55 protein-coding genes (1 of these 55 running past the window's edge) are annotated in these 57,671 nt (G+C 43.9%); 30 read left to right on the forward strand and 25 right to left on the reverse strand.

Annotation, left to right across the window (positions count from 1 at the left end):
* Positions 1 to 370: 370 nt before the first annotated feature.
* Positions 371 to 916: a gamma carbonic anhydrase family protein gene (locus BB427_RS16215; RefSeq protein WP_069021905.1), complete on the forward strand. Its 546-nt coding sequence runs from the start codon at positions 371 to 373 to the stop codon at positions 914 to 916.
* Here BB427_RS16215 and BB427_RS16220 read toward each other — a convergent pair.
* Positions 902 to 1,135: a DUF1488 family protein gene (locus BB427_RS16220; protein ID WP_069021907.1), complete on the reverse strand. Its 234-nt coding sequence runs from the start codon at positions 1,133 to 1,135 to the stop codon at positions 902 to 904. The genes BB427_RS16215 and BB427_RS16220 overlap by 15 nt on opposite strands.
* A gap of 2 nt (positions 1,136 to 1,137) precedes the next feature.
* Entirely contained in the window at positions 1,138 to 1,950 is an 813-nt protein-coding gene (gene aroE, locus BB427_RS16225; RefSeq protein ID WP_069021909.1) for a shikimate dehydrogenase, read from the reverse strand.
* Positions 1,951 to 1,979: 29 nt separating this feature from the next.
* On the opposite strand from aroE, the gene BB427_RS16230 reads away from it, so the two are divergent.
* A complete protein-coding gene (locus BB427_RS16230; protein WP_010379482.1) occupies positions 1,980 to 2,429 on the forward strand; it encodes a group II truncated hemoglobin in 450 nt (149 codons plus the stop codon).
* Between the two features lie 105 nt (positions 2,430 to 2,534).
* Complete coding sequence (locus BB427_RS16235; protein WP_069021911.1) at positions 2,535 to 4,142, forward strand: methyl-accepting chemotaxis protein; 1,608 nt, start codon at positions 2,535 to 2,537, stop codon at positions 4,140 to 4,142.
* Positions 4,143 to 4,190: 48 nt separating this feature from the next.
* On the opposite strand, the gene hemF is transcribed toward BB427_RS16235, so the two are convergent.
* From hemF to BB427_RS16265, 6 genes are all read right to left on the reverse strand, one after another.
* Positions 4,191 to 5,102, reverse strand: a complete 912-nt coding sequence (gene hemF / locus BB427_RS16240; protein ID WP_069021913.1) for an oxygen-dependent coproporphyrinogen oxidase — start codon at positions 5,100 to 5,102, stop codon at positions 4,191 to 4,193.
* Between the two features lie 8 nt (positions 5,103 to 5,110).
* A complete protein-coding gene (locus BB427_RS16245) occupies positions 5,111 to 5,689 on the reverse strand; it encodes an L-threonylcarbamoyladenylate synthase (protein WP_069021915.1) in 579 nt (192 codons plus the stop codon).
* Complete coding sequence (locus BB427_RS16250; RefSeq protein WP_045988486.1) at positions 5,686 to 6,252, reverse strand: DNA topoisomerase family protein; 567 nt, start codon at positions 6,250 to 6,252, stop codon at positions 5,686 to 5,688. Before BB427_RS16250 ends, BB427_RS16245 begins: the two co-directional genes overlap by 4 nt.
* A gap of 198 nt (positions 6,253 to 6,450) precedes the next feature.
* Entirely contained in the window at positions 6,451 to 6,924 is a 474-nt protein-coding gene (locus tag BB427_RS16255) for a DUF494 family protein (RefSeq protein WP_010376797.1), read from the reverse strand.
* A 4-nt stretch (positions 6,925 to 6,928) separates the two neighbouring features.
* Positions 6,929 to 8,011 (reverse strand): DNA-processing protein DprA, encoded by a 1,083-nt coding sequence (gene dprA, locus BB427_RS16260; protein ID WP_069021917.1) that lies wholly within the window; start codon positions 8,009 to 8,011, stop codon positions 6,929 to 6,931.
* A 47-nt stretch (positions 8,012 to 8,058) separates the two neighbouring features.
* The gene (locus tag BB427_RS16265) at positions 8,059 to 9,198 is read right to left on the reverse strand and encodes a LysM peptidoglycan-binding domain-containing protein (RefSeq protein ID WP_069021919.1); all 1,140 of its coding nucleotides are present in this window, start codon (positions 9,196 to 9,198) and stop codon (positions 8,059 to 8,061) included.
* A gap of 127 nt (positions 9,199 to 9,325) precedes the next feature.
* Between BB427_RS16265 and def the strand changes: the two genes are divergently transcribed.
* From def to trkA, 4 genes are read left to right on the forward strand one after another with little or no spacing between them, the layout of a single operon-like run.
* Positions 9,326 to 9,838, forward strand: coding sequence for a peptide deformylase (def, locus tag BB427_RS16270; RefSeq protein ID WP_069021921.1), 513 nt, complete (start codon positions 9,326 to 9,328; stop codon positions 9,836 to 9,838).
* Positions 9,839 to 9,871: 33 nt separating this feature from the next.
* Positions 9,872 to 10,819 (forward strand): methionyl-tRNA formyltransferase, encoded by a 948-nt coding sequence (gene fmt / locus BB427_RS16275; RefSeq protein ID WP_069021923.1) that lies wholly within the window; start codon positions 9,872 to 9,874, stop codon positions 10,817 to 10,819.
* Positions 10,816 to 12,099, forward strand: a complete 1,284-nt coding sequence (gene rsmB, locus BB427_RS16280) for a 16S rRNA (cytosine(967)-C(5))-methyltransferase RsmB (protein WP_069021925.1) — start codon at positions 10,816 to 10,818, stop codon at positions 12,097 to 12,099. Before fmt ends, rsmB begins: the two co-directional genes overlap by 4 nt.
* A gap of 22 nt (positions 12,100 to 12,121) precedes the next feature.
* Positions 12,122 to 13,498 carry a Trk system potassium transporter TrkA gene (gene trkA, locus BB427_RS16285; protein WP_017218519.1) on the forward strand — a complete coding sequence of 459 codons (1,377 nt, stop codon included), beginning with the start codon at positions 12,122 to 12,124 and terminating at the stop codon, positions 13,496 to 13,498.
* Between the two features lie 6 nt (positions 13,499 to 13,504).
* Here trkA and BB427_RS16290 read toward each other — a convergent pair whose 3' ends face one another.
* The 6 genes from BB427_RS16290 to BB427_RS16315 all read right to left on the reverse strand — a co-directional run bounded on the left by BB427_RS16290 (position 13,505) and on the right by BB427_RS16315 (position 20,516).
* Positions 13,505 to 14,188, reverse strand: coding sequence for a flagellar brake domain-containing protein (locus BB427_RS16290; RefSeq protein WP_039493118.1), 684 nt, complete (start codon positions 14,186 to 14,188; stop codon positions 13,505 to 13,507).
* 128 nt (positions 14,189 to 14,316) lie between these two features.
* Positions 14,317 to 14,850, reverse strand: coding sequence for a hypothetical protein (locus tag BB427_RS16295; protein ID WP_239360173.1), 534 nt, complete (start codon positions 14,848 to 14,850; stop codon positions 14,317 to 14,319).
* A 159-nt stretch (positions 14,851 to 15,009) separates the two neighbouring features.
* Positions 15,010 to 16,461 (reverse strand): TrkH family potassium uptake protein, encoded by a 1,452-nt coding sequence (locus tag BB427_RS16300; protein WP_010376815.1) that lies wholly within the window; start codon positions 16,459 to 16,461, stop codon positions 15,010 to 15,012.
* Positions 16,462 to 16,524: 63 nt separating this feature from the next.
* Entirely contained in the window at positions 16,525 to 17,142 is a 618-nt protein-coding gene (locus BB427_RS16305) for a YigZ family protein (protein ID WP_039493122.1), read from the reverse strand.
* A 67-nt stretch (positions 17,143 to 17,209) separates the two neighbouring features.
* Complete coding sequence (pepQ, locus tag BB427_RS16310; RefSeq protein WP_010376819.1) at positions 17,210 to 18,532, reverse strand: Xaa-Pro dipeptidase; 1,323 nt, start codon at positions 18,530 to 18,532, stop codon at positions 17,210 to 17,212.
* A gap of 94 nt (positions 18,533 to 18,626) precedes the next feature.
* Positions 18,627 to 20,516: a transglycosylase SLT domain-containing protein gene (locus BB427_RS16315; protein ID WP_069021927.1), complete on the reverse strand. Its 1,890-nt coding sequence runs from the start codon at positions 20,514 to 20,516 to the stop codon at positions 18,627 to 18,629.
* 280 nt (positions 20,517 to 20,796) lie between these two features.
* On the opposite strand from BB427_RS16315, the gene fadB reads away from it, so the two are divergent.
* The 3 genes from fadB (at position 20,797) to tusA (ending at position 24,593) form a co-directional block, all read left to right on the forward strand.
* A complete protein-coding gene (fadB, locus tag BB427_RS16320) occupies positions 20,797 to 22,959 on the forward strand; it encodes a fatty acid oxidation complex subunit alpha FadB (protein ID WP_069021929.1) in 2,163 nt (720 codons plus the stop codon).
* A gap of 1 nt (position 22,960) precedes the next feature.
* Positions 22,961 to 24,130, forward strand: a complete 1,170-nt coding sequence (fadA, locus tag BB427_RS16325) for an acetyl-CoA C-acyltransferase FadA (RefSeq protein ID WP_010604167.1) — start codon at positions 22,961 to 22,963, stop codon at positions 24,128 to 24,130.
* Between the two features lie 223 nt (positions 24,131 to 24,353).
* Positions 24,354 to 24,593, forward strand: a complete 240-nt coding sequence (gene tusA, locus BB427_RS16330; protein ID WP_010376829.1) for a sulfurtransferase TusA — start codon at positions 24,354 to 24,356, stop codon at positions 24,591 to 24,593.
* Between the two features lie 66 nt (positions 24,594 to 24,659).
* On the opposite strand, the gene BB427_RS16335 is transcribed toward tusA, so the two are convergent.
* From BB427_RS16335 to dnaA, 7 genes are all read right to left on the reverse strand, one after another.
* Positions 24,660 to 25,106 (reverse strand): hypothetical protein, encoded by a 447-nt coding sequence (locus tag BB427_RS16335; RefSeq protein WP_010376831.1) that lies wholly within the window; start codon positions 25,104 to 25,106, stop codon positions 24,660 to 24,662.
* Positions 25,107 to 25,177: 71 nt separating this feature from the next.
* Positions 25,178 to 27,247, reverse strand: coding sequence for a glycine--tRNA ligase subunit beta (gene glyS, locus BB427_RS16340; protein ID WP_069021931.1), 2,070 nt, complete (start codon positions 27,245 to 27,247; stop codon positions 25,178 to 25,180).
* Positions 27,247 to 28,149 (reverse strand): glycine--tRNA ligase subunit alpha, encoded by a 903-nt coding sequence (glyQ, locus tag BB427_RS16345; RefSeq protein ID WP_010376835.1) that lies wholly within the window; start codon positions 28,147 to 28,149, stop codon positions 27,247 to 27,249. Before glyQ ends, glyS begins: the two co-directional genes overlap by 1 nt.
* Positions 28,150 to 28,325: 176 nt before the next feature.
* Positions 28,326 to 30,743, reverse strand: a complete 2,418-nt coding sequence (gene gyrB / locus BB427_RS16350) for a DNA topoisomerase (ATP-hydrolyzing) subunit B (protein ID WP_069021933.1) — start codon at positions 30,741 to 30,743, stop codon at positions 28,326 to 28,328.
* 12 nt (positions 30,744 to 30,755) lie between these two features.
* Complete coding sequence (gene recF / locus BB427_RS16355; protein ID WP_010604162.1) at positions 30,756 to 31,844, reverse strand: DNA replication/repair protein RecF; 1,089 nt, start codon at positions 31,842 to 31,844, stop codon at positions 30,756 to 30,758.
* 4 nt (positions 31,845 to 31,848) lie between these two features.
* On the reverse strand, positions 31,849 to 32,952 hold the full coding sequence (gene dnaN / locus BB427_RS16360) for a DNA polymerase III subunit beta (protein ID WP_010376842.1): 1,104 nt from the start codon (positions 32,950 to 32,952) through the stop codon (positions 31,849 to 31,851).
* 10 nt (positions 32,953 to 32,962) lie between these two features.
* Complete coding sequence (dnaA, locus tag BB427_RS16365; RefSeq protein WP_069021935.1) at positions 32,963 to 34,363, reverse strand: chromosomal replication initiator protein DnaA; 1,401 nt, start codon at positions 34,361 to 34,363, stop codon at positions 32,963 to 32,965.
* 607 nt (positions 34,364 to 34,970) lie between these two features.
* Between dnaA and rpmH the strand changes: the two genes are divergently transcribed.
* The 4 genes from rpmH to yidC all read left to right on the forward strand — a co-directional run bounded on the left by rpmH (position 34,971) and on the right by yidC (position 37,665).
* Positions 34,971 to 35,105: a 50S ribosomal protein L34 gene (gene rpmH / locus BB427_RS16370; protein ID WP_010376846.1), complete on the forward strand. Its 135-nt coding sequence runs from the start codon at positions 34,971 to 34,973 to the stop codon at positions 35,103 to 35,105.
* 6 nt (positions 35,106 to 35,111) lie between these two features.
* The gene (gene rnpA / locus BB427_RS16375; RefSeq protein ID WP_010376847.1) at positions 35,112 to 35,546 is read left to right on the forward strand and encodes a ribonuclease P protein component; all 435 of its coding nucleotides are present in this window, start codon (positions 35,112 to 35,114) and stop codon (positions 35,544 to 35,546) included.
* A 173-nt stretch (positions 35,547 to 35,719) separates the two neighbouring features.
* Positions 35,720 to 36,022 carry a membrane protein insertion efficiency factor YidD gene (gene yidD / locus BB427_RS23955; RefSeq protein WP_010604158.1) on the forward strand — a complete coding sequence of 101 codons (303 nt, stop codon included), beginning with the start codon at positions 35,720 to 35,722 and terminating at the stop codon, positions 36,020 to 36,022.
* 8 nt (positions 36,023 to 36,030) lie between these two features.
* Positions 36,031 to 37,665, forward strand: coding sequence for a membrane protein insertase YidC (gene yidC / locus BB427_RS16380; protein ID WP_069021936.1), 1,635 nt, complete (start codon positions 36,031 to 36,033; stop codon positions 37,663 to 37,665).
* Between the two features lie 77 nt (positions 37,666 to 37,742).
* Here the strand turns inward: yidC and BB427_RS16385 are convergent, their stop codons facing one another.
* Positions 37,743 to 37,958, reverse strand: coding sequence for a DUF1496 domain-containing protein (locus BB427_RS16385; RefSeq protein WP_069021938.1), 216 nt, complete (start codon positions 37,956 to 37,958; stop codon positions 37,743 to 37,745).
* 228 nt (positions 37,959 to 38,186) lie between these two features.
* Here BB427_RS16385 and BB427_RS16390 point away from each other — a divergent pair, with 228 nt between their 5' ends.
* The 3 genes from BB427_RS16390 to BB427_RS16400 are packed head-to-tail and all read left to right on the forward strand — an operon-like array spanning position 38,187 to position 40,071.
* The gene (locus BB427_RS16390; protein WP_069021940.1) at positions 38,187 to 38,858 is read left to right on the forward strand and encodes a cytochrome c biogenesis protein CcdA; all 672 of its coding nucleotides are present in this window, start codon (positions 38,187 to 38,189) and stop codon (positions 38,856 to 38,858) included.
* Between the two features lie 17 nt (positions 38,859 to 38,875).
* On the forward strand, positions 38,876 to 39,334 hold the full coding sequence (locus BB427_RS16395) for a TlpA family protein disulfide reductase (protein WP_045988475.1): 459 nt from the start codon (positions 38,876 to 38,878) through the stop codon (positions 39,332 to 39,334).
* Positions 39,334 to 40,071: a TlpA family protein disulfide reductase gene (locus tag BB427_RS16400; protein ID WP_069021942.1), complete on the forward strand. Its 738-nt coding sequence runs from the start codon at positions 39,334 to 39,336 to the stop codon at positions 40,069 to 40,071. Before BB427_RS16395 ends, BB427_RS16400 begins: the two co-directional genes overlap by 1 nt.
* Positions 40,072 to 40,074: 3 nt before the next feature.
* On the opposite strand, the gene BB427_RS16405 is transcribed toward BB427_RS16400, so the two are convergent.
* Positions 40,075 to 42,255, reverse strand: a complete 2,181-nt coding sequence (locus BB427_RS16405) for a winged helix-turn-helix domain-containing protein (protein WP_254663655.1) — start codon at positions 42,253 to 42,255, stop codon at positions 40,075 to 40,077.
* Positions 42,256 to 42,466: 211 nt separating this feature from the next.
* Between BB427_RS16405 and mnmE the strand changes: the two genes are divergently transcribed.
* Positions 42,467 to 43,831, forward strand: a complete 1,365-nt coding sequence (gene mnmE / locus BB427_RS16410; RefSeq protein ID WP_017218537.1) for a tRNA uridine-5-carboxymethylaminomethyl(34) synthesis GTPase MnmE — start codon at positions 42,467 to 42,469, stop codon at positions 43,829 to 43,831.
* Between the two features lie 49 nt (positions 43,832 to 43,880).
* Here mnmE and BB427_RS16415 read toward each other — a convergent pair whose 3' ends face one another.
* Together BB427_RS16415 and BB427_RS16420 are read right to left on the reverse strand one after the other, a co-directional pair.
* Positions 43,881 to 47,465, reverse strand: coding sequence for a hypothetical protein (locus BB427_RS16415; RefSeq protein WP_069021946.1), 3,585 nt, complete (start codon positions 47,463 to 47,465; stop codon positions 43,881 to 43,883).
* Positions 47,466 to 47,592: 127 nt separating this feature from the next.
* Positions 47,593 to 47,898 (reverse strand): hypothetical protein, encoded by a 306-nt coding sequence (locus BB427_RS16420; protein ID WP_069021947.1) that lies wholly within the window; start codon positions 47,896 to 47,898, stop codon positions 47,593 to 47,595.
* A 239-nt stretch (positions 47,899 to 48,137) separates the two neighbouring features.
* Here BB427_RS16420 and BB427_RS16425 point away from each other — a divergent pair, with 239 nt between their 5' ends.
* The 12 genes from BB427_RS16425 to atpA all read left to right on the forward strand — a co-directional run.
* A complete protein-coding gene (locus tag BB427_RS16425; RefSeq protein WP_069021949.1) occupies positions 48,138 to 48,935 on the forward strand; it encodes an isocitrate lyase/PEP mutase family protein in 798 nt (265 codons plus the stop codon).
* A gap of 409 nt (positions 48,936 to 49,344) precedes the next feature.
* Positions 49,345 to 49,782: an FMN-binding protein MioC gene (mioC, locus tag BB427_RS16430; protein ID WP_010604148.1), complete on the forward strand. Its 438-nt coding sequence runs from the start codon at positions 49,345 to 49,347 to the stop codon at positions 49,780 to 49,782.
* A 422-nt stretch (positions 49,783 to 50,204) separates the two neighbouring features.
* Positions 50,205 to 52,094, forward strand: coding sequence for a tRNA uridine-5-carboxymethylaminomethyl(34) synthesis enzyme MnmG (gene mnmG, locus BB427_RS16435; RefSeq protein ID WP_010604147.1), 1,890 nt, complete (start codon positions 50,205 to 50,207; stop codon positions 52,092 to 52,094).
* Positions 52,095 to 52,109: 15 nt separating this feature from the next.
* Positions 52,110 to 52,730 (forward strand): 16S rRNA (guanine(527)-N(7))-methyltransferase RsmG, encoded by a 621-nt coding sequence (rsmG, locus tag BB427_RS16440; RefSeq protein ID WP_069021951.1) that lies wholly within the window; start codon positions 52,110 to 52,112, stop codon positions 52,728 to 52,730.
* 14 nt (positions 52,731 to 52,744) lie between these two features.
* Positions 52,745 to 53,530 (forward strand): ParA family protein, encoded by a 786-nt coding sequence (locus tag BB427_RS16445; RefSeq protein WP_010376876.1) that lies wholly within the window; start codon positions 52,745 to 52,747, stop codon positions 53,528 to 53,530.
* A 15-nt stretch (positions 53,531 to 53,545) separates the two neighbouring features.
* Positions 53,546 to 54,484, forward strand: coding sequence for a ParB/RepB/Spo0J family partition protein (locus BB427_RS16450; RefSeq protein ID WP_069021953.1), 939 nt, complete (start codon positions 53,546 to 53,548; stop codon positions 54,482 to 54,484).
* Between the two features lie 289 nt (positions 54,485 to 54,773).
* Positions 54,774 to 55,154, forward strand: coding sequence for an ATP synthase subunit I (locus tag BB427_RS16455; RefSeq protein WP_010604145.1), 381 nt, complete (start codon positions 54,774 to 54,776; stop codon positions 55,152 to 55,154).
* Positions 55,155 to 55,169: 15 nt separating this feature from the next.
* Positions 55,170 to 56,027, forward strand: a complete 858-nt coding sequence (gene atpB / locus BB427_RS16460) for a F0F1 ATP synthase subunit A (protein ID WP_069021955.1) — start codon at positions 55,170 to 55,172, stop codon at positions 56,025 to 56,027.
* Positions 56,028 to 56,105: 78 nt separating this feature from the next.
* A complete protein-coding gene (atpE, locus tag BB427_RS16465; protein WP_010376881.1) occupies positions 56,106 to 56,339 on the forward strand; it encodes a F0F1 ATP synthase subunit C in 234 nt (77 codons plus the stop codon).
* A gap of 49 nt (positions 56,340 to 56,388) precedes the next feature.
* Entirely contained in the window at positions 56,389 to 56,859 is a 471-nt protein-coding gene (gene atpF / locus BB427_RS16470) for a F0F1 ATP synthase subunit B (protein ID WP_010376882.1), read from the forward strand.
* 16 nt (positions 56,860 to 56,875) lie between these two features.
* Positions 56,876 to 57,409 carry a F0F1 ATP synthase subunit delta gene (gene atpH, locus BB427_RS16475; protein ID WP_069021957.1) on the forward strand — a complete coding sequence of 178 codons (534 nt, stop codon included), beginning with the start codon at positions 56,876 to 56,878 and terminating at the stop codon, positions 57,407 to 57,409.
* A 14-nt stretch (positions 57,410 to 57,423) separates the two neighbouring features.
* Positions 57,424 to 57,671: the beginning of a F0F1 ATP synthase subunit alpha gene (gene atpA / locus BB427_RS16480; RefSeq protein WP_010376884.1), read on the forward strand. Its footprint extends 1,294 nt past the window's final position; only the first 248 of its 1,542 coding nucleotides appear in the window; it begins with the start codon at positions 57,424 to 57,426; its stop codon lies off the right edge, out of view.

Genomic DNA, 57,671 nt, shown 5'->3' on the forward strand with positions numbered 1-57,671 from the left:
CTTCATATTTTTAAAGAACATTTCGAAACATTTCGTTGTTTCGAGGGATGTGCATTCTAAGCATTCCCGATTTTTTGTCAACACTTAATTTTGAATTTCTTTAGAAGAAGTTTCGAACTTAAGTTTTACTTGACGCTAACTCGTTGCTGCTTTGCTTTTCAGCGTGGCGCCCCGTGTCAGTGGGGTCGCATTATAGGGCGATCCGATTTTAGTGCAACCCTTTTTTTAAAGAAAATTGCGAAAAAACGTTTGTTCGAGCAAAAATAAAGCGAAACGCTTATTTTTGACACTTTTGCTTATCTTTTTGCAGTTTTTTCGTACTAGAGTTTTACAATTCAACACTCTACACTAGTGACACAAGACACGAGAGATGAGTAATCTAGACATGCTTAGAAGTTATAAAGGTAAATCCCCGCGCTTAGCACAAGGCGTTTATATTGATGAATCATCCGTTTTGGTCGGTGATATAGAAATTGGCGAAGACAGCAGCGTTTGGCCATTGGTTGCAGCCAGAGGCGATGTGAACTACATCAAGATAGGGAAACGAACCAATGTTCAAGATGGCAGCGTACTGCATTTAACAAGAAAAAGCGCGTCAGTACCTGACGGTTACCCGCTTATTATTGGTGATGATGTGACTGTTGGTCATAAAGTCATGTTGCATGGTTGCAAACTTGGTAATCGTATTCTCGTTGGTATGGGTGCAATTATTATGGACAACGTCACCATAGGTGATGACGTTATTATTGGTGGTGGTGCACTTGTCCCGCCTAATAAAAATCTTGAGTCCGGTTTTTTATATGTCGGTAGTCCGGTAAAACAAGCCAGACCCCTCACCGAACAAGAACTACAATTTTTAAAAGTGTCCGCCCAAAATTACGTGGAACTCAAAGATGAATATTTAGAGGAAAGCTAAGCTTATCTCTCCCGCCTCATTAAACGCTTCATCCTCTATTAATTGCTCAGCCTGCATTTCATAATCGAATTGGTGCTGAGCAAAGTGTGCTATTGCAGCTTCCTGCCCAAGCTTAGTTGCAATTTTACAGCGGATGAGCTGACCACTGGCCATCGCCGTAAACGTTAACTCTCCCTGTTGATAACTGATGTCATCATTAAACAGTATTGCTTGGTTCATATTTACCCTCTAATAAGTCTAAATGTTTCGGACGTATCAGGTCTCACCCCTCGCCATTGGTAAAATGCTTCAGCGGCCTGCTCAACTAACATACCTATGCCATCAATCAATTGCGTTTGTTGATTATGTTGCGCCACCCAGTCTAAGAAACTTGTTTGCTGGTCGCTGTAGAACATATCGTAGGCAACTAAGCAGGATGTAATAACAGTAGGGCTAACATCTGGCACTTGCCCTGTGATGCTCGATGAGGTGGAATTAATCACAATATCGAAACCAATGTCGGGGGTATTGTTTAAGCCACACCCTGTAACCTCTCCATACGAGGCAAATTGCTCTGCTAGTTGCAATGCCTTTGACTCAGTACGGTTGGTCACGACGATCCGTTTTGCTCCGGCCTGGAGGAGCGGATAGATACAACCTTTGGCGGCGCCACCTGCACCAATCAATAGTACGTTAGCTCCCTCAAGTTTAGTTTGGTGTTTCATGAGATCTCGTACCAGACCTGCACCATCAGTATTATCGCCTGTAATACTGCCATCTTGCTGTTTGATTAGGGTATTGACGGCACCAGCGAGCTTAGCTCGTTCGGTGAGGGTATCTGCAAAGACAAATGCCTGCTCTTTAAAAGGTAAAGTCACATTCGCACCACAACCACCTTGGGCAAAAAATGTCGATGCAGTTTGAATAAAGGCATCTTCTGGTGCCAAAATAGCCTCGTATTCTAATTGCTGCTGGCATTGCTGTGCGAATTGCGTATGGATTGCTGGCGATTTAGAATGTTTTATCGGATTACCGAATACCGCGTATTTGTCCATCGTTATAAGAGCGCCTTGAAAGAGTCATTATGAAGCAGTTAATTAAACGTATCTTTAATAAAGATGCAACCGTAGAACAAACAAATAGTGCCCCCACGCCAGAAAAAACACCTTATGAAATCATTGGTGGAGAACAAGGCGCCCGCGATCTTGCCAACCGCTTTTACGATATTATGGCAACCGACCCCTATGCAAAGCCGCTTTACGATATGCATCCACAACCATTAGATAGGATCAGACAGGTATTTTTTGAATTTCTTTCTGGTTGGTTAGGCGGGCCCGATTTATTTGCAGAGAAATATGGTCACCCACGCCTAAGAATGCGCCATATGCCCTTCCCTATCGACCAAGATTTACGGGATCAGTGGATGCACTGCATGAATAAAGCATTAGACTTAGAGGTAGGAAACCCATTATTAAGAGAAGGATTAAGGCAGTCCCTCGCTCAGCTTGCGACACATATGATTAATCAAGAATAAAACTAAAGTATTAGTTAATTAAAATTACACGACTATTTTGCGCTAGGTCAAGTCCCGTTCTTGAGTAGAGATGCATAATCACTGTTCTAATTGTGTACAGGTGCGATGCGTGTGAAATCTATTCAACATAAAATTTATGCGTTACTGGCAGTGACGGGCGTGCTCGTCTTGATTGCCAGTATCCTTAGTAGCAGCAGTCAACAAAAGACGCTCGCTGAAGAAACCGTCGAAAGTAATATTAAGCTACTGGCAGATAATTACTTTGACTCTATCAATACTATGATGCTGACCGGCACCATGGCAAACCGTGAAATTCTGAGTGATAAAATTCGCAATCATCCAAATATCGAAGATGCGCATATTATCCGCTCCGAGCAAGTTAATAAGCTTTACGGTCCAGGTAATGCAAATCAAGCACCTAACTCTGAGGCTGAATTTGATGCATTGAACGGGAAAGAAACCTTAGTTATTGAACAGCGCGACGGTAGTCGCATCATGACTTATTTAAAGCCGATGGTGGCCAAAGAAAGCTATAAAGGAACAAATTGCTTAGGTTGTCATCAGGCAAAGGAAGGCGATGTGCTCGGCGTTGTGCGGATCAGCTACTCTTTGGATGATATTGATAATACGGTACACACTAATACGTGGTTTAGCACTGCGCTTCTCTCAGCTATCTTTATTACCACCTTTGTAATTTTAGGCGTACTTTTCAGGAAGCTCTTTATAGTACGACTAAAAACGCTAGGCCGGACCATGCGCCTCGCAACGACGAACAAAGACTTATCATTACGAATAGACGACCAAGTCGATGACGAGCTTGGACGTTTGGCGATTAACTTCAATAAAATGATGGATAGCTTTAAAGACAATATTGCGCAGTTATCCAACTCTTCAAAAATACTTATTCACTCAGCAGAATCTATATATGCTTCAGCGGAAACTACCGAGCTGGCCATTCAAGAGCAAAAACAAGGGACGGACTCTGTTGCAGCCGCAATTAATGAGCTTGAAAGCTCTTCAAGTGAAGTAAAAAATACCACCCACTTTGCATCAGAAAAGTCGGATAGCAGCAATCACCTCGCAGAGGAAAGCATGGCTGTTGCTAATCATACAGAGCAAAGTATCAACCAATTAGCACAAGATGTAAGACAAGCTGCAGAGCAAGTTTCTCAGCTTCAAGCACAAACACTAGAAGTGGGTAAAGTACTCGAAGTGATCAGTAGTATCGCGGAGCAAACCAACCTCTTAGCGCTCAATGCAGCAATAGAGGCCGCGCGCGCCGGGGAAGCAGGAAGAGGGTTTGCGGTTGTTGCGGACGAAGTCAGAACACTTGCGACACGAACACATGACTCAACCGATGAAATCAAACGTACTATCGATAAGCTACAGTCCGAGGCACAGCAAACCGTGGCAGCAATGAGTGCTTCTTGCGAAGAAGCAGATGACCGCGCACATCAGGTCAAGAAAGTGGCACAAGCGCTTAAAGACATCTCGACACAGATGCACGAAATTAATGCCTTAAACCTGCAAATTGCCGATGCCACTGAGCAGCAAAACCTGGCCGCTGAAGAAATCAATCGTAGCGTAGTGGCGATTAGCGATAATGCTGAGCGCTCGCTAGTTGATGCCCATGGCTCTAAACAGATCAGTGAAGAGTTGCTCACCCTTGCGCGCGATTTGGATGAGCAAGTGCGCGGATTTAAATTAAACTAAGTGAACCGCTAAAAGTAAAAAAGGAGCCGAGGCTCCTTTTTTACTCTATTATATCGCCAGCCAATTCTTTGGCGTAAGATAATTATACAACTCAGCTTCTTTCGATCCTGGCTCTGGCTGGAAGTCATACTCCCAACGTGCCAAAGGTGGCATCGACATTAAAATAGACTCGGTACGTCCACCTGTTTGTAGGCCAAACAATGTGCCTCTATCCCATACCAGATTAAATTCAACGTAACGGCCTCGGCGATATAGCTGGAATTGACGTTCTTGTTCGCTGTACGGTGTATCTTTGCGTTTTTCAATAATAGGTAGATAAGCATCAAGGAAGCCATTACCAACAGCTTGCATAAATGCAAAGCTCTTTTCAAAGCCCCACTGGTTTAAGTCATCAAAGAATAAACCACCCACACCTCGAGTCTCATCTCGATGTTTTAAATAGAAATATTCATCACACCACTTTTTGTAGTCACCGTATACCGCGTCACCAAATGGTGCGCACAAATCCTTTGCAACTTGGTGCCAGTGCTTCACATCATCAAGAACTGGATAAAATGGGGTTAAATCAAAACCGCCACCAAACCACCAAATCGGCTCTTCACCTTCTTTCTCAGCAATGAAAAAACGCACATTGGCGTGGCTAGTTGGAATATTGGGATTCTTCGGGTGGATCACTAAAGATACCCCACAGGCATGGAAGCTTCTGCCTGCTAACTCTGGACGGTGTGCCGTCGCTGAGGCTGGCATGGAAGCGCCAAAAACATGTGAATAGTTTACCCCGCCTTGCTCAATAACATCGCCATTACGGATCACGCGAGTGCGACCGCCACCACCTTCAGCACGCTCCCAGGCATCTTCAACAAACTGGGCGTTACCATCGGCAGCCTCTAAGCCTTGGCAAATATTATCTTGTAGTTGTAATAAAAAGGCTTTTACGGTCTCTAGGTTTATTTTACTCATGGTACTTTTTATCCTCGGATCACTTGGCCAGTCATTGCATTTTTAATGACGCTTGGGGTCGTATTACCGCCTAACTCACCTTCAACATAATAGCCAACTTGCGAGCCAAACTGGCTACGAGCTTCCGACAACGAAACAACAGGAGTTTGACCTGTTACATTAGCACTGGTAGATACAATCGGCTTACCAAAGCGTTGACACAATTGCTTTACAATGGGATGGCTAGTAACACGAATAGCGATAGTATCGTGCCCCCCTATTAACCAATGCGGTGTACTGGCTTTCGCTGGCAATAACCAAGTAATGGCGCCTGGCCATGACGAAAAAATATCAGCGCGCTTATCCATCGGGATTTTATTGTCATCCACGTAGGGCAAACATTGACCATAATTGTCGGCGATTAAGATTAACCCTTTTTCTATGGGTCGAGATTTGATTGTTAGTAACTTAGTGACCGCATCTTGGTTATCAGGATCACAACCTAAACCATAAATGGCTTCCGTTGGATAACAGATCACTTCGCCAGCTTGAAGTGCCGACTCGGGCGTTGTTATTGTCGCAGCATCCGCTTTATTGTCATTACTCACGGTATTTCCACTATCTTTTGACATGATTTCTGCGGGCATTGTAGCACAGCTTTACCCGCTCGGGTTTTCTCCACCAGCACGGGCCAATGACACTCAGGGCAAGCCTGCTCTACAGGCTTGGCGTTCAAGGTATACTTACAACTTGGATAAGTGTCACAACTATAAAAGTGTTTACCAAACTTATTTTTACGCTGAATTAGGTTGCCTTTTTGGCATTTTGGACACGCTGGTAACGCCGCTGTGGGTGGCGCATCTTCATGACCAATATAGTGGCAATCAGGATACCCGGTACAGCCAATAAACATGCCATAGCGGCCATTTTTTATCACTAAATCTTTGCCGCACTCAGGACAAGCCACATCTTCTAGTACTTTAATTACATGACTATCATGATGTGCGAGTGGGCGAATATAAGCACAAGTAGGGTAGCTAGCGCAGCCAATAAATGGACCATTTTTACTGTTTTTGATTACCAGCTCAGAGCCACATTCTGGGCATACTTCATACTCTTTTTCTAATGCATGTTTGTCTGCATTAAATAATGCATGGTCTATTTTACTCATCGCTTTACCACCGCCCCCTTGTGCAAGTATGCGCCTAATATAATAGCCTCGTTTTTAGGGTCAAGGAAATGATGGAAATTCCCCCTTGCAAGTATTTGATATCAGTGTTTTCAACTAAGCAGGAACATTATTTGAAAGGCGGTAAGCTGAGGTCAGAACCTCAACTTACCGAAGGAAACTTGTCATGCTAGAGCAGAGTTAATGAACTACAGATGCAGGCTCGGTAAAAATCAGATCTTCCATCTGCGCATAAGCATGTTCTTTACCCGGCACATTAAATAGCACCATTAGTATCACCCATTTTAAATCATCTAGGCTGATGTAGGTTTTATCCAATGCGAATAAACGATCCATCACCATTTCTCTGGTGGTACTGTCAATCACTCCGACTTGTTCCACAAACATTAAAAAACCACGGCTCTCAACGTCTAGCATATTGCATTCGCTATCGGTGTAGATCCGTGTCGCATGATCCGGTTTAGCATTTAAATAGGGGTTTTCGTCACTGTGTTGTAAATCTGCAAGTTGCTCAAGCCAATCAAGTGCTTTGTATATTTCGCCTTGATTAAAGCCAGCGCGAAGGAGTTCATCGGTGAGTTCGTTTTGTTCGACAAAGATTTCTGCCTCACTGTGAATATAGTTCTCAAATAAATACATTAAAATATCAAACATCTTCTTAACCCCTCGCGAGTTTTATGTAGCCGTCGAGTACACGCTCTACTTTATCTTCGAGTTCTAGGTCCAATAGTCTGGCAATCACCTGCTCTACTGGCCACTGGGTCCTTTGCGTTAAAGTGTCGACTGACGTCACCTCAAAGCCAAGGTTTTCTAATACGGGACATTGCTCCTCTTTTTGCTCCCCTATTTCTATACTATATAGACTGTTTTCACAAAAAAAGCTCACTTCTTCCAAAATATCCTCAATATTTTCGGTGAGTTTTGCCCCTTGCTTAATCAAGTAATGACAACCGCTACTTAATCGATTTTTAATTGAGCCTGGGATCGCAAACACTTCTTTGTTTTGCTCCAGTGCATAGCGTGCGGTAATCAGCGAGCCACTTTTTACTTCGGCTTCAACCAACAAAACACCCAAAGATAAACCCGAGATTATGCGATTACGCCGCGGAAAGTGATTACTATTTGCTTGAGTGTTTGGTAAGAATTCACTCACTACCAAACCATGCTGTACGATGTCCTCATAAAGCCGTTGATGGCGTTTGGGGTAAACAACATCAACACCTGTCCCTAGCACGGCAATGGTTTCTCCTTGAACATCAAGTGCACCTTGGTGCGCTGCGCCATCAATCCCTCTTGCCATACCCGACGTCACCACCAACCCCGAGCGACTTAAGCCCTGTGCAAATTCATGTGCAAGCCCAAGCCCAGTTCTCGTTGAACTGCGACTACCAACAATCGCAATTTGCGGTTGTTTTAATAACGCAATATTCCCTCTGCAAAATAGCACTAAGGGTGGGTTACAGATCTCTTTTAGTTGCTCGGGATATTCAGGAGAAAACAAAGATACAACATCAATTTGCTGACGTTGACAGTAAGCCAATATGTGATCGATACGAGACCAATCTGTGCTCGCTAAGTTGGCAGCAACATTTTCTTGTAGCCCAAGCATACAAAGCTCAACCTGACTTAATGTGAATAATTGCGTAAGGGGGACTTGATTAAGTAATGCGGTGATGGTTTTGATACCCAGTCCTTGGCACAGGGTTAATGCCAAAGCTTGAGCTAGTTTAGCTTGTTTCATACTCTCTCCTTGAGTTTACTGACTCACTCAAGGAGAAATTCTACCGCTTAATTACTGGCAGTTTCCTTGAATGCTTGTACATGATCACCAACGCGGATCGGCTCCGAAGTTTCAACAACCATAGCGTAGCTTAAGTCTTCATACACTTTAAAGACCATCAGCTCACCGACTTTTTCCTTTGGCATATGCCATACTACGCTGTCGTCATCGTTTTCCTCACCAAACCAAGATCCCATTTCGGTGATCAGTTTGTCGAGTCGTGATGCATCTTCAATATAGCGCGGACCGTGCTGGCTTTCTATAACTGTAGGCGATTGCCTTACGATATCAAGGACATGTCCCTCTTTTAGCTGTGCTTTACTCCCCACATCCAACACCACTACACTCATGGTACTAAACTCTCTGAGCTTATTATCGCTCGCAATAATACGGCCCAAAGTTTGTTGCTCAGGGCGAGACATAGAAAACTGTGCCGGAAAACTTTGTCCTGTAGATATGGGTAGTACAATATCCCCGGCCCTAACCTCTTGTTTGGCAACTTCTAACTGTAGCTTTGCTGGACGCCCCGCCACGATATCTCCCTGCTCAACCACATGGCCTGAACCAACTAACACGGCTTCCAAGCCAAGCAGTTGTTGGCTGTCTAAGGTACGGTAGCTTTCACCACGACGATAGATGGCATAGTGCCCGCCTTTTACTAAATCAGCTTTAACGTACAAAAGATGACCCGGAGTCGCATTTTTAATATTACGGTTAGCCCCGAGAACAATTGGGCTATCAGAAAATTCCGACTCAGAAAGCGCTTGCTCAAAACGCAAAAAAGGTTCCATGATAGGGAGTGGCAACGTAGGAATAGCAGCCGCTTTTTGGTTAACAATACGCGTATGCGGCGACAGTTTCTTCACACCCTTGTCTAACACCAGCATAGGATTACCATTTTCATCGTAGAGTAGCTTAAGACTATCTCCTGGATAAATTAGATCTGGGTTTTGAATACTAGGGTTCCACTGCCACAATTGCTTCCACTTCCATGGAGAACGTAAGTACATTTTTGAAATATCCCACAAGGTATCGCCTTTTTTCACCACATAACGCTGCGGCGCATCTGCTTTTACAGACAAAGTGTCCGCCTTCACAGAGAAAACTGAGCAGCCAGCGAGTATTAATGCAGCAATCGGATATTTCATGATGGCTTCCTTGTGGTTATTTTTGGTTATTATCCACCAAAACCTGTTAAAGGGGAACTTGAATGGCTAAAATAAGACCATACACTAGCTTACAACAGCTTACACGATAAATTGATTTAGGGTAATCATGGCCATATTAGAAGTTTTAAAGTTCCCAGATGAGCGTTTACGCACTGTCGCACAGCCTGTAGTTGAGGTTAATGACGAAGTACGTCAAATAGTTAAAGACATGCTGGAAACGATGTACGATGAAAATGGTATCGGCCTTGCGGCTACGCAAGTGGATATTCATCAGCGAATCGTCGTTATTGACGTTTCTGAAGAGCGCGATGAACCGCGCGTATTAATCAACCCAGAAATAACCAAACGCGATGGTTCTACTGTGAGTGAAGAAGGCTGCTTGTCAGTGCCATATTCATACGCAAAAGTAGATCGCGCTGAAACCGTCACGGTAAAGGCAACAAACGAACATGGTGAAACGTATGAATTAGACGCAGATGGTTTGCTTGCTGTTTGTATTCAACACGAATTAGACCACTTAGTTGGTAAGCTATTTATCGATTACCTATCGCCACTAAAGCGTGATCGTATTCGTAAGAAGCTTGAAAAAGAAGCTAAGCTCGCTGCAAAGCAAGCTTAACCAATCTCCAACTAACTGACTTTAGGGTATTTCGTGAGTAATCCTTTGCGTATCGTTTTCGCAGGCACGCCTGACTTTGCAGCGCGCCACCTTGACGCACTTATTCAATCACAACATGACGTCGTGGCAGTGTACTGCCCACCCGACCGCCCAGCAGGACGCGGGAAAAAGCTCAAAGCATGTGAAGTAAAAGTGCTAGCACAAGAACACAACCTGCCAGTGCTACAACCGCAATCATTAAAAACACCGGAAGCACAGGCAGAACTAGCTGCGCTTGATGCCGATGTCATGATTGTTGTTGCCTACGGAGTATTATTACCAAAAGCCATTTTAGATACTCCTCGACTTGGCTGCCTGAATGTTCATGGCTCAATTTTACCGCGATGGCGAGGCGCAGCGCCTATTCAGCGTGCTATTTGGGCTGGCGACAATGAAACTGGCGTAACGATCATGCAAATGGACGAGGGCCTAGATACCGGTGATATGTTGCACATCGCCCGCTGCCCTATTACAGCTACTGATACCAGTGCAGATCTCTACAACAAGCTTGCTGAACTTGGCCCTGACGCGCTTATTGATACGCTAGCACGCTTATCTGCGGGCGAGATCACGCCAGAAAAGCAAGACGATACACTAGCGAATTATGCTAAGAAGCTAAGCAAAGAAGAAGCCGACATTGACTGGCAGATGGAAGCTGCGCAAATTGAACGTAACATCCGCGCATTTAATCCATGGCCGGTTTGCTTTACCAATATGGCAGGTAACAGCGTCAAGATTTGGCAGGCGAAGGTAGTTGACGAACAAGGTGATGCAGGACATGTGCTACGTGCGGACAAGCACGGTATCGTAATTGCCTGTGGCACACAGGCATTGGAAATTCACACCTTACAACCACAAGGTAAAAAGCCCATGTCTGCACAAGACTTTTTGAATGGTCGAGCCGACTGGGTAGCAATTGGTGCTAAGGTTGGTGACGCGTGAGTAATGTACGCGCACTCGCTGCCCAAACCCTATTTCAAGTCGTCGATAAAGGCGCGTCGTTAAGTGCTCAATTACCACTTGCCACCAGCCAGTTAGACGGTAAAGACAAAGCCCTGCTACAGCAAATTTGCTACGGCGTATTAAGATATTTGCCTTCACTTGAACACTATTGCCAGCAGTTACTTGAGCAACCGCTTAAAGGTAAACGCCGTGTTTTCCAGTTTTTGTTGTATGTGGGTATTTACCAACTACAACATATGCGCGTACCAGCTCATGCTGCAGTAGCCGAAACGGTAAACGCACTTACGCCACTAAGAGCGCCCGGCATGAAGGGCTTAGTTAATGCAATTTTACGCAGCTTCCAACGTCATCAGGTCGAACTAGAAACCAGTGCTGCCGAAATCCCTGCTTGTTTATACAACCACCCGGGCTGGTTTATCAATCAACTAAAAACCGCTTACCCAACTCAATGGCAAGCTATTTTAGAAGCGAATCAACAACAAGCACCAATGTGGCTACGTGTAAACCAATCGCAATTCTCTACCGCCGATTACGCAGCTCTGCTAGACCAAGAAGGGGTAGCCTATCAGCTTCATAGTGAATATCCAGACGGGATCTTGCTTGATAGCCCGATTGATGTTTATGCGCTACCACAATTTGCCGCTGGCGCTTGCTCAGTACAAGACGCCGCCGCCCAAAAAGCCGCAAGATTATTAGCGCCACAATCAGGTGAAAATATTCTTGATGCTTGTGCCGCTCCAGGCGGTAAGACTTGCCATATCTTGGAGTTAGCTGACGCCAAAGTGACTGCAATTGACGCTGATGGTGATCGCTTGCAACGTGTAGAGCAAAACCTTGAACGGATCAGATTGTCGGCCAAATGTCTTGAGGGCGATGCAAGTGACCCTGAAACATGGTGGGATGGCGAGCAATATGATCGCATCTTATTGGATGTACCTTGCTCTGCAACTGGCGTTATTAGAAGACACCCGGACATCAAATGGCTAAGACGCGCTTCTGATATTGATAACTTGGTGACGTTACAGGCACAAATTATTGATAAAATCTGGCCATTGCTTAAGCCCGGTGGCACACTAGTTTATGCTACCTGCTCGGTACTGCCGCAAGAGAACCAGCAACAGATCGCACGCTTTCTTTCTGTGACCCCTGATGCGACGCTTATACCTTTGCATGATGCAGACACACAAACACAACCAGGCTTGCAGCTATTACCCGGATTGAGTGATGGGTTTTACTACGCAAAGTTGACAAAACAATAATAGAAAATCGACCGTAACCAATATGAAAATCATCATCTTAGGCGCCGGCCAAGTCGGCGGGACACTGGCAGAAAACCTCGTCGGTGAAGAAAATGAAATTACCGTTGTCGACATCGATGGCGAGCGCTTAAGAGAGCTGCAAGACAAATACGATCTACAGGGGGTCACTGGCCACAGTGCTCACCCTGAGATCTTACGTCAAGCAGGTGCTGAAGACGCCGACATGATAATTGCCGTAACCAGCTCAGATGAAGTCAATATGATTGCGTGTCAGGTTGCCTATAGTATTTTCAATACGCCGACCAAAATTGCGCGGATCCGCTCTGAGCAATACTTAAAGTACAAAGAAAAGTTGTTTCACAATGACGACTTACCGGTCGATCATTACATCGCACCGGAGCAGCTAGTAACGCAATATATCCGCAGGCTAATAGATTATCCAGGCGCTTTGCAGGTGCTGCAATTTGCCGAGGGCATGCTGTCACTCGTGGCGGTTAAGGCTTATTACGGCGGTTTACTCGTTGGCTATGCACTTTCTGCATTAAAAGAGCATATTCCAAACGTCGACACCCGTGTTGCCGCTATTTATCGTCAGGGCAAAGCCATCAAACCACTCGGCACCACTGTAATTGAAGCCGATGATGAAGTCTTCTTTATCGCCGCAACCAAGCATATTCGTGCGGTCATGAACGAGCTACAAAAGCTTGAACGCTCTTACAAGAAAATTATGATTGCCGGTGGCGGTAACATAGGTGCGGGATTGGCCAGTTCATTAGACAAGAACCATAGCGTTAAGCTTATTGAACGCAATCAAGCTCGTGCCACGCAATTGTCTGAAACGCTCGATAATACGGTGGTTTTTTGTGGCGATGCCTCAGACCAAGAGCTGCTATCAGAAGAACATATAGAGCAAGTAGATGTGTTCATCGCGGTGACGAACGACGACGAAGCCAACATTATGGCTGCGATGCTTGCAAAACGTATGGGCGTACAAAAGACCATGGCGCTTATTCAACGTGGTGCCTATGTCGACCTCGTGCAAGGTGGCGACATTGATATTGCTATCTCGCCACAGCAAGCGACTATCTCAGCGCTACTAACCCATGTTCGCCGTGGTGATATCGTTAACGTGTATTCATTGCGTAAAGGTGCTGCAGAGGCCATTGAAGCTGTCGCACATGGTGATGAAAACACTTCTAAGGTTGTCGGTCGTGCAATTCGAGATATTAAATTACCACCGGGCGCGACTATTGGTGCCATTGTCCGTGATGAAGATGTACTGATCGCACATGACGATACCATTATTCTCTCTGGTGACCATGTGATCATGTTCCTGATCGACAAAAAGCAAATCGGTGTTGTGGAAAAACTCTTCCAAGTAAGCGCTTTATTCGTTTAAAGCGCCCTAGGTATCTTGTTGATCTTGAAAAATAGACAAATCGATTAGGTAATCTTTTAATACACTACGGATTATGTCCGGAGCTGAGGTTAAGTGAATACCTAAAGAGACGATTTTATCATGACTCTTTATGCGCCGAATATCGCCCTCTAGCGTGATCTGATTCCCTTCTTTTCCTTCAATGAAAACCTCACATTTCAGCCCCTCTTCCATATGCTCGGCATCAATCGACGTTAAGTCTAGCTGTAAACCAGCAAGTGAAATGTCTTTTATCACCCCAACATCTTTACTGCCATGGCAGTGAAATTTTGCGGGAATTAAGGTTGGCACACGGTTTTGCGAGCGGAGTTTGTAGGTTTGTACTTTTTCGGGTAAATAAAGAAAAATAAGCCGCGCGGGATGGACTGAAACCGCTTTTATTTGCGATTTGAATGCAATGACTTGGCCATCGCCATTCTCGAGCAAAGCTCGGACGATAACCGAAGTCCCTTCCATCACAAAGTCCAGCGCCGCGCCTAATCGCTTAGGGTTGGGATGGTTAAGAATTAAAAATGCCCCTTGGAGCATACCGACGTATTCTGTTTTTACTCTTTTGCTATTTGCCGGTAAACAAATTTCTAAGTCAACAATACTTCCAGCGCTGATAGCGGTGAGCAAAGTATCCTGCCCAACCTCCTGAGTTTTTAACATGGATCCAACCCTTCCTGAGTTTACTCTACTACTTTTTTATTGTAGCAGTTTTAGCGGAAGGCTATTTAAAACTGAATTCAGATTAATTACAACTCTTCGACTACCAACAATACCTAAAAAGGGGTCAATCACTTTACTAAAAAATGGCTTTTTAGCATTAATGCGCCATCTCTTAGGGTCATCATTCTGCTTTGTACTTCAAGTGAACTTTGTGGCAATGCTAGCTCTTCTGCTTCAATAAATAACATCATAGGTTCGCTATTGCGCTTAGCAACAAATAATATACCCGAGACATCACGCTTGAATAAACAGCCCACTCCCTCAGTCTCAAAATCATCGATAATTGCTGGTATCTGGCGCTTTTGCCAGAGCTCATTTTCTGAGATCACTTGAACAACGAAACGTGCACCGCTCTCACAGCCAACTTGATGAAATAAGTCATAGCTCTGGGCACGACCTAATGTAAGCTGATTAAGCTGCAAGTAACCGACTTCATCGATTAAGCTATTCAACTGTATTACGCTTCGTTCTATAAGCTGCATACCTAAACCCTGCTCATGGCTAGCAGCAAATCCCTTTATCACTTTAAATCCTTTATCTGAAAAGCGTGTGGCAAGCAATATCGTCGCCTCCAAGTTAAATCGTTGTAAAAATATTGACACTTGAAAACCCCGAAAATCCGAGTTTTTGAAATTTTTTATTAACTTTTTCTTTGCGAAGTTCAAAAATAAAATGACAATTTGTCACTAGAGTGGCAGAAATGAGGTAATGACACAGTCAGTTGTAGGCTCTCAGCAAAGGAGCCCACAACTTAAGCACAGCTACCCACGCCAGAAGGTAGGAGTAAATAAGACTAACAGCGTGAAGATCTCTAAGCGACCAAAGACCATTGCAAGCGTAAGGATCCACTTTGCGGTATCACTAATATCACCATAATGCGCCGCAACGTCTCCCAACCCAGGTCCCAAGTTGTTTAGACAAGCCGCAGTTGCTGAAAACGCAGTAATGTTATCGAGTCCGGTCCCCAGCAATGCAATCATAATAATCACAAATACCAGAGCATAGGCCGAAAAGAATCCCCACACAGCCTCAACCACTTTATCTGGTAGTGCCTTTCGACCCAATTTTATCGAGTATATAGCACGCGGATGCACTAAACGATTAAGCTCACGGATCCCCTGTAAATAGAGCAAGAAGACACGTACAACCTTCATACCACCACCCGTAGAGCCAGCACAGCCTCCAATGAAGCTGGAGAAAATCAAGAGAATAGGTAAAAACAGCGGCCAGGTTGAGAAGCTATCGGTCGCAAAGCCCGCGGTAGTACTAATTGACACAGCCTGAAACATCGCTTGATCTAAGGTCTCATCACCCGTTTCATAGACATTGTTTGACGACAATACCGCAAAACAAATCACCACCAACGCTAACTGGATAAACAGAAAGACTTTAAACTCAGGATCTCGCAAATAGGCTTTAATATTGCGACTCGATACCGCAGCATAATGTAGCGAGAAGTTAATGGCAGCAATCAACAAGAAGACGACACAAATAACATTAATAAATGGATTATCGAAGTAACCCATAGAAGCATCATAGGTTGAGAAGCCACCGATGGCTATCGTGGCAAACGCATGACAGATAGCATCAAACCAATTCATTCCTGCTATCCAATAAGCCAGCGTACAAGCCGCCGTTAGAGACACATAGATATACCAAAGGTGCTTGGCGGTATCGGCAATACGCGGTGTCATTTTTGAGTCTTTAACTGGACCTGGTGTTTCAGCACGATATAACTGCATGCCACCAACTCCAAGCATAGGAAGAACGGCTACGGCCAATACAATGATCCCCATACCACCAAGCCACTGCAACTGCTGGCGATAGAATAATACCGCTTTAGGTAAATGTTCTATGCCCGTCAAGACCGTAGCCCCTGTAGTTGTCAGCCCAGAAAAAGCTTCAAACACGGCATCTGCTAGAGATAGATTCGGTTTATCTAAGAAAATAAGCGGCAATGATGCAAACGACCCCAGTACCAGCCAGAATAAAACAACGATTAAGAAGCCCTCTCTGGCTTTAAGATCGCCGTTTTCCTTGCGGTTTGGGTAGTACGCAAACAAACCCATTAGCACACTAAAAATGAAAGCTAAAACAAAAGGTACACCACCACCATCTTTATATATCAAAGATACAATGGCTGGTGGCACCATAGTGATACTAAATAGAGCGACTAACTGCCCGAGTATTTTTATTATGGTACGAAATTGCATTTTGTACGCTGCGCTTTTTGTTATTTAACCAGAGGTTAATTAGTGAATGTAAAGAAGTAGAGCCTACTCCTTGAGTTGCTTAAATAATACAACACCATTGGTTAATTCATAAATAGCATCAATGATTTGTTGTGTTTCACGACTATCTACTGCTATTTGCCAAGTAATATTAGCAGCGTATTCTTTATCTAAATTTAGCACTGTAAACTGACTTTGTAATAGCTGCTCTATCACACCTTGAAGATGGTAATCACTGTGGCCAACAATAATAGAAGCCGGTACCTTTTTAGTCGTGCTTAGCTGTGCTAGCGCGTTATTAAGCGTACCACCATAGGCTCTGACCAATCCCCCAGTGCCGAGCTTAATACCACCGAAATAGCGCGTCGTCACCGCAGTGATCTCACCAATCCCTGATCCCATCAGCACATTTAGCATTGGCTTACCAGCCGTCCCGTTAGGCTCGCCATCATCAGAAAACCCTAGTACATGGCTGCCACCAGGGGGCCCAGCTATATGTGCCCAACAATTGTGTCTTGCATCGGGATACGCGTCATTAATCTGCTTTATAAACGCTTTAGCATCTTCGATGGTTGGCGTGTGGGCCAAATGCACGATAAACGTGCTTTTCTTAATTTCCTCATGATGACTCAGTGACTCACTCGGAATGAAATATTCAGACATAATGTTCCAAACTAAAAGGGAGCCAATCGGCCCCCAAATATACTTACTTTTAGCGCTAGAAATCAGCTTACTCGAGGCCGAAATCTCGCGTCATATTTTCTAGTCTATCTTCATGCACAATGATGTTATCTTCAATACGGATACCACCGTAAGGCTTCAGTGCATCAACTTTATCCCAATTGATATACTGTTTGTTTTCTGTTTGCGCCAAGTCTTCCAACAATGAATCGATGAAGTATAACCCTGGCTCAATAGTGAACACCTGATTAGCCTCTATCTTACGAGTACAACGCAAGAACGGGTGACCTTCAGGTGGTGCTTGGTGCGTACCGGCTTCATCAGCCATGAATCCGCCCATATCGTGTACCTGTAAACCAATATGGTGACCGAGACCATGAGGGAAGAAAGTGGAAGAAATCCCCTTCTCGACGATGGCCTGAGCATCAAGCTTAACAATACCAAAGTCACTCAGCACTTGCGCCACGCGATTATGACAATCGATATGCAGCTCACCGTATAGTTTGCCCGGTTGCAATGCTTTGCCCAACTCAATTTGGTGATCGTTCATGACTTTCACCAACTCGGCAAATTCGCCTTGTTTAGCAAAATCATAAGTACGGGTAATATCTGACGCATAACCGTTAAAGTTTGCACCGGCATCAATCAAAAATGACAAGTGCTTACTCGGCGCTTTACGCTCAAAATGGGTGTAGTGCAAAATCGCACAATTTTCATTCAGGGCGACAATATTGCCATATGGCGTATCGTTTTCCATATGCTGAGTTGCATTAAGATAAGCTTGTTGAATTTCAAACTCGGAGCCACCAGCAAAGAAGGCATCGCGCGCCGCCATGTGGCCAAGCACACCAAGACGGCTTGCTTCACGTAAACATGCCATTTCATACTGAGTTTTATATGCACGATGATAATGCAAGAAGTTCATCACTGGCTCTGGATTCACTTGAGTAAAGCCAAGCGCTTGTGCAACCTCTAAATATTCACCGATATAGGCATAGTTTGCTTTGTCGTATGGCAGTAACTGTTCAACCTGATCTGGCTTAACCAGCAGTTGAATATCAAAATACTCTGCCCAAAAATCTCTTGGCTCATCAGGCACTTTATGCCAAAAATCAACCGGACGATAAAAAATGAGTTTCGGCTTGTCACTGCCATTGACCACAATCCAGCAATGCGGATTATCGATAACAGGCAACCAAGCTTTAAATTGCGGGTTAACTTTAAACGGATAGTACATATCATCAAGGAATTGACGCTTTGCTTGCCCCGAATGGATCACAAGTCCATCCAGTCCTTCTCTTTCTACTATCGTTCTTGTACGCTGTTGCAACGTGGCAATATGCTCTGCGTATAAATTTGCTAACTTATCCATGGTGTACCCATTTTCAAAAATTCACATACTATCGAGTCTATCATAGCTGCTACCTAAAAACGACGAACTGAGTCTAAGCACCAGCCATGTGCGGTTATTTCACAATTTTCATATCCAAGATACTTGCCAATATGTTGCCATCACGACCAAGACGGGTATGGTAAACCTGTCGATATGCCATCACATTTTTCACGTAGTCACGTGTTTCTCGGTACGGGATCAGCTCAATCCAAAGTTCAGCAGGCATGGCCTCTGACGGCAGCCAACGCTTAATTCTATGATAGCCTGCGTTGTACGATGCCGTCGCCAAAATCTCATTTCCAGCATTTTTACGCTTCAAATACTCTAAATAACTGGTCCCCAAACGAATGTTTGTGGCCGGATGATAGAGGCGATTTTTTGCCACGCGCTTGCGGTTATTAACGTATTTGGCGGTGCTTGGCAGCAGCTGCATTAAACCGTGAGCATCCGCACTCGAGCGTGCATCCGGTGCGAAAGAGCTTTCCCGGCGAGCAATCGCAATGCTCCATGCGATATCGACTCGATTACGCTCACTATATTTAGTGAACAGATCTTTAAACGCCATCGGGAAACGTAAATCAACGTAATCCCAAGCTTTGATCTGTGCAAGAGTAAAAATAGTGCTGTCGTACCAATCAAACTCAGCAGCCAATATGGATGCTGCAAGCTTTTCCTCTTTGCTTGAGGTGTTAGTAAGGTAGTTCCACTCTCGGCGTGCTTGAGTATACCTTTCCAGCTCGTATAAAGCCTTTGCTCGCTTAAAACCAGGCGCATGAGATACCCTTTCTACAATGCTGGGGTCAACATTTAACGGCTCTTCATTTAGTGAGACTGGTAATCCTAACCGGGCAGCAGCCAAAAAGCCGTAGTAATCACGCTCTTGTGCTAATTGCTGCCAAATCTCGTTAGCCTTAGCCAATTCGCTACGCTTCGCGAGGCTATATGCAAGCCAGTATTTTTGACCATTGCTAAGCTGCTCGTGACCCACGAATAAGGCCGAGATCCCTTCCCAATCTTGCTCTTTCAGCATGTTACTCATCAGCCACTGGAGTAGCTTTTTGTCCTGCAGCGATTTGGGCACTTTATTTAGCCAAAACCGTGCGTCTTCATGGCCTTTAGACGCAAGTGCCAGAGCAAAACGATAAGCAACACTATCCTTTTGCTGCTGGGTAAAGGTAAACATATCCTGCATCTTCTGCCAGGCACGCAGCGCTAAATCAGGATCGCGCCAAACTAGGCGTCTTACACCATATACCGCAATTTCGGCTTCTTTTTCAGTACGTTTACTAAACCGATAAAGCCCAGCAGCCGCACTCGGATCTTGGCGAACCTTTTTATAAAGCTCGGCAAGATACGCCTCATTTTTTGGTAACAGCTTCTCAAGATAATCTAGCAGTGACGTTTGACCGGATTGCGCAGCACTGGAAATACGCTGCCAGACACGCTCAGGCGTTCTATACCCCGCCTTTTGCCATTGGCTAAAAAGGCCATCACAGGCTTTAGGCTGAGACTTTCCCACCGTCCAAATATCGGTTACCTGATCAAGAATGGCTTTTTTTGGCGCGCCTAAGTCCAACTGATACGCCAAATACGTACATTTGAGTTCAATATCGCTGGTCTCACGATAAAACTCGATGAATCGTGCTTTCTTTTTATGACGCTTTAAATAATCGAGCCAAGCAGAGCGTACTGGCCATTCTAATGGGGTGTGTTCGTATACCGTTAAAAAGTGCTGAATTTCTTGCTGGTACTCAAGTTTAGGATGGCGTTCATAAAACGCCTTTTCAACGTATGGCTTTAGCGGGTGATCGAGCTGCGCTGTTGCAGCTTTAAAATTACTATAATTACCAGACCAAGCGACACGCTCAGCCTCTTTAAATTCGTCGTGAGTGCTATCGGCTGCACAGAGCCAGCTCACCATACATAAGCTGCCTGCAGCTAAGCGGGGTAACCAATATGTCATGCAAACCCTTATTTATCTGCCAAAAGAATACACACCTAAATTGAAATACAGCCAAATTATGCTTATCTAAAGATGGCGCTGAAGACCAAAACTCGGCTTGTCACTTGCGAGCATGCTCATAAATGACACTAAATGCGAGGTGCGTTAAGCCACCTTAGCAAACCGACTCAGGTATTTCAGTAAATGTGCGGTAAATTTTTCATTGCAATTTGCCGCCAAAGGATCCACACTGATTTAAATTACAACTCATCGTACCAGTGTAAAGCACGGGAGAACATGTATGTTAATCAAACGCGAGTCCTTTGTAGTTGATTTTTGCAAAGGCAATATCGCTGAGTTTAAGTTTTGCCTACCAGGCTCAGTAAACAAACTATCTCAGCAAGTACTTAAGGAAAGCCACGAAGCGCTTATCGAATTGAGCCAGCGCGATGACATCGACGGCTTAATTTTTACCAGCGACAAAGACCACTTTATTGTTGGCGCTGATATTTTTGAATTCCTTCCGACTTTCCAACGCCCAGAAGAAGAACTTGTTGGTTGGATTAAAACCGCAACCGATGTCTTCGACGCAATAGAAGATTTACCTTTCCCTACACTATCGGCAGTAAATGGCCTTGCGCTTGGCGGTGGTTGCGAGTGGTTGCTCGCCACGGATTACCGTATTGCAACTGACAACGCAAAAATTGGCCTACCAGAAGTTAAGCTTGGCATTATGCCGGGCTTTGGTGGTACCGTAAGACTTCCTCGCTTAATCGGCGCTGACAACGCAATGACGTGGATCACCACAGGTCAAGAAAACCGAGCGAATGACGCACTAAAAGTGGGTGCGGTTGACGGTGTAGTAGCTGCTGACAAACTCATGGCTGCCGCTATTCGTACCTTGGAGCAAGCCATTGCAGGTAAATTGGATTGGCGCGCGAAACGCCAAATCAAGCTTGACCCATTGAAGATGAACCGTGTTGAGCAAGGCATGAGCTTTGGTATGGCTGAAGGCTTAGTCATGGCAAAAACCAAAGGTCATTACCCTGCACCAATGATGGCGGTACAAACGCTTAAAGCAGCAGCTAACCTTAGCCGCAGCGAAGCGATGGCACTCGAAAACCAAAACTTTGCTAAGCTTGCCAAAACGGCGGAAGCTGCAGCGCAAACCGGTATTTTCTTAGCGGATCAATACATCAAAACGGTTGCCAAGAAACAAGCAAAACAAAGTAAAACAGAGATCAAACAAGCAGCGGTACTTGGTGCTGGTATTATGGGTGGCGGTATCGCTTACCAATCAGCCTACAAAGGTACGCCAATTGTCATGAAAGACATCCAGCAAGGTGCCCTAGACCTTGGTATGGGTGAGGCTGCAAAACTACTTGGTAAAAAAGTACAGCGCGGCCACATGTCGATGGACAAGATGATTGCCACTTTAGGTAAAATCAAAGCAACGCTCAACGATCACGATCTACAAGGCTCAGACATCATCGTAGAAGCCGTTGTTGAAAACCCTAAAATCAAGAAAACGGTATTGGCGAGTTTAGAGTCGCAATTACCAGAAGGTACCATCCTGACTTCAAATACATCGACTATTCGTATTGATGAGTTAGCCACCGCACTTGAGAAGCCAGAAAACTTCTGTGGTATGCACTTCTTTAACCCAGTGCCAAAAATGCCATTGGTAGAAATCATTCGTGGCGAACAGACATCGGATGAAACCGTTGCCGCAGTGGTAGATTATGCCTTAAAGCTTGGCAAGTCTCCTATCGTTGTTAACGATTGCCCAGGTTTCTTCGTGAACCGTGTTCTATTCCCTTACTTTGCAGGCTTCAGCCAACTTGTTGTAGAAGGTGCTGACTTCGCAAAAGTAGATAAAGTTATGGAAAATGTCTTCGGATGGCCAATGGGTCCCGCGTATCTACTAGACGTAGTGGGTATCGATACGGCAAATCATTGTACTGGTGTAATGGCTGATGGCTTCCCTACTCGCATGGCACGTAAAGACAAAGATCCTGTCGCAGTACTTGCGGGTGCCGAACGCTTTGGTCAGAAGAACCAAAAAGGCTTCTACCAATACGCACCAGATCGCAAAGGTCGTTTGAAGAAGAGTAAAGACGACAGCGCGCTTGAGCTGCTGAGCGGTATTTGTGACGCACCAACTGAATTTGATAAACAAACGATTATTGAGCGTTGTATGGTGCCAATGATCAATGAAGTGTTACTGTGTCTGCAAGAAAACATTGTTGCTTCACCGCAAGAAGCAGACATGGCACTGATCTACGGTATCGGCTTCCCTCCATTCAGAGGTGGTGCATTCCGCTATCTAGACCAAATCGGCCTCGCAAACTTTGTAGCAATGGCTGACAAGTACGCTCATCTTGGTGAAATTTATCAAGTTTCTGAGCAAACTAGACAGTGGGCAGATGAAGGTAAAGTGTTCTATCAAGTGGAGGGCCAGTAACATGGAAAACGCGGTAATCGTAGATTGTATTCGTACCCCAATGGGCCGTTCAAAAGGCGGTGTATTTAAGCATAAACGTGCCGAAGACCTCAGCGCACACTTGATGAAAGGCCTACTTGAGCGTAACCCTCAAGTAGCACCAGACTCAATTGATGACATCTATTGGGGCTGTGTACAGCAAACGTTAGAACAAGGCTTTAACGTTGGTCGTAACGCTGCACTCTTAGCTGGCATTCCTCACACCGTACCGGCGGTAACCGTGAACCGCCTATGCGGTTCGTCAATGCAAGCATTGCATGACGCAGCTCGCGCTATCATGACAGGTGCTGGTGACACTTACCTTATCGGTGGTGTTGAGCACATGGGTCACGTACCAATGACACATGGTAATGACTTTCACCCAGGCCTTGCGACATCAGTTGCACAAGCTGCCGGCGTGATGGGGTTAACGGCTGAGTACTTAGCGCTAATGCACGGTATCAGTCGTGAGCAGCAAGATGAATTTGCCGTACGTTCACACCAGCGTGCACATGCCGCAACCCTTGAAGGGCGTTTCGCAAAAGAAATCCTGCCAATGGAAGGTCATGATGCCGATGGTACACCAGTACTTGTCGAGCATGACGAAGTTATCCGTCCAGAGACAAGCCTAGAAGGTCTAGGACAGCTACGTCCGGTATTTAACCCAGCATCGGGTACGGTAACTGCAGGTACCTCTTCAGCGCTGTCTGACGGTGCTTCAGCTATGTTGGTCATGAGCGAGTCTAAAGCAAGAGAGCTCGGTCTTCCTATTCGTGCTCGTGTTAAATCAATGGCAGTCGCAGGTTGCGATCCTTCCATCATGGGTTACGGTCCAGTTCCGGCATCACAAAAAGCCTTAAAGCAGGCGGGCATTACTATCGATGATATTGATGTTGCAGAACTAAACGAAGCCTTTGCAGCGCAATCACTACCAGTGCTAAAAGACCTTGGTCTACTAGACAAGGTAGATGAGAAAGTGAACCTCAACGGTGGTGCAATTGCACTCGGTCACCCACTTGGTTGCTCAGGCTCACGTATTAGCACAACACTTATCAATCTAATGGAAGAGAAAGACGCGAAGTATGGTCTTGCAACTATGTGTATTGGTTTAGGCCAAGGCATTGCTACCGTATTCGAGCGCGTAGATAACTAATTCCAACCAGCTGGTACTGGGCTTTTATAAGACAATACCAGCACACAACTTCAACTTGGTGACCAAGGCAAAACGGCACAGCTGTTTTGCCTTTTTTATTACCTGCATTTACCTCACCTCAGGTTGGCTAAGGCAGGAGTTATCCATACTTGAGCTTACTTACAACATGCGGTTAAAATAGCAATTTCCGTAATTAGCAACGTAACGAACAAGGCCACCCACAATGAGTTTTGATAATACCGACCATACCTTAGATGCAGTAGGCTTACGTTGTCCGGAGCCGGTAATGATGATTAGAGGCATGGTGCGACGGATGAACTTAGGTGAGACGTTGTTAGTTATCGCAGATGATCCATCAACGACAAGAGACATTCCGAGCTTCTGTGAATTTATGGATCACACTTTGGTAGCCAAAGCAGTGGCTGAATCTCCCTACAAATATGTGATTAAGAAAGGTCAGTGATCTCCTCTTTAACACTATTTGAACTCATGAGTCATGAACAATAAAAAAGCGGCATCTGCCGCTTATTTAAGATTTTACAATCACCACCTTTGGTGAGCGAGGATTACGATAATCTAAGCGGATTTCGTACCAACCTTTTTTACTTGGCTTAAAGCTAAAGTAGTTATACACCGTGTTACAATCCGCGACCAGCGGTTGCCCTAGCGTTAACTGCCCTTCACTCTTATAGCCACAGTTGTAGCCTTCACTCCACTGCTCATCAGCAATTTTAAATTCATACACTTTACCTGGGCTCATGAATCTTGCTTTTGTTGCGTAGATCCCCGGTTGTGTTTCTTCAAGACGATACTGAGGTTCGGCATCCCACAGAGTGAAGTCACCGCGTAAATACATTGTCTTATCCAACTCACCAGCAACAACCGGTGAAGTTGACGTTGTTGGCAATTGAAAGTTACTACTACAAGCGGTAAGTGCTAATAGCGCAATCGCCATTGCCCCTTGTTTTTTAATCATAGCTAGACAGCCTTTTACTTGCTTTTACCAATCAGCAAAAAGCCAGCAATTGCTGGCTTTTGTATCAGCAATTAATTTTGTAACACTGAAATATCTGCAGTATTAAGGAATAACTTACTTAACTGACCAAGTAATGCTAAACGATTAGCTTTAACCGCTTCATCGTCCGCCATTACCATAACATTATCAAAGAAGTTATCTACTGCTTCACGTAAACTCGCTAAACGCGTCAGTGCAGTTTGATAATCACCTTCAGCATAAACAGGTGCAAGCTCAACAGTTAACGCAGCAACTTGTGCAGCCAATGTTTGCTCAGCTTCTTCTTGCAGGAGTGAACTCTCCACCGCAGCTTCTGACGCGACGTTATTCTTCGCTAAAATGTTGTTTACACGCTTATTGGCAGCGGCTAACGCTTCAGCTTCCGCCAACGTTCTAAAGTGACTAACCGCTTTTACTCGGCGATCAAAATCAACTGGGCTCGTTGGACGTCTTGCAAGTACTGCTTGGATCACATCCACGCCGATACCTTCATCTTGGTACCAGGCACGGAAACGACCTAACATAAACTCAACCACTTCATCGGCAACATTTGCATTGCTTAGCTTATCACCGAATAACGTCATTGCTTTGGCAACGATATCCTGAATGTCTAATGGTAGTTCTTTTTCTACCATAATACGCAATGCGCCGATGGCAGCACGGCGAAGTGCAAACGGGTCTTTATCGCCTTTTGGTGTCTGGCCGATACCAAAAATGCCAACCAGAGTATCAAATTTATCCGCAAGCGCCACGGCAAAACTGATTGGGTTAGACGGTAGGTTATCACCAGCAAAACGCGGCATATATTGCTCATTTTGTGCTAGCGCGACTTCTTCCGCTTCACCATCAATGCGCGCGTAATGCATACCCATCACGCCCTGAACGTCAGTAAATTCCATGACCATTTCAGTCATTAAATCCGTTTTACTTAGTAAACCTGCACGCTCTGCTAATGCCTTATCAGCACCAAGCTGCTCCGCAATAAAACCAGCGAGTGCCGAGATACGCTCTGACTTGTCTTTTAGTGTGCCAAGCTGCTTCTGAAATAACACTGAATCAAGTGACTCAAGACGACTTTCCAGCGTTTTCTTCTTATCCGTTTCAAAGAAGAACTGCGCATCTGCCAGACGTGGGCGAACCACTTTCTCGTTACCCGAGATCACCACGCTCGGATCTTTACTTTCAATGTTAGAAACAAACAAGAACTTGTTGATCAAGTTGCCTTGCTTATCTAACAGTGGAAAGTACTTTTGGTCGTCTTTCATGGTGTAGATAAGTGCTTCATCAGGTACTTGCAAGAAGGCTTCTTCAAAAGATGCTACTAAAGTTACTGGCCACTCGACTAGTGATGTAACTTCTTCAAGAAGATCTTCATCCATCGCTACTTGCGCGCCGAGCTTTTCAGCTTCAGCTTCAATTTGGCCACGAATTAACGCTTTACGTGCTTCATAATCCGCAATAACGTATGCGCCTTTTAGCACTGCATGGCTATCATCAGCATGTTCAACACGAACACGCTCAGGGTGATGGAATCGATGTCCTTGCAGCTCATTGCTGATAGCTTTACCTAGCACTTCACCTTCAACTTGTTGACTACCAAGTAGTGCAGCCACAGTATGCACAGGACGGATAAATTGCGTCTTGTTCGCACCCCAGCGCATCGGCTTTGGAATAGGTAACTTAGCCAATGCTTTGTTGATCACATCGCTTAGTAACGCTAAGGTCTGTTGCCCCTCTACTTTCGCCTTGTGTAGCAGCCAAGTGCCTTTATCAGTTTCTAAACGCTCAGCATCATTAATATCAATACCACAACCACGAGCCCAACCTAGCGCCGCTTTAGTCGCGTTACCATCGGCGTCAAATGCCGCCTGAATAGCGGGACCACGCTTTTCAACCACTTTGTCGGCTTGTTGCGTTTGCAATGCTTTAACTTGAATACCTAAGCGACGAGGTGATGCATACCAGCTCACGCCTTCATGGCTAAGCTCTAATGCTTCAAGTTCTTGCCTAGTATTTTCTGCGAATGACTCAGCAAGGTTGCGTAACGCCTTTGGTGGTAGCTCTTCGGTACCAATTTCTACGAGTAAGTTTTCAGTCGACATTATTTATCCTTACAAAGCGGGAAGCCAAGTGCTTCACGTGCGTCATAGTAAGCCTGTGCACAGGCTTTTGATAAAGCACGAACTCTTAATATATAGCGCTGACGCTCAGTTACTGAGATAGCATGACGTGCGTCTAACAGGTTAAATGCATGAGATGCCTTCATTACCTGCTCATAAGCTGGTAGAGGAAGCCCTGCTTCGATTAGCTTTTCGCTTTCTTTTTCACACTGGTCAAACTGCTTGAATAATGCCTCTACATCCGCATATTCAAAGTTATATGTCGACTGTTCGATTTCGTTCTGCATGAACACGTCACCATAAGTTACGCGCCCCATTGGACCATCTGTCCAAACAAGATCATAAATGCTATCTACACCTTGTATATACATCGCAAGGCGCTCTAAACCATACGTAATTTCACCCGTTACCGGTGAGCATTCAATACCGCCAACTTGCTGGAAGTAAGTAAACTGAGTCACTTCCATGCCATTCAACCATACTTCCCAACCTAATCCCCAAGCACCTAGCGTTGGTGACTCCCAGTTGTCTTCAACAAAGCGCACTTCGTGCGTTAATGTATCAATGCCCAATGCTTCTAAAGAGCCTAGGTAGAGCTCCTGAATATTCTCAGGCGATGGCTTCAATACAACTTGGAATTGGTAGTAATGCTGAAGACGGTTAGGGTTTTCACCATAGCGACCATCCGTCGGGCGGCGACAAGGTTGTACGTATGCGCTCGACATTGGCTCAGGACCAATGGACTTAAGGAAGGTCATCGGGTGGAATGTACCCGCACCAACTTCCATATCTAAAGGTTGAGCTACAACACAGCCTTGCTGCGCCCAGTAATCCTGTAAAGCCAGGATCAAACCTTGGAAGGTTTTGATATCGTATTTTTGCATAGTTGGCTTATTTTTATCTGGTACTTATCGTATGTAAACGCCTGTAGTAATTTGGCGCTTACGCTAGATTCAATGATTGAAAATTATGCTCAGTATACCGCGAGCGCAGGAGGGTTTTAAGCTTTAAAGCATAAAAAAAGGAGGGAAAATCCCTCCTTTTTACTAGATGTTTGAGTTTACACGTCTAAGTTAACAACTCTCAGTGCATTTGTTTCGATAAACTCTCGACGAGGTTCAACTTGGTCACCCATCAAGGTTGCAAACAATTGGTCTGCAGCAATGGCATCTTCAATGGTCACACGTAGCATACGGCGAGCATCTGGATCCATCGTTGTTTCCCAAAGTTGGTCAGGGTTCATCTCACCCAATCCTTTATAGCGTTGTGTATACAAGCCACGCTTAGACTCAGAGATAAGCCATTCAAGACCAGCCTCAAAATATTCGATTGCTTGAGTCTTCTCACCACGCTGTACATAACCGCCTTCGCTGATCAAACTACCAATCTGACGACCCGTGTTCGCAATGCGGACATAATCTTTAGATGTAATAAAGTCGAAGTTCAAAGTATGTGCTTTATCAACACCATGCTGACGAATATTGATCACCGGATAATACATGTGGCGCTCTTCATCAAATGCAACTTCTGCGTTGAAGATAGTGGCGTCTTCGTCTTTCTTCACAAGATCAGCAACCAAGTTTTCAGTCCACGCCGTTACTTTTGCTTCATCAGATAAGTCTGACTCGGTTAGCTCTGGGTGATAAAGCAAACGGTTCATGATTGAAGACGGATACTTACGCTTTAAACGCTCAATGATATCTATCGTATTCTGATAATCATGTACTAGGTTTTCTAGTCTGTTACCAGTAATTGGCTCTGCACCTTCCGACGGATATAGCGATGCTTCGTTTAGAGCTAATGTCGTCAAATATGAAGTTAGCGCATTATCATCTTTAATATAACGTTCTTGCTTACCCTTTTTCACTTTATATAGTGGAGGCTGAGCAATATAGACATAACCGCGTTCGATGATCTCTGGCATTTGACGATAGAAGAAAGTCAGTAGCAGTGTACGGATGTGTGAACCATCCACGTCCGCATCGGTCATGATGATGATGCGGTGATATCTTAGCTTTTCAGGGTTATATTCATCACGGCCAATACCACAACCTAATGCAGTAATTAGTGTTGCCACTTCCTGAGAAGAAAGCATCTTATCAAAGCGTGCTTTTTCTACGTTCAGGATTTTACCTTTGAGCGGCAGGATTGCTTGGTTCTTACGATTACGACCTTGCTTAGCAGAACCACCCGCCGAGTCACCCTCCACTATATATAGTTCAGAAAGTGCAGGATCTCGTTCTTGGCAGTCAGCGAGTTTACCCGGTAGACCAGCTAAATCCATAACGCCCTTACGACGAGTCATTTCACGAGCCTTACGTGCAGCTTCACGTGCGCGCGCAGCATCAACGATTTTGTTTACAACGGTTTTTGCATCGCCTGGGTTTTCTAGCAAGAATTCAGTTAGCTTTTCAGCCATCGTTTGCTCAACAGCCCCTTTCACTTCACTAGAAACGAGCTTATCTTTTGTCTGTGAAGAGAACTTAGGATCAGGAACTTTAACACTAACAACAGCAGTCAAACCTTCACGGGCATCGTCACCCGTAGCACTGGTTTTATACTTTTTATTAAAGCCTTCTTTTTCCATGTAGGTGTTAAGCGTACGCGTAAGTGCTGCACGGAAACCCGCTAAGTGAGTACCACCATCGCGTTGAGGAATGTTATTGGTAAAACAGTAGATGTTTTCTTGGAAACCATCATTCCATTGCATAGAGACTTCTACGCTAATGCCATCATCACGCTCAGTCGAAAAGTGGAAAACACTTTGATGAACTGGTGTCTTCTTACGATTTAGATACGCAACGAATGCTTGAATACCGCCTTCGTACTTGAAGTGATCTTGTTTATTCTCTTCGCGCTCATCATTCAAAATGATGCTTACACCAGAGTTAAGGAAAGATAATTCACGTAGGCGCTTAGCTAGAATATCGTAATGGAAATTTGTATCTGAGAACGTTTCAGCACTTGGCCAGAATCTCAATTCTGTACCAGTAGATTCCGCTTCACCGATAACACCTAACGGCGCATCTGGAACACCCATAGTGTATTTTTGCTGATGCACTTTGCCATCACGGCGGATTGTTAATTGTAGTTTTTCAGAAAGTGCATTTACAACAGAAACACCTACACCGTGCAAACCGCCAGATACTTTATATGAGTTATCATCAAATTTACCACCGGCATGTAGTACAGTCATGATAACTTCTGCCGCAGAAACCCCTTCTTCTTCGTGAATTGAAGTTGGGATACCACGACCATTATCTCGAACAGATACAGAGCCATCGGTATGAATTGTTACGAAAATATCGTCACAATATCCTGCTAGTGCTTCGTCGATTGAGTTATCAACGACCTCAAACACCATGTGATGTAAACCAGTACCATCGTCTGTGTCACCGATATACATTCCCGGACGCTTTCTTACAGCATCCAATCCTTTAAGTACTTTAATACTCGACGAATCGTAATTTTCCGACATGGTTTCTTCCAATTATTTTGTTATTAAGCTGCCATGTTCCACGTGGAACATTTTAATTTCACGTTCCATTGGTTCAATAACGGCGGCAATACTTTCTGGAGTAATAGCAGTGATAAACAGCTGTGACTGACATTGCGCCAACAGACGCGATACCGCCACCTTAGTATCTTCACTAAGCTCCGAAGGTAAATCATCAATAAGCAGAATTGACTGCTTATTACTCTCTTGGTCAATCAAACTGTTTTGCATTACTTTAAGTGCATACAGTAATAGCTTGAGTTGACCACGAGAAAAAATATGTTCTACGCTGTTTCCTTGAGTATAAAAGTTAAAGTCAGCCTTATGCGGCCCTTTACTTGTATAGCCAAGTTTTACATCTCGCTCTAACTGATTTGTTAATACCTCAGCTAGTTCCCCCTTCCAGCCCGCTTGAAAGCGAATTTCAAGGCCTTTAAAGATAGGGCTTATATCCCCTATCTTATCAAAAAAATGCGTCTGAAACCTACCTATATAAGCCTCTCTAAACATATTTATTTGCTCAGCAAGGCGTACAAACTCCTTATCCCAATAACTTAGCTGGGATTGGAGATCTCTCGGTTTAGATTTCAATAAAGCGTTACGTTGCTTGAGCACCTGATTGAACATTTTCCATGTGGAATAAAACTGATGTTCCACGTGGAACACACCTAAATCAAGAAACTTACGACGCTCTTTTGGACCACCAAAAAACAGCTCATAGCTTTCAGGCGTAATAACTTGAACAGGTAAAACCTGCGCTAATTCTGCCACTTTCCGGCTTGCCTGCCCCTGAATTCGAAGCTTAGTTTCACCACTGGTATATTTACTAATGCCAAGCGGTATAGACAAGTTATGTAGTTGTTTTTTAGCATGAACAACGCAATGAGAAGCTTCATGCTTGATCATTAATTTTTGCAGATTGGTACGGAAAGATTTACCACTGGAGAGAAAGTAAATGGCTTCGAGCAGACTGGTTTTACCGCTACCATTTTCACCGAGAATGACATTAACGGCATTGCTAGGTGAAAGCGCCATCGCCTCAATGTTTCGAAATGCATTGAGGCTAAGGTGAGTTAAACTCATAACTCTATAAACGCATCGGCATAACTACATACATGGCATGTTCGTCACCAGCGGCTTCAATAAGCGCACTGCTGTTCGCATCAGAAAGCGTAAATTGTACATCTTCAGACTTTATTGTATTTAACACGTCTAATAAGTAAGAAACGTTAAAACCAACTTCAAGATCATCGCCTTGGTAACCTACCTCAACAATTTCTTCAGCTTGCTCCTGCTCTGGGTTATTGGCACTAATTTTTAATTGTCCATTACTCAGATTCAATCGCACGCCACGAAACTTCTCGTTAGAAAGAATAGACACACGCTGAAATGCACTACGTAGCCATTCGCGATTTGCGGTAACCAACTTGTCCCCGCCACGAGGTAATACGCGACGATAATCAGGGAATCGCCCATCCACCAGCTTACTCGTAAAAGTAAATTCGCTGTCGATGATACGCACATGATTAGCGCCAAATTGAATGGTGATAGTTTCATCATCTGCAGGCAATAAGCGCATGATCTCTTGCACGCCCTTGCGAGGAATGATCAATTGACGTTGTGTTTGCAATGACTCAGGTAATTTTTGCTGCGCAATTGCCAAACGGTGACCGTCAGTAGCTACCGTTTTAATTTCATTATTATCTACTTCGAACGACATACCATTTAAATAGTAACGTACGTCTTGGTTCGCCATAGAGAAATGCGTTGCTTCTAGCAATTTTCTCAGCTCTAAACGCGTTATGGCAAACTCAACCTCACCGTCCCACTCTTCAAGATTAGGGAAGTCTTCAGCGGCTAAGGTTGTCAAAGAAAAGCGACTTTGACCGCTAGTCAGTAGCAATTGATGCTCTTGGCTACTCAGCACTAAATCCGAGTTATCAGGCAAGCTCTTACAAATATCTAGGAGCTTTTTCGCCGGTAAAGTGATCTTGGCGTCTGGCACATTGGTTTCAAGGGCAACAGATGCAACAAGCTCTATCTCTAAATCTGTACCTGTCATATGTAACGCGCCATTTTTCACTTCTAGCAATACATTAGACAAAATAGGCAGTGTATGTTTGCGCTCAATGGCACCCGACACCTGTACCAGTGGCTTTAAAAATAGTTCTCTTGGAATCGTTATTTGCATCATTTAACCCTTAAGAAGACAGCGTTCTAATTAAGTTTTGATAATCTTCTTTTACCTCATGACTTTCATCACGAAGTGCTTTTACTTTTCTACACGCATGTAACACGGTGGTATGGTCGCGGCCACCAAATGCATCACCTATTTCTGGTAAGCTGTGGTTTGTCAGTTCTTTAGACAATGCCATGGCAACTTGTCTTGGTCTTGCAACTGAACGGCTACGACGTTTTGACAATAAGTCAGAAACACGAATTCGATAATATTCCGCCACGGTGCGCTGGATATTATCGATGGTAACGAGTTTGTCTTGTAGCGCTAGTAAGTCGCGTAGCGCTTCTTTAACAAAATCGATAGAAATTGGACGACCAGTGAAGTTGGCATTAGCTATCACGCGGTTTAACGCACCTTCTAACTCTCGCACATTAGAGCGTAATTTCTTAGCAATAAAAAAGGCAACTTCGTGTGGCAAGTTAATATTACTTTGCTGCGCTTTCTTCATTAAGATAGCAACGCGAGTCTCTAATTCTGGTGGCTCAATAGCAATAGTTAACCCCCAACCAAAACGCGACTTCAGTCGGTCCTCAACCCCTTCTATTTCTTTAGGGTAACGGTCAGAAGTTAGAATAATTTGTTGGTTGCCTTCAAGCAGCGCATTAAAAGTATGGAAGAACTCTTCTTGCGAACGCTCTTTGTTTGCAAAGAATTGGATATCATCAATCATCAATGCATCAACGCTGCGGTAGTAACGCTTGAACTCTTCAATGGCATTATTCTGCAGTGCTTTAACCATGTCCTGAACAAACCGCTCTGAATGCATATAAACAATTTTTGCATCCGGTTTTTGTTCAATAATGCCATTACCTACGGCGTGTAACAGGTGCGTCTTACCCAGACCTGTACCACCGTAAATAAATACGGGATTGAATGCAGAACCTGGATTATCTGCAACTTGCGTTGCAGCGGCTTTTGCCAGCTGGTTAGATTTACCTTCCACAAAGTTATCAAAGGTGTAATTCTCTTTAATATTAGACTTATGCGAAGATTTAGGAGCTGGCTCAACTTTTTCTGCCATTTTTGGCTGAGTGCCTTGCAGCATTGACATGTTATCAGCTGCATGACCTACACTTGCGGCTTTTTCGTTAGATACACTTGGTTGTGCAGCTAACACAGGTTTGCTACCCACATCAAAGCGCAGCTCTGGTGCTTCATCACCACAGATCTCAATCAGCAGTTCATTGATGCGGTGGAGATACTTTTCTCGTACCCAATCCAATACAAAACGATTCGGCGCATAGATAGTTAGCGTATCATCAGTACTTTCTGCCTGTAGTGGTCTTACCCACATGCTAAATTGCTGAGATGGCAATTCATCTTGCAAAACATATAAACAACTTTGCCAAACCGACAGATACACTCTGAACTCCAATAGGTTTTGATTCCCGAGAATAAAAAATAGAGCATTCAGATCTAAATAGTCAGATCTAAATAAAAGGATCGCCGGAAATACTTAGTTTTTATTACAAAATCACTGGTGGAAGCGGGGTATTATGAAGTGATCTTATCCACAAGTTCAATATTGACATTTAGAAAAAGCAAGATCTCACCCTAGCAAAAAAATAAACACATGAAATTTAAAGGTTTTTATTTTTTACCCACAAGTAAGATCATAGCAAAAAACTCTCCCGATCTCACCCCAAAATTAAGATCAAATTTAGTTTTCCAGAGCTTTTCCTATTCTTACTAAATGCTATAATGCCGCCCATCGGATCAGATCTATGCAGATCGATTTCGTATTGATCCTACTTTATGTAGATCGTCTATGTTTGCTCGATAGCTTTGCCAAGTTTTGTCTATATATAAGGATAAAGAAATTCTACTGTGGATTATTTAGCCACAGAGAGCAGATTTTGATTGACTTTAGACGCGCTCAGCTTTAATATCTCGCGCTCGCAATGGCACCTGTGCCAGGATCGCGACCTGCATAGGATGTTTTAACTTTTAACCGATCGGATGGAATTGTTATGAAAAGAACTTTTCAACCTAGCGTACTTAAACGCAAGCGCACTCACGGTTTCCGTGCTCGCATGGCGACTAAGAACGGTCGTAAAGTATTAGCACGTCGTCGTGCTAAAGGCCGTAAAGTACTTTCTGCTTAATATTTAGTGGAAGACTTTAGCTTTAGCAGGGAGTTACGTCTGTTAACTCCCTCGCATTACTCCCGCATATTTCAAGAGCCAGCTCGCGCTGCTACGCCTTACTTTACTCTACTTGCAAAACCAAATGATGTTGGTCATCCAAGACTCGGTTTAACTGTAGCAAAAAAACGCTGTAAAAAAGCATGTCAACGAAACCGTATCAAACGACTTGCCAGAGAAAGCTTTCGATTAAATCGTCATAAACTTGATAATATCGATATTGTGTTGATGGTCAAAACCGGTGTTGACGAGCAATCTAATGAAGAGCTAACTAAACAGCTCACTAAGATGTGGCGCAAAATAAATGAACGTTGTAAGCCAGGTGCACCTAAACCACCTTTTAAGCCAAAGCCTCAACACAAGCGTTCAAAAAATCCTCAAGCTAACGCGAAAAAGCAATAATCTGCTTCAGCCTTTCCTTTTTACGGCGCATTTACCCTTGCTAGCATAGTAATTTTACGCCAATTAAGGTAAGGTTAGCTCACCTTTTAATCAGCTATATCAATGGAAAAATTGTCTGTTTTTGCTCACTTGGGTTGAAGCAGTAAATTGAGGAAATTGATATCTACAAAGCCATGAATTCAACTTCAGGGCGTAGCAAGATCAGAAATCAGTTCAAAGCAGTTTGTTCGCTTCCCAAGCACCTGCTTATATTGCTGATCCGCGGTTATCAACAATGGATTAGCCCCCTACTCGGGCCTCATTGTCGTTTTAACCCGACCTGTTCTAGTTATGCAATTCAAGCAATTAATTTACATGGAATTGCAAAAGGGAGTTGGTTAGCGGTTAAACGCATATTAAAATGTCACCCTTTGAGCGCAGGTGGAGATGACCCTGTACCTGTGAAGTCGACTAAAGTTAAACAACACGAGAAATAAGAGCTGTTATGGAATCGCAACGCACGTTTTTATTTATCGGTTTGTTGCTGGTTTCGTTCCTACTGTTCCAAGAGTGGACACAAGAACAAAACCCGCCACAAGCTGATACCAGTGCCGCCACACAACAAGTGGCGAACTCAACCCCAACAGAAGAGCAAGCTGATGTTCCAGCATCAAGCCAATCCGATGTCCCAGTTGTAGCAACTCAGGCAACACGTTCTGTCATTAGTATCACTACCGATGTACTTTCGGTAAAAATTGATACTAAAGGCGGTGACATCGTTGAAGCCAACTTACTACAACACGCAGAAACCCATGGCAGCGACACGCCTTTCATGTTACTTGGTGAATTTGAAGGCAAACAGTATGTTTCACAGAGTGGTTTAATTGGTTTAAACGGCCCTGATGCAAACAAAGCTGGCCGCCCTGTATATGAGTCTGCACAACAGCAATATGAGCTTAATGGCGATACATTACGTGTACCACTGACTTTTACTGATGAGAAAGGCGTACAGTACACAAAAACTTATGTATTTAAAGCAGGTAAATATGATGTTGACTTAGAATACCAAGTTAACAACACCACCTCATCACCTGTTCAAGTACAACTATACACACAAATCAAACGTACACGCCAAGATAAAGGCAGCATGGTTGATCAGACCTACTTAGGCGCAGCCTATGGTACCGCTGAAGAGCCTTATGAGAAATACAGCTTCTCTGATATGGCGGATGCGAACCTGAATAAAAATACCCAAGGCGGCTACGTTGCTTTCCTACAGCACTACTTCGTCAGTGCATGGGTGCCAGATCAGCAAACCAATAATACAATTTATACCGCGCTTAGAAATGGCAATGGTATTGTTGGTATGAAGAGCGAGCCAACCAATGTTCAAGCAAACAGCACGGCAACTATCCATGCGGTGTACTACATGGGTCCTAAAGACACAGAAGCGCTTGAAGCAATTCAAGAAGACCTAGATCTCACAGTAGACTACGGCTGGTTATGGTTTATTTCACAACCGTTACTGACTCTGCTTAAGTTCCTTTACGGTATTTTAGGTAACTGGGGTTTGGCGATTATTGCTATCACTTTGATTGTGAAAACGGCGTTATACCCTCTAACTAAAGCGCAATACACCTCTATGGCTAAAATGCGCATGCTACAGCCTAAGATGCAGGCACTAAAAGAGCGTTATGGCGATGACCGCCAGAAGTTCGGCCAAGCGATGATGGAAATGTACCGTAAGGAAAAAGTGAACCCAATGGGTGGCTGTTTCCCACTATTACTACAAATGCCAATCTTCCTAGCCTTGTTCTACGTATTCCTTGAATCAACAGAACTACGTCATGCTGAGTTTATGTTGTGGCTAACGGATCTATCATCAATGGACCCGTACTACGTACTACCTGTGCTATTTGGCGCAAGTATGTTCCTAACACAAAAACTACAGCCGATGACAGTTACAGACCCAATGCAACAAAAGATGATGACTTACATGCCAGTCGTGTTCTCAATCTTCTTTATTTGGTTCCCATCAGGTCTGGTACTTTACTGGTTGGTTTCAAACCTTATCTCTATCGCTCAGATGCTTATCATCTACCGTGGCATGGAGAAAAAAGGCATGAAAGTACGCGGTTAACGCTCGTACACCTTGAATAAAAAAACGCCAGCTGTGAAGCTGGCGTTTTTTTATTTGCGCATCATATGAAGTTGTCGCTATTGATCAATCCATTGGAGCTCACCATTTGGACCGCCGTCAACACAGACTTTCCATTTGTTATTTTGCTTTTTTACGGCTCCCTTAGAGTATTCCTGATCGGCATAATAACAATACTTTGTAGGGTCGTAGTCTGGTTTTACATTCTCACCACTTAGTGCAGAACCAGATACCGCAAATACTGCAGATACAACCGCTAGTGTTAGTCTATTCATAATATCTCCCTTTACGCATAATTTTAAGTTACCTAAACTAGGTAACTTACCTTATATTATAAACACAACGAGCAACAAGCACTTTCCCTTTTAAACTCATAGCAATTAAAATATCAAATAAAAGCAAGCACTTGATAAAATTTGATAGCGATTTTATGACGATTTGATAGGTCAAATCTGGGCTATCCGTCATGCTCTTTTGCAGTTAAAAAATGCAAAGAGAAGACGATGCTTGAATCTACGTTACTACAGGCACTCTCCAGTGCCGAATCTGATTGGTGGTTAGTGCCTATAGCACTCTTAGTCGGTGTACTCACCAGCTTTACGCCCTGCGTATATCCCATACTTCCCATAACTGTTGCGACTCTTAGCCAACAACGCCATATTCGCCTTGCCCCAGTCTGGTATGCACTAGGCTTTGCAGCGGTGTACGCCGCGCTTGGATTTATTGCAGCATTAACCGGTAGCTTCTTTGGCCAAGTAGCAACAAACCCTTGGGTGCTGCTAATTTTTGCCAATCTATTACTCTACTTTGCTGTGGTATCAAAAGGTTTAGTCTCTCTGCCACGCTTGCCAAATGCGATTTCAACAGGCTCACCAGCACCTCTTATAATGGGCATGGCCAGCGCTCTTGTTGCGGCTCCCTGTACGTCTCCAATTTTAGGCGGCTTATTGCTCTTCGTTGCTAATGCCCAGCAACCTCTATTAGGAGGCGCACTGCTGTTTAGTTTTGCGCTCGGTATGAGCACCCTGTTACTGCTAGCAGGGCTAAGCACACGCTTTTTGCATACATTACCAAGATCTGGAGCTTGGTTAAATCACATCACTACAGCAACCGCACTTATCTTAGTCGCAATGGCGCAATATTTTCTTATTCAAGCTGGCAAAAGTTGGCTATAAAACGCAAAGGAACCACCATGAAAAAAATCGTATTTTATTCACTCTTTATGTTACTCAGCACAATGTCTGCAGCAAAGGACTATCCCGTACTTACCGCCAATACGCTTGCAAATAATACCGTAACCAGTCAAGGCAAAGTCACTTACTTGAAGTTTTGGGCAACGTGGTGCTCCTACTGCGTGGAAGAAATGCCACTGCTTGAGCAAAGCTTTCAGCAAGCCAATAACCACTATCAGGTTATCGCCGTTAATATTGGCTTCAATCAGTCAAAAAAAGGCGTGCAAGCTTACCTTGATAAACATGATTACCAATTTCCAACGGTATTTGATGGTAATGGCAAGATAACTCAGCAGTTTCAAGTGTTAGGCACGCCACAACACATCCTCATTGATGAAAACGGCAAAGAAATCTATCGCAGCGCATTGTTTACAGATGAGCTGCAACAACATCTGAGCACACTCCAAGGAGCAAACTAATGTCATCAATTAAAGCCCTACTTATGTTCGCCGCTTTGTGCCTCAGCGTGTTTGCGCACGCTAACACGCAAGAGTATGTGTTTATTAATATTTGGGATGAGTATGTACAGCCCACGACTCTACCAACGCCACTAGCACCAAGGAGATTGCTACAGCCCGATATTAATATTGATGAGGCAAGCTTAGCGCAGTTTAAAACGGCCTACCCAAGCTATGCTGAGTTAGCCATTGATAAGCAAAACCAGTTGCTGCAACGCTTTGCAATAAGGCAAACACCTGTTCGTGTTATCGTTAAAGACGACAAAGTTATCAAACGAGAGTTGTTGACGACTAACAGTGCACCAAGCACAGAGAAAGAAACACGGATCCCATTGCAAACACTCACCGGTGCGCCATTTTCGATAGCGACTATAAACAGTCAATACAGAGTGTTATTTTTCAGCGATAGTTTGTGTCCGTTTCAACATATTCCTGCCTGTGAAATGAGAATAAAACAAAACAATCAACTCGCTGACTCGAGTGCGTATCCGGTCGTTACTGTGATTAAGCCCTTTTATGTGGAAGAACAAAGTGCTCGAGACTACCAACAACGCTTTGAGGTCAAACACGATATTGTGTTCGATCACCACAACGAAGTATTTAGCCAGTTTGAGATTAGAGAGCTACCTTACTGGGTGGTACAAGACAAACATGGTGAAGTCGTTTATCGCGGTAATCAGCCACCCAACATAGACTAGAGCCTAATTTATCGTCCATTTACTCTGACAATAGACGCTGTAAGGGGCATCGATGAGCTCAGTAATAAAGTGCTTATCAATGCTGCTTTGCTGGCGTATTTGCAGCAACTGTTGCTGTAATAATTGGCTATTTTCGAGTCCGGCCAATTTATCTGAAAAGCGCTTTTGCAGCGCTTCTTCATTTAACATATCAGCCGCAACAACACCGTAAAGCAACAAAAGATGTGAATTGGTATGTTGATGTGCAGTAATGATCTCAAGCGCTTGTTGAGGCTCGTTTCTCAAAAGATGGATATACATTTGCGTATAGAGCGCATAGGTCTCAACTTCTTGTAGCTGTAACGTTTGATAGTCTTGCATTGCTTCAACCGTCAACGGCTCTGCTAATTCGAGCTTGCCCGCTTTGATCCAGGTCCAACCCAGTAACAATTTAACGTTGGCACGCGTCACCGAAGAAATATAATCGCTTTCTAACAGCACTTGATATTGCGTAATTGCACTTTGCATTGCATCCGTATCACCCGTTTGCAATGCGATATCCATATGCGCCATGCCAATCAGTAATTGCTGTTGTTCATAGCTTGGAATAAAACGCGGCTCCCCGTTAATGTCTTTTAAATACCGTAGCGCCTTTTCTCCCTGATGTAGCTGAATATAGTAGAACCCTAGGTAAGTGAGTATTTGCTTTTCTAAATAGTGATAACCATTTTTCTGAGCTAAAGCGAGGGCTTTTAATAAACTAGGCTCACTTTCAACCACTGGCACTAAGTAATTTTGACCATAAGCAAACAAAGCTTTTATTAAATTCATGGTCTGCTCTGTTTGCTCATAATAGGCAATGGCTTGCGCGAGTACAGGTTTACTCTTCTCTAAGTTCAGTAACGTTTTTTCAGCGGGACCAGCCGCTGGTGAATTGGCAAGATAGAAACTCCGCTGTGCTTCGCTATAGACAAACGATCGACTGCCTATCAAAACATGCGCTGAACTCATCGCTTGCTGGTATTCATCCCAACGTTGTAACACCCAAAAAGCATCCGCTTTGAGTTGATATGCCATCGCTATCAATTCAACTTGCTGGCTTTGCTCAGCAGCATCGAGGGCAAGCTGAGCTTGCTGCAACGCTTGCTGATGTAAGCCTTGTGCCTTGAAAAACTCTCCGTAATAGAGGTGGTAGCGAGCACGAGTCGCGATTGACGCTGAACTTAGTGAAACCTGTTCGAATCGATGGGTGGCAGAATCAATATCACCGAGCTGCCAACAAATTTGCGCAAGCTCCAACTGGCTTTCTAGATGTTCCGGCATTTGTGCCACAGCCGCCTCAAAATATGCCTTTGCCAGTTGAGGTCCCTGTTCATTTAATGCTTGTACACCGCGGTAATAGTCATTCATTGCTAGATTTAAGGGTGATTTTTTGGCGCTTTTAGTGTCAACACCTAGCGCTAACTGCGCAATAACCTCTGTTGCAATCGCTTCAAAGCTCTCATCTAACTGTTCAACAATTATCTCGCTTTGCTTATCTCCATAAGTAACACTGAGTAAAAAACGCTGTTGTATCGGCTTTAGTGAAAGCGTGAGCTTATTAATCGCACTATTCTCTGCAAGCTCAGGATATTGGCTTCGCGGTACTAATTGATAATGAGACTGTAAATGTTGTCTCAATGCTGCTTCAAGCGCATAGCCCCACCACGCATTGGCTTGCACACCCGTCTCATTCACCATAGGCACAATGATTAACGAGTCTTGCTCAGCTTGTATACGAGTGACAACGGGTACTGAGCTAGAAACGAGATAAACACTCGCCGCGACTCCACTTAACGCAACAGCGCCAACGACAAGCATCGCCTTCATTGTTGTAGTGAGTTTGAATGTGTTAAATGTGCGGCTCTCAACAGGACAAATCCACTGATAACCTTGCTGTGGTATGGTTTTAATAAAGGTGGGTTGCTGGGCGTTATCTTTGAGGGCTTGTCTTAGCTCAGTGATACTTTGTGTTAGTGCAGCTTCTCTAAACTCACCGTGTTGCCACAACGTGCTGAGCAATGTTTCACGTGTAACAATTTGATTTGGATGGGCTAAAAAATAAGCCAACAGCTGCGCAACTCTCGGCCTCAGTGGCACTTGCTCAGCATCACGATATAAACACGAGACATTTGGATCGAAGCGGAATTGAAGAAAGTGCAGCACAGCGTTAGTTTCCCTTATACAACCTTTGCTAGTAAGAACAGTAAAAACTGTGATCATAATTATACCTGACAAAAGCGCATAACCGTATCATTAAGGTCATCAACCACCCAAAACACAATGAGCATACTCAGATATTACCCACCAGCTATACCTGAGATATATCAATTGCTGTACAATTATGGCTATTAACCAGACAGTCTAAAGAGTCATCATGATCGCACAAGACACCATAGCAGCACAGGCTACCGCACCGGGTCGCGGTGGCGTTGGTATTATTCGAGTTTCAGGGTGTAAAGCCCGAGCAGTTGCCGAGCAAATCTTAGGTAAATGCCCAAAAACTCGCTATGCCGAATACCTGCCATTCAATACCCTAGCAGGTGAACAACTAGACCAAGGTATTGCATTGTTCTTCCAAGGGCCGAACTCATTCACCGGTGAAGATGTCCTTGAGTTACAAGGCCACGGTGGCCCCGTGGTACTTGATATGCTGTTAAAGGAAATCAGCAAAATTGAGCAAGTGCGCTTGGCAAAGCCTGGTGAGTTCTCAGAACGTGCTTTTATGAACGACAAGCTAGACTTAACGCAAGCAGAAGCTATCGCAGACTTGATCAACGCAACCAGCGAGCAAGCTGCAAAAAGTGCACTACATTCACTACAAGGTGACTTTTCTAAACATATCAATACGTTGGTTGAGAAAGTAATTCATCTGCGCATGTACGTAGAAGCCGCAATTGACTTTCCCGACGAAGAAATCGACTTTCTTTCCGATGGTAAAGTCTCGGGTGACCTAGAAGCCATTATTCAGCAACTCGCAGAAGTACGTAAACAAGCCAAGCAAGGCAGCATCATGCGTGAAGGCATGCGCGTGGTGATTGCAGGCCGCCCTAATGCTGGTAAATCTTCACTACTCAATGCCTTAGCAGGCCGTGAAGCTGCGATTGTTACAGACATCGCAGGTACCACACGAGACGTACTACGTGAACATATTCATATTGATGGCATGCCACTTCATATTATCGACACCGCAGGACTTCGTGATAGTCCAGACAAAGTAGAGCAGATAGGTATTGAGCGTGCTTGGGAAGAGATCCGCGGCGCCGATCACGTACTATTTATGGTGGATGGCACCGAAACCCACGAAACCGATCCTGCGAAGATCTGGCCTGATTTTATCGAGCAATTACCGCAAGGCATGGAAATTACCGTGATCCGCAATAAAGTCGATTTAAGCGGTGAAGCCGTTGGCGCAACAACGAGTGATGGCCATACCCTTATCCGTCTAAGTGCTAAAGACATTCAAGGCATTGATTTATTGAGGGAACATCTAAAAGCCTGTATTGGATTTACTGGTGCAACTGAAGGTGGCTTTATGGCTCGCCGTCGTCACTTAGACGCCCTAGAGCGCGCAGCTGAGCACCTAGAAATAGGTCAAACTCAGCTAGAAATGCATATTGCCGGTGAAATTTTGGCAGAAGAGCTACGCCTTACCCAGCAATACCTCAATGAGATCACCGGTGAATTCACCTCCGATGACTTGCTGGGCAAAATCTTTAGCTCATTTTGTATTGGTAAATAACCCAAATATCTAAGTAGTCATACGCCTTTTTTGGGCGTATGACTACACACTAATTAGCGTATTGGTTTACCGCTTCTTTTACCTTGCGAGATTTGTCTTTTCTTAATGGAGCTAGCAATGCTTCAGCGTCTGCTGCTTGGCTGAATATTTCAGGAAGTTCAGCGCGGCGATCAGCATATAAATAGCTCAAACTCTGTTTAAAACTGCCATATTGGCCACGAGCATGTGCCACGATAAATTCACGACATACGTCAAAGTGACTGCGCTTAATACAAAACAGCACCAAATGTTCGGGTTTAACGCCGATATCAAATAACCAGGTGAGCAAAAATGCTATGCCGGTTTCGGACGCTTCGCCTTCATATTCACCGCTTTTCGATAGGTAAGTTTCAAAATCTATCTCATTGTGTGCCAGTTGATGTAATAGCCAAGGTTGTTCCATTTGCGCTTCAATTAATTTAAAGCCCCGATAATCATGATTAAGAAGCACACGTACCAGTTTGTTGCGACGCTCAGCATCTAACATCCACACAAACTGACGAAGACTATACATTTGATATTCATCGGCATCGATACGCATAAACTCGGTGGAAATTTGCCCTTTAAACAGCGCAGCCATGACATCAAACTCGACCTCATTATGTAGATAAGCCATCGTTTGCTCAACAATCGCGTTAATGCGATTGGACTGCACTTGCAGCTCAGCCACGCGTTTTATAATAGCCGCACGCTCAAGCTGCTCTGAAAATATCAGTAACGGCCCAGATGGCAGCCTTTCTTCATACCAAGCAAGCGGCACCTCATGATCGGCCATCACAATAACGTAATTGTCTCCTTGCTGTTGTAACACAGTGCACGCTTCCCAACTTCGACCATCTACATGGCAAGGTTTATCGTGTATTGAGAGGCTATCCGCTACAATGGCTTTATGCAGCTTCTTTGGTAACTTTTCACCTTCACCGAAATATAGACAATCCCGACCTAATTCCTGTGCTAACGCATGCTCCCAAGAGTGCAGGTTTAATTGCACAAAAATATCAATCGCGCGTTGTAAATCATGGCTGAAATCAAGCTCAACTTCCGGGTGTTTAAGCGACACATGATGTAAAAACTCAATTTTCGTGCGCTCATTGATATATGCGAGTCCCTGCTCCATAGCTTTGGCTTTGTTACGTCCCATGCTGCCAAACATGCAGGTATCATCACTGGCTATTTCGCTGTAAATCTCTATCCAATTCAAGTAGCGTTCGGAGTTATAACGTTGATTGCTCATTTCATAGGCATTCAGTATACCGCCATCTATTCCAGCTTTACTTAACTGTTCGTAGACCTCAATTTCATTGAGTATAGTGTCAAACTCTATGCTCCAATGATCATCCGAATAAGCACGAAGCACATTGCGTGCAACCCTAACTGGCGCTAGTGCAATAATAAATTGCCATAAACGATCTGCTTTATATTGCAGGGGTAAAGGTAGCTGTCGCAACCAAAATGCCGTTAAGGTAAAGCGTTGGAAATCATCATCAAAATCTTTAAAGATCTGATAGCTTGACTGCTTTTCACTAAACTTGTTTAGGTAAAGATCGCCGCGACAACACTCATCTCGATACAACTGCGGCTGCACTAATGCCAATAAACTGCTTAAATCATCTTGCGGCGTGTCTGCAGTAAAGTAATCACAGATCCGCGTTATTTGTGCCTCAGACAATCCTAAGTTATCAGGGTTATAATGATCGGACTTTTTATGACATTTCTGAATTATGTGCTGGGCAGCGAGTTGCCAAATATGATTGTCGTTAAGATAATTTGCTAGTGCCTCAGTAATATCATCGCCAATATGCTGATTATAATCACTGTGCAGGTGATAGCTGGCCAGTGTAATTAATCCCATATCCAATTGCGGCCATTGCTTTGGGTGGCACAGCGCACGCGATGAGCGGAAATGCTCATCGACCAACTTAAGATGCTTGCGACACAGTAATTCATCTTGGTTGGTGAAATAACGAAATATCGACTGGATATTTTTGGCTTTAGCATTTTCAGCCGCGCTCTTGATATCAGACACGGAGAGTTGAGTATAACGCTGATAATAGGCTTCTCTGGAGAGTAGTGCTTCATCACCTTCGGTAAGTGATGCCATCATATATTTGCAAAACTCACGCTTGCCTAGGACATGGTAAAATACATCAATCACGCGAAGGTACTGCTCAGCACGAGCTTGTAGTAAGTTATTTTCTGCATCGTTGCGTACCGCAAGCGTCAACACCATGCCATTGGGTTGTGTATATTCAGCTTCTTCACTGAAGTGATCTGTAAGTAGATCGCCTCGCACAAAGCTGAGCACCGACTCCAGCTCCTCGGCTATACCTTGATTATTGCGCTCAAAACTATTCAATTGATCAATAAGATGCTCAGCCATGTCACTGGCATGCACTTTCGCTAATTCAAGCACATCTACTTCACAGACTGTTTCTAATACTGTTTGTGGTTCCCCAGTTTCAATGTAGCGCCACAATAATCCGCCTTGGGGCATGGCCAGCACTAAAGGTTTCAACAAATTAGTACCATAGTTAAGCTCATATTTACGCTCACCTCTGGCAAGATAGGCACGATAGTTTGCACGAGCAGCAATGGCACTCTGTGCAATTTTAACTAATGGACCTGCAACCTGTGATTGGACTTTTTGCTGTAAATCATACGCTTCATTTTCGAGGGTACTGCCAAAAAATGGCATTGCCATAAAGCTGTCTTTAGCCTCTTCATCGTCATAAAAACAGCTATGGGGGAATAGCGATTGATACAAAGAGATCACAGGCTGATGACCACTCAGGTCTTCTTCTTCCTCATCACACATGGTATCGACATGGGCAAGTAATACGGGCTCAGCTTGAAAACGTGCAATGACTAATGCTTTAAATTGCTCATAACTCTCAGGATTTTCGCGTAAATATTCCCCAAGCGGCTGGTAGTCACATTCTTCACTGTATTGATCATTTTTGAACATGCCAGATCTAAAGTTATCGTTGTCACACCAAATAAATGCTTTGATCATTTCACGATGCCAACCGTGCTCGTGTAGCAATACACTTAAATAGCTTTCATAACCGCATGCATGTTCATCATCCCAATAAGGCACAAAGTATTGTGCTAGCAAATAGGCGTACTGTATATCCGTCTTTGCAAGCATATACAAAGCTTCAACGCCAAATACCCGCATATCATCAAGCCACATTTCATCAGTGTCATTTTGGCGGCGACTATAGGCCACTATTTCCTTGGCGGCTTCTACAACAGCTTGTTTGATCTCAGGGTATTGCAGCGCTGCTGCAAATAAAATGACCTCAGAAATATAGTTTTCGGTATCATCAAGTATGGTGTGGTCATAGTGGTGCGCACCGCCTTCTTGGCCTAAATCTAATGCTGATTGAAGCAACTTTAGGTTGTTGCCACTATCTTGCGGTTGCAAACGGCGCATCCCCGCTTCATCAAGTTGCTTAAACTCAACATCAAACTGACTGTTAAAACAGGCCTTATCGCTGTCCAACAAAGCCTTATACTGAGCTAGTGCTAATTTAATTTGTTGCGGGTTTTGGATATCCAGCGTGATTATCTGGTTTTTATCGAATTGGTTCATGTCGTTATTTCTAATTGAATTTGACGTATAGCCGCACTAATCGGACTATAGAGAAGAAAAAGAGAATGAAGCGCAGCTTTGTGAACCGCGGCAATTTCAAGTAAATGCTAAACACAGTGAGTGGCAGCTACGCGTTAGCATCCTCAGCTTGCAGCTCCTTTAACCTGTCGATATCTATCTGACAGTCCTGCTTTGCTTTTTTCTGTTGAGCGGGTGTCATATCATCCCAATGAATATAACCACCATGTGCGTATGGCGCATTGTATAAATAGTTGGCGAATTTTTTGTTGGCAGTACCAGAGACTAACCCTCTTACAGAACCCTGTTTATCAGCAGCCCACAGTGCGACGCGTTTAAATTCCAACTCTCCAGATGCATTAATACGAAATGAGTACCAATTTTCAGCAGCACTAATGTGCAGATCCTTATCCATGTTTTACCTTTTGTAGTTCCTTAATATCAACACTATTATTTCGAATCCATATAACTAGGTCAACATCAAATTTATCGTTAAGCTTTTGATAAATATTAATAAAAAGTAAAGAGCAGCACACTTATAATAAGGATCTGAACGATAACCGCAAATCTACCCAATCACGTTAAGTGCTAGATCTGGCCAGTCCAACATCCGTACGCTGCGTATCCTAAGCGCTGCAACTTAGGAGAAATAAAATGGCGCTATCTACAACTTTCAATGCACTACACCAACAATCAGCCCCGCTTTTTCTAGCTAACTGCTGGGATCCATCATCAGCGCTTATCATCGAACAGGCTGGTGGTCAGGCCGTTGCGACAACAAGCTGGGGTATGTCTAATCATCAGGGCTACAAAGATGGAGAACAACTCACATTTGACCGTGTACTACAAACAGTAAGTGCCATCCTTAAGGTGATCACTATTCCATTGAGTGTTGATATTGAGGCAGGCTACAGCGCGGATCAAAATCAGATCATCAAACATATTATCCAATTGGCCGACCTTGGCGTTGCAGGTATCAATATTGAAGACAAACCCAGTAACCATAGCGGCTTACGCGATATAAAGGCACACCAAGCGTTATTGCAGGCAATCAAACAAGCTTTACGTCATGGCGGTTTCGATCAATTTTTTATTAATGCCCGTTGCGATCTTTGCTTACAACCACAGTGGACTGAAGCGACGCTGCTTGAGCGTGCACTCGCCTATCAAGCAGCAGGTTGCGATGGCTTTTTTATTCCCGGTTTAACCAACACCACGATGATAAAACACCTAACAGCCCTGCTTTCAATTCCAGTCAATGTGATGTTGTTGCCCGGATTTAGTGATAAACAGGCGTTAGCACAGTTAGGAGTCAAACGTATCTCATCGGGTAATGCTCTCAGCGATCATGTGATAGCACTACAAGAATCAGCCACCAGAAGGCTGCTCGAAGAACATGCTGTAGACTTCTTATTTGAGCAATCAGTCCGCACAACTTGGCTGTCAAACTAAATAAATCACAAGATCTGACCGTTTTTTTAGATTCTTTTATTATATGGATCTAACTATATAGATCTAAAAGACTGGATCGACTTCCAGCTTTTAGATCGTTATCCACAACACCTCATCCACAACCTCAAAATTTGTTCAAAAACAGCGGAGATCTTACCGTTTCAAGCATGCGCCTTGGTTTAAAAAAGTATTTTTAGGCTCAGCTATCCCATAGATTATCCACAAATAAATCACCGAGTTAAGCTTAGGAATATTTTATTTTTTCTTTTTATTTCATGTAGATAAATAAAGACATTAAAAATCACACACTATTTGTGCAAATATTTTTATCCAATAACCTTAAAGCCCTCTTTACATATTCACGTTAAACGCTAAGATGGCGCGCAATACGACTTAGGTAAGGGTAACAATGCAAACTTTAGATCTTATTGTAGGCAGCCAAATGGGATCAGCAGAATACGTTGCTGAACAGCTAATGGAATCGCTTGAATCTCAAGGTTATACCGTGAATTTGCATGAAAAACCCGAGCTTGAAGCTTGTCAGCAAGCACTTTGGCTGGTGGTGACATCAACCTATGGGGCCGGTGACTATCCAGAAAACTTATTACCTTTTATATCAGCATTAAAAGCGAGCTCAGATCTAAGCCAGTTACGCTTTGCGGTAGTGGGAATTGGTGATTCAAGTTACGACACCTTTAATCATGCAGCTATTAATCTTGCTGATCTACTTAAAGAAAAAGGTGCGACACAGTTGTTAGACATTGAAAAGATCGATGTTTTACACCCAGATCTACCAGAAGATACCGCTATTGCTTGGCTACCTAAGTTTGTTGAATGTGTCGCTTAACGCTGCAACATTGAAATACACAGAAGTTATTCACAAATTCAGTCTATTTTAGATCGTATTGTGGATAACCTATGATCTAACTGCTGATCTACGCTTACTTATCCATTGGATAAAATAATTGAGATCTAGCCCTGTGAATAAAGTGGCAAGTTGATCAAAGGTTTTAAGCCCATTGATCCGATCTAATTCACACCAATTGATCTTAGTTAAGCAGTTGGATCTAAACAGGAATACAAAACTATTCACAGATCAAAGGATCAGTAGTAGTAAGATCAATAAAGATCTTTAAAAAGATCCTTATATATTTTAAGTGATCTCTTTTTTGCGTTGTGCAAAGTTTAACCATTTCACTTCTGGTTAATTCTAGGTAGAATACGCATCCTTTCTAAATTTGCTCGGTTGTTTTAAGTAGGATCCCGTAAATGATTTATCATGAACATTTTGATGTCATCGTTGTTGGTGGTGGACACGCAGGCACTGAAGCTGCACTTGCAGCTGCACGTATGGGTATGAATACCTTATTGTTAACACACAATATGGATACCTTAGGCCAAATGTCGTGTAACCCAGCTATTGGTGGGATTGGTAAAGGTCATTTGGTTAAAGAGATCGATGCGCTTGGTGGTGCAATGGCCAAAGCAATCGACAAAGGTGGGATCCAATTTCGAACGCTTAATTCATCGAAAGGCCCTGCGGTACGAGCGACTCGTGCTCAGGCAGATCGCGCATTGTATAAAGCTGCGATCCAAGACATTTTGCAACATCAAGAAAACTTAAAGATCTTCCAACAATCTTGTGATGATCTGATTGTTGAAGGCGATCAGGTCAAAGGTGTCGTAACTCAAATGGGTTTACGCTTTAGCGCTTCTTCAGTAGTGCTAACGGTTGGTACTTTCTTGGGTGGCCAGATCCATATTGGTTTAGAAAACTTCAAAGGCGGCCGTGCTGGCGATCCTCCTTCTATCGCTTTGGCTGAACGTTTACGTGAAATGCCTTTTAGAGTTGATCGTCTAAAAACAGGTACCCCACCACGTATCGATGCAAGAACAGTTGATTTTTCAGTGATGCAAGAGCAACCAGGCGATACCCCTACTCCGGTTTTCTCGTTTATGGGCAAAGTATCTGATCATCCAAAACAGATCCCTTGTTATATCACCTATACCAATGAAAAAACCCACGATGTGATCCGCAATAACTTACATCGTTCGCCGATGTATGCTGGCGTGATTGAGGGGATTGGTCCGCGTTACTGCCCTTCAATCGAAGATAAGATTGTGCGTTTTGCTGATAAAGAAAAACATCAGATCTTCGTAGAACCTGAAGGCTTAACGTCATACGAGCTGTATCCAAATGGTATCTCCACCAGCTTACCATTTGATATCCAACTGGAGATCGTGCGTTCTATTAAAGGCTTTGAGAATGCGCATATTTGTCGTCCTGGTTATGCAATTGAGTACGACTTCTTCGATCCTCGTGACCTAAAGCAATCATTAGAAACTAAGTTTATCAATGGCTTATTCTTCGCTGGTCAAATAAATGGTACAACCGGTTATGAAGAAGCTGGTGCCCAAGGGCTGATTGCGGGTATGAACGCAGCGCTTCAAGTTCAAGGCCGTGAAGCATGGACACCGCGCCGTGATGAAGCTTATGCCGGTGTGTTGATTGACGACTTAGCAACGCTTGGTACAAAAGAACCTTATCGTATGTTTACCTCTCGTGCTGAATACCGTTTGTTACTGCGTGAGGACAATGCGGATTTACGTCTAACGGAAAAAGGTCGCGAATTAGGTTTAGTTGACGATGAACGCTGGGCTGCATACAACGACAAGCTTGAAGTTATGGAACAAGAAGCACAGCGTCTACGCAATACTTGGATCCATAAAGATCACCCTGCACTTGAAGCGGTAAATGGATTATTGAAAAAACCACTGGTACGCGAAGCCAGTCTTGAAGATCTGATCCGCCGCCCAGAGGTTAATTATCACGACCTGATGGCAATCGAAGGATTAGGCTCTGAGTTTGATAATATTCCAGCCCTTGAACAGGTTGAGATCCAAACTAAGTACGCCGGTTACATTGCGCGCCAACAAGATGAGATTAATAAACAGCTTCGTCATGAAGAGACATTACTGCCTGCTGAGTTTGATTATGCTCAGGTAAGCGGCTTGTCAAATGAGGTTGTGGCAAAGCTAAGTGATGCTCGTCCACAAACGATTGGCCAAGCTTCACGTATTTCTGGTATCACCCCTGCTGCTATTTCGCTATTATTAGTGTATCTGAAAAAGCAAGGGCTATTACGTAAGTCGGCGTAATAGCAGTGGAACACTGTGTTATTAGAACAATTGAATGAATTACTCCCTGATACCTCAATCGAGCTCAGCGAACAACAAAAGCAGCAGTTGGTCGAATATGTCCAGCTGCTGGATAAATGGAACAAAGCCTACAACCTCACTTCCGTTCGTGACCCAAAAGAAATGATGGTAAAACACATCATGGATTCTTTGGTTGTTGCGCCACACCTAACGGGCAGTAACTATATTGATGTTGGCACCGGACCGGGTTTACCGGGTATGGTTTTAGCGATAGCTAGACCGGACATCAATTTTGTTCTTCTTGATAGCCTTGGTAAAAGAGTTCGATTTTTAATGCAGGTAAAACATGGGCTTGGCATCGAGAATGTTACCCCTGTGCAGTCTCGAGTTGAAGAATATCAGCCAAGTGTTAAATTAGACGGTGTACTCAGCCGTGCTTTTGCATCACTACAAGATATGATCCAGTGGTGTTCACATTTAATCGATAACCAAGGTGTATTCTTAGCACTAAAGGGTCAATACCCTGCGGATGAGCTAGAACAATTACCAAACGGCGTGAGTTTATCGCAAGATATTAGTTTAGTGGTGCCCAAGCTTGAAGGTGAGCGCCATTTAATCATTCTTTCTAAAGATTAATTGTCGAGGACAATGTGGCAAGAGTCATTGCAATAGCAAACCAAAAAGGTGGTGTTGGTAAAACAACCACTGCGGTGAATTTAGCCGCGTCCATGGCGGCGACTAAACGTAAAGTTCTGTTGATCGATCTCGATCCCCAAGGTAATGCAACCATGGGCAGTGGTGTTGATAAATACGCCGATGTCGCAACGGTTTATGATCTGTTGATCGAAGAAGCGCCAATGGATCAAGTGATCACCACAGAAACCAGTGGTGAGTATCATTTGATCGCAGCCAATGGGGATGTAACCGCGGCAGAAGTCAAACTGATGGAGTTGTTTGCGCGCGAAGTGAGACTACGCAACGCCCTTGAGACGATAAAAGATAAATATGAGTATATATTTATCGACTGTCCACCTTCATTAAATATGCTAACGGTAAATGCCATGGCTGCCGCCGATGCGGTTTTAGTTCCGATGCAGTGTGAATATTATGCACTGGAGGGATTAACAGCTTTAATGGACACCATTACCCAACTCGGTAAGTTGGTGAATCCAGGATTGCAAATTGAAGGCATTTTGCGCACTATGTACGACCCGCGTAATCGTCTAGCTAACGACGTATCTGAACAGTTAAAACAACACTTTGGCGATAAAGTGTACCGGACTGTGATCCCTCGTAATGTGCGATTAGCGGAGGCGCCAAGTTTTGGAGCGCCTGCGATGTATTATGATAGAGCATCAAGCGGTGCGAAAGCTTATCTAGCGCTAGCGGGTGAAATGCTAAGACGCAAAGAAAAGCAAGCAGCTGCGGTTGCCTAAGAGGATAAAAAGAACATGTCGGTTAAAAAACGTGGTTTAGGCCGAGGGTTGGATGCCCTACTCAGCTCAGCTAAACCTAATCCAAGTGCTGCGGCACCAGTGCCTAATCAACAAGAAGCGGTTGCGACAGTCAGTGAAGCACCTGCCGAATCGGCGGTTGAACTAGAGTTACAACGATTACCTATTGAGTGGCTAAAGCCGGGTAAATATCAGCCGCGTAAAGATATGTCTGAACAGGCACTTGAGGAACTGGCGAGTTCGATCCGTTCACAGGGGATTTTACAGCCTATTGTGGTGCGTAAAGTTACCACGCAAAGCTTTGAAATTATTGCCGGTGAGAGACGTTGGCGTGCGGCACAACTGGCAAAGCAAGATACCGTTCCTTGTTTAATCAAAGATGTGCCGGATGAAGCGGCTGTTGCAATTGCGCTTATTGAAAACATTCAGCGTGAAGACCTCAATGCAATGGAAGAAGCAATTGCTCTAGATAGATTGCTCAATGAATTTGAACTCACGCATCAGCAAGTTGCCGATGCGGTTGGCAAATCGCGTACGACGGTCACCAATTTACTTCGTCTCAACAATCTCAACGATGATGTAAAAATCTTGTTGGAACATGGCGACATAGAAATGGGCCATGCTCGTTGTTTACTTGCCCTAACTGACGAAGCGCAATCTGAAGCGGCAAGAACTGCTGTTGCTAAGGGATTAACCGTAAGAGAAACCGAAAAACTGGTTCGTACCATTTTAGAGCCTGTTGAGAAAAAAGAAGCGAAGCAAAAAGATCCTGATGTGAAGCTGCTTGAACAGCAATTACAGGAAAACTTAGGCGCGAAAGTTGAGATCAACTACAACCAAAAAGGCAAAGGTAAACTGGTTATTTCCTATGCTAGTTTGGATGAGCTTGATGGTATTTTGGGGCGTATTAACCCTGAAATGAATGAAGCTGACTAACGGTAAACTTAACCAATTGACTAATCCGTGAATGCGGTGCTTTATTTTGCGCCGCTATTTCCTCACCAATATGCTGCGAAATAGCGAGAATACGAAGAACTTTGATGGAAAAATAGCCACTCTTGTACAGGCTTTAATTTAAGCCTTCCTCCCTAACAAATTTTGACCTATTTGGCGTCCAAAAAACGTCACATTTCGCCTCGTCAAGTTGCAAATTAAGCAGAAACAAGTATAATTTCGCCAGTTTTCATACCCTGATAAAATTTAACGTCATTAAGGTTAATATAAAGTGACTCATTCGTTAGCCCGCCCATACAGGCGAGCCGCATTACAAGGTGTTTTGATTCAGGGTATCGTAGCATTAGTCGCTGCAGTAATCGTTTTTATAGGTTGGGGAGTACAAGCCGGAGTTTCAGCATTAGCTGGCGGCGCTGTGTTGGTACTCCCTAATTTTGTATTTGCTGCTTACGCCTTTCGATTTATGGGTGCAAGCAAAGCAAATCAAGTATATTCCTCGATAAAACGAGGAAATGGATTAAAATTTTTGCTAACTGTTGTGCTCTTTGCACTGATTTTTAAGCATTTTTCAGTAATGATGCTGCCTTTCTTTGGCGCGTATATGCTCGTGATGCTGACACAATGGTTGGTCCTGATTTTTTTTAATCATTAACTTTTGGGATAAAACATGGCTGCAGAAGAAGTTACTCTATCAAGCCATATTCAGCACCACTTGACCAATGCCAAGATGTGCTCGACCGATGCCGGTCTTGCCTTCAACAAAGCATGTGCGGATAGTGGTTTCTGGACATGGCATGTAGATACCCTCGCATGGTCAATCGGTTTAGGTCTGATATTTTTATGGATCTTCCGAAGTGCCGCTAAAAAATCCACTATAGGTGTTCCTGGTAAATTCCAGTGCTTTATCGAGATGGTTGTTGAGTTCGTTGGTGCCAACGTACGTGACACTTATCATGGTAATAGCAAGTTAGTTGCACCTTTAGCCCTAACGGTCTTCGTTTGGGTATTCCTAATGAACTTGATGGATTTGATTCCAGTTGACTTCCTACCTGCATTCGCTGGCTTTGTTGGTGAACAAGCATTTGGTATGGATTCACACGATGTGTACATGAAGATTGTACCTACAACAGACTTAAACATGACAGCAGCACTGGCGCTAGGCGTGTTTATTCTGATGATCGGTTATTCAATTAAAATCAAAGGTATCGGTGGCTTTATTGCAGAATTAACATTGCACCCATTTAGCTCTAAAAACAAACTAATGATGGCAGTGTTGATCCCGTTTAACTTACTACTTGAAACAATCGCATTGGTTGCTAAGCCGTTCTCGCTAGCACTACGTTTGTTCGGTAACTTATACGCAGGTGAGATGATCTTCATCCTTATCGGTGCAATTGGTTTGATGCAGTTACCACTGCACTTCGTGTGGGCAGTATTCCACATTATGGTAATCGTACTTCAGGCATTTGTATTTATGATGCTGACTATCGTTTACCTCAGCATGGCTAGTACAAAAAGTCACTAATCTGCTGAATAATAAAGATTTTTACAACTTAAATTTAAACTTAAACTTTAATTTACTATTAAAACTTTGGAGATAAAAATGGAAATCGCAGTTGCTATTAAACTTATCGCTGTTGCACTACTAATCGGTTTTGGTGCTATCGGTACTGCACTAGGCTTCGGTAACATGGGTGGTAAGTTCCTAGAAGCATGTGCTCGTCAACCTGAGCTTGCGCCTTCACTACAAGTTAAAATGTTCATCCTAGCTGGTCTTATCGATGCCGTTGCAATGATCGGTGTAGGTATCGCTATGTACATGTTGTTCGCTCTTTAATATTGCAAAATACCTGAAACGAACAACTGTCAAGTAAGGAGGAGCGGTCGTGAACTTAAACGCCACTCTAATAGGTGAATTAATCGCATTTGTGGTCTTCGTATGGTTCTGTATGAAGTTCGTATGGCCACCACTAAATGGTGCGATTGAAGCTCGCCAGAAGAAAATTGAAGATGGTTTAGCGGCATCTGATGAAGCTGAGAAAGAACTTGAGCGCGTACGTGCACAAGGTGCTGAACAGCTGAAAGAAGCGAAAGCACAAGCGGCTGAAATCATTGAACAAGCTAAGAAGCGTGCTGCGCTGATTGTTGACGAAGAGACTACTCGTGGTCAGCAAGAGCGTGAAAAAATCATTGCTCAGGGACACTCTGAAATTGAGTCTGAGCGCAACCGTGTGAAAGAAGAGCTGCGTTCACAAGTCGCTGCACTTTCTATCGCAGGCGCTGAGAAGATTTTAGAGCGTGAAATCAATCAAGCCACACACAGTGACATCGTTGAAAAACTTGTCGCTGAGCTTTAAGTAGGAGGGTATGAGCATGTCTGAATTGACTACTATCGCTCGCCCATACGCTAAAGCGGCTTTTGAACTTGCCGTTGAAAAAGGCACAGTTGAAGCTTGGAATGAAATGCTGTTCTTCGCTGGTCAAGTTACCAGCGACGAGCAGGTTCAGGCGCTACTTGGTAGCATTGCTACTGAATCACAGCAGTCTGAAATCATTATCAAGTTATGTGCTGAGCAACTCAACGAACAAGGTCAAAATCTTATCAAGCTGATGGCCGAAAATGAGCGTTTAGCCGCCATTCCAGCTGTTGCAGAATTGTTTGCTGAATTAAAAGCAGACTATGACAAAGAAATCGAAGTAGATGTGGTTTCAGCAACAGTGCTTGCAGATGATACGCAAGCAAAATTGGTCGCGGCACTTGAGAAACGTTTCGCACGCAAAGTTAAGCTGAATTGTAGCATCGACGAAGCCATTGTAAGTGGCCTAGTGATTAAAGCCGATGACACCGTAATCGACGGTTCTGTTCGTGGCAAGTTAGATCGTCTTGCGACGTCGCTACAATCGTAATTGGGAAAAAGAGCATGCAACTTAATTCCACAGAAATTTCTGCACTGATCAAGCAACGCATTGAGCAGTTTGAAGTTGTAAGTGAAGCGCGTAACGAAGGTACTATCGTATCTGTTACCGACGGTATCATCCGCATCCACGGTCTTGCTGACTGTATGCAGGGTGAGATGATCGAGCTTCCTGGCAACCGTTATGCTATCGCACTAAACCTTGAGCGTGACTCAGTAGGTGCTGTAGTAATGGGTCCATACGCTGACCTTAA

Origin of the sequence: Pseudoalteromonas sp. BMB, from assembly GCF_001709235.1 — a bacterium.
GTDB lineage: Bacteria > Pseudomonadota > Gammaproteobacteria > Enterobacterales > Alteromonadaceae > Pseudoalteromonas > Pseudoalteromonas maricaloris.

Coding starts and splice junctions, on each gene's coding strand:
- BB427_RS16215 (WP_069021905.1), top strand. CDS start 371: ATGAGTAATCTAGACATGCTTAGAAGTTATAAAGGTAAATCCCCGCGC.
- BB427_RS16220 (WP_069021907.1), bottom strand. CDS start 1,135: ATGAACCAAGCAATACTGTTTAATGATGACATCAGTTATCAACAGGGA.
- aroE (WP_069021909.1), bottom strand. CDS start 1,950: ATGGACAAATACGCGGTATTCGGTAATCCGATAAAACATTCTAAATCG.
- BB427_RS16230 (WP_010379482.1), top strand. CDS start 1,980: ATGAAGCAGTTAATTAAACGTATCTTTAATAAAGATGCAACCGTAGAA.
- BB427_RS16235 (WP_069021911.1), top strand. CDS start 2,535: ATGCGTGTGAAATCTATTCAACATAAAATTTATGCGTTACTGGCAGTG.
- hemF (WP_069021913.1), bottom strand. CDS start 5,102: ATGAGTAAAATAAACCTAGAGACCGTAAAAGCCTTTTTATTACAACTA.
- BB427_RS16250 (WP_045988486.1), bottom strand. CDS start 6,252: ATGAGTAAAATAGACCATGCATTATTTAATGCAGACAAACATGCATTA.
- BB427_RS16255 (WP_010376797.1), bottom strand. CDS start 6,924: ATGTTTGATATTTTAATGTATTTATTTGAGAACTATATTCACAGTGAG.
- dprA (WP_069021917.1), bottom strand. CDS start 8,011: ATGAAACAAGCTAAACTAGCTCAAGCTTTGGCATTAACCCTGTGCCAA.
- BB427_RS16265 (WP_069021919.1), bottom strand. CDS start 9,198: ATGAAATATCCGATTGCTGCATTAATACTCGCTGGCTGCTCAGTTTTC.
- def (WP_069021921.1), top strand. CDS start 9,326: ATGGCCATATTAGAAGTTTTAAAGTTCCCAGATGAGCGTTTACGCACT.
- trkA (WP_017218519.1), top strand. CDS start 12,122: ATGAAAATCATCATCTTAGGCGCCGGCCAAGTCGGCGGGACACTGGCA.
- BB427_RS16290 (WP_039493118.1), bottom strand. CDS start 14,188: ATGTTAAAAACTCAGGAGGTTGGGCAGGATACTTTGCTCACCGCTATC.
- BB427_RS16300 (WP_010376815.1), bottom strand. CDS start 16,461: ATGCAATTTCGTACCATAATAAAAATACTCGGGCAGTTAGTCGCTCTA.
- BB427_RS16305 (WP_039493122.1), bottom strand. CDS start 17,142: ATGTCTGAATATTTCATTCCGAGTGAGTCACTGAGTCATCATGAGGAA.
- pepQ (WP_010376819.1), bottom strand. CDS start 18,532: ATGGATAAGTTAGCAAATTTATACGCAGAGCATATTGCCACGTTGCAA.
- BB427_RS16315 (WP_069021927.1), bottom strand. CDS start 20,516: ATGACATATTGGTTACCCCGCTTAGCTGCAGGCAGCTTATGTATGGTG.
- fadB (WP_069021929.1), top strand. CDS start 20,797: ATGTTAATCAAACGCGAGTCCTTTGTAGTTGATTTTTGCAAAGGCAAT.
- fadA (WP_010604167.1), top strand. CDS start 22,961: ATGGAAAACGCGGTAATCGTAGATTGTATTCGTACCCCAATGGGCCGT.
- tusA (WP_010376829.1), top strand. CDS start 24,354: ATGAGTTTTGATAATACCGACCATACCTTAGATGCAGTAGGCTTACGT.
- BB427_RS16335 (WP_010376831.1), bottom strand. CDS start 25,106: ATGATTAAAAAACAAGGGGCAATGGCGATTGCGCTATTAGCACTTACC.
- glyS (WP_069021931.1), bottom strand. CDS start 27,247: ATGTCGACTGAAAACTTACTCGTAGAAATTGGTACCGAAGAGCTACCA.
- glyQ (WP_010376835.1), bottom strand. CDS start 28,149: ATGCAAAAATACGATATCAAAACCTTCCAAGGTTTGATCCTGGCTTTA.
- gyrB (WP_069021933.1), bottom strand. CDS start 30,743: ATGTCGGAAAATTACGATTCGTCGAGTATTAAAGTACTTAAAGGATTG.
- recF (WP_010604162.1), bottom strand. CDS start 31,844: ATGAGTTTAACTCACCTTAGCCTCAATGCATTTCGAAACATTGAGGCG.
- dnaN (WP_010376842.1), bottom strand. CDS start 32,952: ATGCAAATAACGATTCCAAGAGAACTATTTTTAAAGCCACTGGTACAG.
- rpmH (WP_010376846.1), top strand. CDS start 34,971: ATGAAAAGAACTTTTCAACCTAGCGTACTTAAACGCAAGCGCACTCAC.
- yidD (WP_010604158.1), top strand. CDS start 35,720: ATGAATTCAACTTCAGGGCGTAGCAAGATCAGAAATCAGTTCAAAGCA.
- yidC (WP_069021936.1), top strand. CDS start 36,031: ATGGAATCGCAACGCACGTTTTTATTTATCGGTTTGTTGCTGGTTTCG.
- BB427_RS16385 (WP_069021938.1), bottom strand. CDS start 37,958: ATGAATAGACTAACACTAGCGGTTGTATCTGCAGTATTTGCGGTATCT.
- BB427_RS16390 (WP_069021940.1), top strand. CDS start 38,187: ATGCTTGAATCTACGTTACTACAGGCACTCTCCAGTGCCGAATCTGAT.
- BB427_RS16395 (WP_045988475.1), top strand. CDS start 38,876: ATGAAAAAAATCGTATTTTATTCACTCTTTATGTTACTCAGCACAATG.
- BB427_RS16400 (WP_069021942.1), top strand. CDS start 39,334: ATGTCATCAATTAAAGCCCTACTTATGTTCGCCGCTTTGTGCCTCAGC.
- mnmE (WP_017218537.1), top strand. CDS start 42,467: ATGATCGCACAAGACACCATAGCAGCACAGGCTACCGCACCGGGTCGC.
- BB427_RS16415 (WP_069021946.1), bottom strand. CDS start 47,465: ATGAACCAATTCGATAAAAACCAGATAATCACGCTGGATATCCAAAAC.
- BB427_RS16420 (WP_069021947.1), bottom strand. CDS start 47,898: ATGGATAAGGATCTGCACATTAGTGCTGCTGAAAATTGGTACTCATTT.
- BB427_RS16425 (WP_069021949.1), top strand. CDS start 48,138: ATGGCGCTATCTACAACTTTCAATGCACTACACCAACAATCAGCCCCG.
- mioC (WP_010604148.1), top strand. CDS start 49,345: ATGCAAACTTTAGATCTTATTGTAGGCAGCCAAATGGGATCAGCAGAA.
- mnmG (WP_010604147.1), top strand. CDS start 50,205: ATGATTTATCATGAACATTTTGATGTCATCGTTGTTGGTGGTGGACAC.
- BB427_RS16450 (WP_069021953.1), top strand. CDS start 53,546: ATGTCGGTTAAAAAACGTGGTTTAGGCCGAGGGTTGGATGCCCTACTC.
- atpB (WP_069021955.1), top strand. CDS start 55,170: ATGGCTGCAGAAGAAGTTACTCTATCAAGCCATATTCAGCACCACTTG.
- atpE (WP_010376881.1), top strand. CDS start 56,106: ATGGAAATCGCAGTTGCTATTAAACTTATCGCTGTTGCACTACTAATC.
- atpH (WP_069021957.1), top strand. CDS start 56,876: ATGTCTGAATTGACTACTATCGCTCGCCCATACGCTAAAGCGGCTTTT.